Origin of the sequence: Myroides odoratus, assembly GCF_001549985.1 — a bacterium.
Lineage (GTDB): Bacteria > Bacteroidota > Bacteroidia > Flavobacteriales > Flavobacteriaceae > Flavobacterium > Flavobacterium odoratum_A.
The window spans coordinates 1-57,671 of sequence record NZ_LROZ01000003.1 but is presented as its reverse complement, the minus strand read 5'-3'; the positions used below and the strand labels follow the sequence as shown (position 1 = coordinate 57,671).

Genomic DNA, 57,671 nt, shown 5'->3' with positions numbered 1-57,671 from the left:
TTGAAAACACCTTGAAGCAATCGCGTTTCATTGAGCAAATTATGGTGATTGGTGAAGGCGAAAAAATGCCAGCAGCGTTTATTCAACCAAACTTTGAATTTGTTAGAGAATGGGCAAAACGCAAAAATATCACGTTGGGGAATACCAATGAAGAACTCATCCAAAATGAAGAAGTACGTCAGCGTATTGAAAAAGAAGTAGAATTTGTAAACCGCAAATTTGGTAAGTGGGAACAAGTGAAAAAATTCGAATTGACACCAGATGTATGGAGTATTGACAATGGCCAATTAACCCCTACATTAAAATTAAAACGAAGAGTTATTTTGGAAATCTACAAAGATTTATACGAAAAGATTTATAGAGAATAATAAAAAAGGAAGCCGATGGCTTCCTTTTTTATATCGTTAAACAGTATACGGTTTGAATGTCCTAACATCAGGTTTACCCTCTAAAACAACAACCGTTAACCGTAAAACTGTTAACCGTTAACCATTAACTGTAAACTATCCACTGTTAACCGTTAACTGTAAACTGTAAACCATTATAATGATGTTCTACATGATAACTTGCATTATAAGCCATTTCTTTCAGTGTAATCAATCCCAATAAAGGATGAGGGATTAGTAAGCTCTCAAAATCAGCTTTTGCTAATTTTAAAATAGCTGCATTGTATTGTGCAATTAATGCCATCAATTGTTCCGTTAACGCTTCTTTAGATGCTGTAATCTCTTCTTTAGGCACAAATTGTTCAGGTGCCTTCCCTCCTTCTTTCAATTTTACCAAATAAGCGGCTTTCAATTCCTCATAGGTATCATTGCGTCGTTCTACACGCCCAAATTTTGCCTCAATAGCCGTTTCTGGCAACGTATAAACATAAACCAAGGGTTGCACCGCTAAAACTAAATGATTTAAATGCTGGGCTGCATTCCACTTTCCTGGTGAAGGGTGAAAGAGATACGCTTCTTCGGATAATTGATGAATATACTGCACGAATTCACCGTATTTTTTAGCTAATTCTTTCGTTATCTCTACTTGATTCATATACTTTTATTTTGATTTTTTTGTTGGTTCCTTAAATGTAAAAAAAATAGGAACGAATTGCAATTCGCTCCTATTTTATCTTATTTTCTTATCCTTATTATCTTGCTCTTACAATTGAGCCACAATAGCATACACCATCGGAAGTTTATTATCCAAGTGTTTGATGCGGTATTTATTCGGTTCAAATTCAACCGTATGTTGAAAACAAGCATAAGGAGAATAATCAAATTCTTCAACCTTCTGAATCGTTAACTTATTTTGAATTAAACTCGTCATCACCTCACTCAAGCTGTGATTCCAACAAACATAAGATTGGGTGATATCTGCTTCTTTATCTGCATAGGTACCGCTTTCTGTCTCAACAATAGCTTCTGCATTAAAATAATTGTACGTTACTTTTGAAAAATCGTCATCAAACATCCATACAACAGGATGAAATTCAACAAATACGAAATGTCCACCTGGTTTTAAAAAAGTAGCAATAACATGAGCCCACTTATCCATATCAGGTAACCATCCAATTACACCATAACTGGTATAGACCATATCAAATTTTTCATTTAAATGATTAGGCAAATCATATACATCACAACATACGAATTGAGCCGTTGATTCCGTTTCCTCTGCTAATTCTTTTGCTCTTTTAATGGCTTCATCCGATAAATCAACGCCTGTTACTTCAGCGCCTAATCGGCTTAAAGAAATCGTATCTTGGCCAAAATGACACTGCAAATGCAAGATTTTCTTGCCTTTAATATCGCCTAATAATTGGAGTTCAATCTCATTCAGAGAACTCTTCCCTTTCTTGAATCCCTCTACATCATAAAAATCGGACTGTATATGTGTTTCTGTGCGATTATTCCATGAGTTTCGATTGATTTCTATATAATTTAATTCTGGTTTCATTTTTTTGTTGTTTCGGTTTTTTGTTGTTTCGTTTTTGCTGTTTGGCTCCCAATTGCGTTCACCTTTTTTCCTACTCGGAAAGTTTGCTAAACGTACAAAAAAACGAATTAATATTTTGCAGGTTGCTTGTTTTTTCTTGATCCATAGTCCGTAAACCGTTAACTATTAAACCAACCATCCTTTTTTACCTTTGTACAATCGATAAGAACCTGGGCCAATCATCGCAATAGCTAAAGCTCCTACTAAATACAACATATTGAGTTCCGCTCCTATTCCACCAGTTGTAGTACTAACAGCAAAAGAACCACCTCCCTTTACTAAAACCATAGACATCACCATCGTAAAAGCAATTAACACACCGGATAAACGAGTAAAAGCTCCAACAATCAATAAAATAGGAGCGATAATCTCTCCTATTGGCACGCCCAGCCACAACCAAGTAGGATATCCTTTGGCTGCTAATTGCTCAATAATCATATCGTGTCCATGAATAATTTTGTGAATTCCATGAAAAATCATCAATCCACCTACTCCTAATCGTAAAATAAATTTTCCTAAATCTTGCATAATCCGTTTTATAAAGGTTAACTCGTTTTTAAAGGTCTAATTTCAATCTTACTTGGTAAAGCACGTGGATTCATTTTCAATAAATCGACCACTAATTCACCAATATCTTCTGGTTGAATTTTCCATGCGTCTTTTTCATTGGGCTCATGGTTATTAAAATGACTCGTCACAGAACCAGGTAAAATGGTCGTTACTTTGACATCATGTGCTCTTAAATCAAGCATTGCAGCTTGTGTGAATCCTACCACACCAAATTTACTCGCATTGTATCCACTTCCTGTAGCAAAGAAATTAATTCCTGCTAAACTCGCCACACTGATGTAATATCCTTTGTTTTGTTTTAATTGAGCAACACTCGCTTTCAATGTATGAAAAACTCCTGTTAGGTTTGTATCTATCATCGTATTCCAATCTTCTATCGATAGCTCTTCAATAGAGGCAAAAATACCTACTCCTGCATTGGCGATCACTACATCCAAGCGTCCAAATTTTTCAACAATCTGCGCTACCGCTTGTACTTCCTCTTCGTATTGCGTTACATTAGATGCGAGTGCCAAAACCTGATCCGTTGTTCCTAGTTCACGAGCTACGCGTTCTACCTCATCTAACGAACGACCTGAAATAGCCACGCGATAACCAGCTGTTATCAAAGCTTGTGCAATGCCTTTTCCTATCCCTTTTGTACCTCCTGTAATATAAGCTACTTGTGCTTGTTTTGTTGCCATAGTCTTTTTTAACTTTAGTTTTTACTAAATTAAAGAATAAAAAATACTTTTTTAGTTATTTCAAATTAATAAATCAAACAATAAAAAGCAATAACCATCACCAATTAAACGTTATATAGGATATCCCTCTCCGATTAACTAAATTTAAGCTACATTAAATATAATTTCACTTTTATTTAGGTGGACAAGACAAGCAATTTCTATACCTTAGTAGTACAAATTATCTAAACTAATTCATCTAATCTCAGAGTAATTACAATACTATTCTTAATTACTTCAAAAAACATTAAACTATGGCTGTTAAAATAAAAGGTTCAGGAAGTTATATTCCTACACAAGTTGTGACCAACAATGATTTTCATCAGTTCGACTTTCGTGATGAAAAAGGTCAACCTTTGAAAGATTCTAACGAAAGAGTGGCAAAGAAACTGGAGCAAATTACAGGTATTCAGGAAAGACGCTATATCACTTCCAACTTAACAACCACCGATATTGGTACAATTGCGGCGCAACGCGCCATTGAAAATGCACAACTAGACATTGAAAAACTAGATTATATCATCTTTGCACATAATTTTGGGGACATGAAATACGGTACCGATCAATCGGATATCGTTCCTAGTTTAGCTGCACGCGTGAAGCACAACCTCAAAATTCAAAACCCCAATTGCGTTGCTTATGACGTGCTCTTTGGATGCCCCGGATGGTTGCAAGGTGTCATTCAAGCCTATGCATATATGTCATTAGGTATCGCTAAATACTGTTTGGTTATTGGGGCAGAAACTTTATCTCGCGTGATTGATTTACACGATAGGGATTCGATGATTTACGCAGATGGTGCTGGTGCAACAGTACTAGAGGTAACTGATGAACCTGGGGGAATTATCGCTACCAAGAGTTGTAGTTTCACTGCAGATGAGGCTTATTACATTCACTTTGGTGAATCGTACAAAAAAGAACCGCAACAAGATACGCGTTACATCAAGATGTTAGGCCGTAAAATCTATGAATTTGCTTTGACTGAAGTCCCAAAAGCGATGAAAGCTTGTTTAGATGATAGTGGGGTTGACATTAATCAAATCAAGAAAATCATCATTCACCAAGCCAATGAAAAAATGGATGAAGCCATCGTAAAGCGCTTTTATGAGCTATACGACAAAAATATGCCAGAACACATTATGCCGATGAATATTCAAAAATTAGGAAATAGCAGCGTAGCTACACTACCTACCTTGTATGATATGATTGTCAATAAACAATTGGATAACCACAGTTTCGAAAAAGGAGATTATCTCTTGTTTGCCTCTGTTGGAGCAGGAATGAATATTAATGCATTTGTGTATCAAGTGTAAAGAATAAATATTTTTCATAAAAATTTAAAGGGCGCATAATGATGCGCCCTTACAAATTAGTATATTCTATTCAAAAAATTACTCCTTTATCGACCATCTTTTTTAAAACGGGGCAATTTATCTTTACATCATTTACTTTTAAATCATTAAAATTGTTTATCGTTTAACCTGATACCTGAAAATTATTATTTCATAAATATTAATTACACCTACAAGAATTAGATAAGAAGAAAGATAATTACTCTTTACTATCTTAACTATTCATTTTTAACCTCCTTTATTCTAGTAATTATTGAATCTAGTAATTGTGGAATTTTTTGCTCTACAATATCATTATAAGAAACAGAATAAGCATTCCACATGTCCACAACACAACAATATTCTTTTTCAAAACAATACTTATCCTTGTATTCTTGCTCTATTAAAAAATATAGCAATTCGCAGAAAACTCCTAGTTCTGCTTTTTTATACCCATCTTTTTTAGAGACTAACCATAAAGCACCTAAATAATCCTTATTATTTTTTTTATAACTATAAAATGAACTTGGCGCTAAATAAATAGGAAGCTCTTTATAGATAAAAGTTTTTATTTTCTTCTTTATTGGCACATTATACTTCAAAGAACTATCAGGCCTTAACTCACCTAGATCAAAATCTTTAAAGTTTTCTAGTATTTGGATATTCCTATCTAAATTAGTTCTTGTATTTTTAAGTTTACACTCATTCAATTTTGAACTAAGTTCTGAAATCTTACTATCATATAAGCCTTTATTCTCTGTTTTAAATACATTTAAAACACAACTTTGACTACTGATCCAATAATCTCCACCTCCTTTACTATTATTTTCTTCCTTTACCTCAATATGTTTTTTTTCTCTTGTCTTAAGTTTTTGAGCAAATTTATTTTTATTTTTTCCATCAGCTCGTCTGTTAAATTCAATTAACTCAGTAACCTTAATATTTTCTATTTCTTTCATATCATTTTTTTAACCTCATGACACCTTTCAAAGCATGAGGAGAAATTAATATTTTATACTAACTTATATTATATTCTCTACTACGAAACGCACAATCATCTATTCTAATATTAGGGTAATAAAACCTTGTATATCGAATTGCATCTTGACAACTACTTATGATAACTTAAATCATGTGGTTTGATGGTTGATAATAACACGTTGATTTATGTACCTCACCATTAATTAGACTGAGAATTTCTATTAAGTAAAACTATTCATACTTATGTCTTTATTTCTTTCCCAACTACCTTAACTGGAGTTCTATTTTGTTTAACATCCATAAATCTTCCCGTAATAGTATCTCTTTTAACATATTGCTAAGTTTTGGGATTAAAAGTCTGAGAACAATCTTCTACTGCTCCAATACGGCAATTATTGCCATAAGGTTTATTCGCAGCCATGAACCATTATAATTTTTAAAATGAACAATCATTTCCACGGAAAAGGTATAATTGAGAATACGCTTCATAAGCGTCAAACGCTTAATATAAAGCTCAGTATGTTTGCCGACATGCTGAGTTTTTATTTTATCCCTTTAATAAAATTAACTCTTCATATACTTAGTACTTTAGTTATTCAAAATTAACATTCCATTCTACATTAAACAAATCATAAGCAATTAAAAATCAGATAAGTTATCAAATAATGTTAATAACTTAATCTAAAGATTAATTGTTATTTTATTTCATCGTCATTTCCTCTCTTTGTTTTCTATTTCTACCACAAATATAAATAGTACTTATGCAGAATCACTGCATCAATAATCGGAATCCATTATTTTAATTCCATTTTTTGATTTTTCATTTAAAATAGTTAGGGTTAGAACCTCAATCTGTTCTCTTAAACTCACTAATAATACTTCTAATTCATAATTTAGTTTCACCTGTAATTTAATCTGATTTGTCTCCTTATCTATTGAGAACCATCTAAAGATTTCACTTATATATAAGAAAGTAGCTTTAAGTTTTTAACTTGAAGAAGTATATTCTTTATTGTTTGTTCTTCTAGTTGCGAAACTCTATAACATCTTCGAAATATTCTTCATAATTGGTATTTGAATGCTGTTAAAAATTCCAAGTTCATCTAAAAACTCTCTATTCTGACTATACAACAAAGCGTTTATGATAATCTATATATCTATTCTTGATATCTATTTAAAAAAGCTTCACACTCTTTATAAAAACTAATTATCAACTTCTTAATGGAATCAACTGTAACAACACCTTCATCTACATTACTCTTGACTTTTATCTTACAGATAAACATAGATTTTTGTATTGTCTTCACATTCTTCTTGACTTCAAAATCTTTATATTGTGTAGTAAAATATGTCCTAACCAAAGCTAAAAATTCATTTACCCTTTCAACTTCTCTTTTATCTTTTTGGAAATGCAAATAAAACTTCAAATCACCTCCTTGTAGTTGCAACACAACTTCTTCTCCATAAAAGGGTAATAGAAATTTACATCCAAAAGCCGTTAGCCATTTAGATGGCACAATATTCAACAAAGGATCTGATGTATTACCTGGATTTACGACATATCCACAATTAATAAAGTGCTCATTATTAATCAATTCAAGATATAACCTTGCATTAAATAACCTTCTTCTAAAACGCTCATCATTATCTAAATCACTTTTAAACAAATCATTTGCATTTTTTTCATCAGATTTTTTTTGATTTATATACCATCTTAAAAGCGAACAATAATGCTCTATAAATAATTTTTTATCTACACAATTTCCATTATACTTTCCTGTTTCAAGTTCTTTCAAAAGATCAACATAATCAAATACTTCCCATTGAGTTCCTTCTATAACTTTAGAGGCTAGTTTTTTATCAAAACAGAAGAGTATCTTATTGATATTAGCAGTATAATTCTTCTTTAACCCTTCGTCATATTCCTTTAATTGTTTATCATCAGGCGCTGACTTAAACTTGTTTTCTATAACTACAACTTCCTTTTCATTAGCACTCTCACAAAAAACATCAAATCTTATTCTTTTGGCCTTAGACCTAATTTGCTTCTTATAACTTATACTTTTTTCTAATTTTGTAGGAGTATAATTCAAAGCAGGTAGTTTCAGAAAATCTGTCCTAAATTGATGTTCATTATCTATTAAATAGGCCAATATAGCAGAATGTACTAATTCCTTATCACCCTTTTCTAATATCTTGAAAAAATTAAATTCCCCCATCTCCTTTTTTTTACTGTTTCTCTTCTTTTAATACTATGATTTTTCACAGTAAATACATTACCGTTTCAAGTACACTTAAGTAAATATAACATCAACTCAATCCTCCCACAACTATAAATTCGTCATCTCTCCAAAACGCTGAGTAAACGAAAAAAACACCATCAACATAGTAGAAGATAGTCATTTATCAATAAAATGTGAACTATCCTATTTCTATATCTCATAAAACATACTCGTACTGCATTCTATGTTAAACTCATTGGTTGTAAATACCCAAATAACATTTCCACTTTCTTCAAAAGAATCTGGTAAATCTACTGTGAGTGTATGAGTCTTACGAGTAACAATATGATTCAAAATATGAAATACCTTATTTTTTTCTCCATACTTTATCACAGTAAGAAGATCTATTTCCTCTGCTAAGCTTTTCCATATAGTTGGAGTTTGCCAAGCTAATAAGAGCCTACGTTTGACCATCTGCACACTTTCTAAACCAATAGGAACTAGTATACTCTTAGTCAAAATCACTCAATCTAAATTAAGAATTAATTCATTTTCTTCTTTTACAAATCCCTCCATCAAATGATAAGACATTGCTAAATTCTTTCTTGATTTACTCCCCTGCAGTATTCCATAATAACAATTTAAAATAGAAGTTAATGGACATAAAAAATCGACAACTAACTTAAATTTGGTACGTTGATACATCTAGGCAAGTGTCGCTTTTTTGGAACTTTTACGAGGAAGACCTCGAATAATATTTTTCCCGCCCCAATTTGCACCAATAACGGTTCCTACTTTTCCACTTACACTACCTAAAATCCCCACTCTGATTTCTGCCATCGTTTTCTTTTTATATCCACTTCCAGTAGCTACCCTTGAACCTTGAACTACGATCAAAATTATCACCATTAACTCTTACTTTTTTAGTTCCCTTTCTCTAACCTCTCATTTTGGGAGTTCTTCTCCCATCTTTTCGTCTTTTATCTCTTCTCATTTAATTTTTGAACGAAAATCACTATCATTCTAAAACCAATACCTGTATTTATTTTCCAAATCATCTCCTAATCAAGGTTGTATCACCTTCAGAAAAAGAGTTTTCTATCGAAGGTGATACAAATCTGATTCAAGAGAAACACAACTAGTTTACTTTCTTATTTAAGCGTTATCTCAGATGTATTTTACTACATCTTTCATTGTAAATAATATATTCATAATCATTTATATACCATATTTTATGCGAATGTATTGGTATAATGTATTAAGAAATATGATAACCAAAAAACACTCCCTTTTTTATTGCCTTAGATAAATGCATAACTCTGTATTCCCTTATAATAGATTTTATTGATACAATTATTCTCTTTAATGGATATATTCTCATGCGCCCTTTTTTGTACTATTCACCCATTTTCTCAAAACAACCTCATTTTCAACACAATCTGAAAAAACTTTTTTTTAACTTTTTACAAAACAATCTGTTAGTAAAAACACTCTAGCTTTTATGTTTATTTCTTTTTTTATAATTTAAAATAAATTATTACCAAACAACAGCTAAATTAACAAAACATCTTATACTAAAAAGTAATAATTTATTTTATTTTATACATAAAATTATATTTATGTTTGTCCTGCAAATGAAATGAAAAAGAAAAGAAAATTTTAATTAACAATAATAAAAAAGCTATGAAAAAGAAAATTTTATTATGCACATTAGCAGGGTTTTTACTGTTTAGTACTGCCTCATGTAGTAGTGATGACTCAAGTACTACAGAAGTTGAAATTCCAAATACACTAAAAGATCAGTTCTTTGACATTGAAGGAGCTACTTTCAAATCTGGAACTATTCAAGCGGGAGAAAAAAATGCGATTACACAAATTAATGTCAACAATTTTGTGATTAATGGCGGAAAAGCCATCATGACAATAACGAGTAATGCGGAACTTCAATCTATTTTAATTGGCCTAAAAGGACATGATGGTTTTTACGAATTTAAAACGACTAATGAAAGTCAAACAAGAGATCTACTCTATAGTTATGAGGTAGTTTTAGACTTATCTCAAAAACTAGATTTAGCTGTTTTTGAGTTGGAAATTGTCGGCTATATTACCGATGGGACAAGAACAGTGATTTACTATAGAGAATTCCAATTAATTCCAGCTGGTACTGGTGAATTGCAAATTTCACTCTCTTGGGATAAAGAGGATGATGTAGATTTACACTTAGTAAAAAAAGATAACAATCGCCTCTATTATGGAAACAAACATTTATTTAATTCAGAAGGAATTGAAGTTGCTGAGTTAGATATTGATTCCAATCCAGGTTGTCAATTGGATGGCATTAAAAACGAAAACATCTATTTTCATCAATTAGAAGATGGTGAATATGCCATTTATGTTGATCTATACAGCAAATGTACGAATGCAGAAGCAGGTAGTAAATATATTGTAAATGTAATAGTTGGAGGTACAAGTATTCGTTTATCCGACCATATGATGGGGAAATTTGCGGATGAAAATCCTGGAAGTGGTAACGACCCTAGCCAACATGTATTTATTGGAGCATTTTCAATTGTTGATGGACAATTTTCATCTGTTGTAGCATCGGAAAGAACGTCATTCACTGATACATTCCGCTTAAACGAAAGGTTAGTTTACAAAAAATAGTACTTCACTTCCATTATATAACTATGATTATCTAAGCATAGTAGTACTATTCAATTGAATTTTAAATTTTTTGTCTTTAATTTTCAATAATTTATGTCAAACGTCAGTAGAAAAGCACCCTTTTTTACTGGCGTTTTTTTGTCTAGACAAACAGAAAATTATCTCCCTTGATGAGAAGATGGAATTCCCTTTCAGTCCTGTTAAATCTAAACTATTTTGAGTATTTTTGTATCAACCCAAAAAAGCAATACCAGTGGATTTTATCAGAATTACGGAACAATCTTCTACGTATGATCATTTAGAGCAAATGTCCATTCAGGAGCTATTGACAAATATCAACAAAGAGGATCAACTAGTTCCACTGGCTGTGGAGAAGGTAATTCCTCAAATAGAAGTTGCGATTCAAAAAATTGTAGAGCAACTTAAAAAAGGAGGGCGTTTATTTTATATAGGCGCAGGAACTTCGGGTCGATTAGGTATTTTAGATGCATCGGAATGTCCACCTACTTATGGTGTCTCACCTGATTTAGTTATTGGATTAATTGCTGGTGGGGATCACGCTATTCGCCATGCAGTAGAAAATGCAGAAGATAACCCCAATCAAGGATGGATGGATTTACAAGCTTATCAAATCAACGATAACGATTTCGTCGTAGGAATCGCAGCATCAGGAACAACTCCTTATGTTATCAAAGCTTTAGAAGCTTGCCATGCCCATCAGATTCCGACTGCATGTATTACGTGTAACCCCAATAGTCCATTGAGTCAAGTAGCACAATTTCCTATCGAAGTCATTGTGGGTCCAGAATTTGTGACAGGTAGTTCACGTATGAAAGCTGGAACCGCTCAGAAATTGGTTCTCAATATGATCTCTACCTCTACCATGATTCAATTAGGACGGGTGAAAGGCAATCGCATGGTAGATATGAAAATGACCAATGCTAAATTAATTCAACGCGGTATTGCCATGTTACAGGAAGAACTACAAGTGAGTAAAGAAGAAGCTACTCAACTATTAAATCAATACAAAAGTGTCCGTTCGGCATTAGATCATTATAAATTATAAACAGTATGGAACCTCAAGGTACAAATCGAAAAGTATTACAAAAAGGAGTTAAATATCTTGCTATTACACTGCCTTTATTGTTTCTTGGCCCCATTGTAATTCACAGCTCGTTAAAAAACCAGGCTAATCCGTTTTTTATTCCAGTCTTTGGATTAGGATGTATCATTTGTTTATCTTCTATGTTTTTACTTTTTAAAGGTATTAACACCATTATGAAATCATTATTTGGGAAATAATTATTCTATGAAAACTAAACTATTCTATCTTTTACCCTGCTTTGCCCTGTTTGCTTCATGCTATCAACAAGAGCGCAATTGCGCAAACTTCCGAACAGGAAAATTTGAATTTGTTACCGAAATTGACGGTGTTGAAAAAAGATCTACTTTTATTCGTACAGCTGAATATGAAATAGAGGAATTTGAAGGGAGAGTTGACACCTCAAGTATTCGATGGATTAATGATTGTGAATTTATTTTACAAAAGAAAAATCCTAAAAACATGGCAGAGAAAAAAGCAGTGGGTATCAAAATTGTTACAACAGATGGAGATAGTTGTGTTTTTGAATATGGTTTAGTAGGTGACGCAAGAAAAGAACGCGGAAACCTTAAAAAAATTGGAGAACTATAATCCTATCTCTATATGGAAATTTTTTTAACTGCTGACGCTATCGTAGCGTTTATTACCTTAACCTTCTTAGAAATTGTTCTAGGAATTGACAACGTCATTTTTATTTCCATTGTAACGGGAAAACTCCCGGAAGAAAAAAGAAAAAAAGCGACTAAAATCGGTTTATTTTTAGCGATGTTTATGCGAATAGGTTTGCTATTTGCTATCACGTGGTTAATTAAAATGAAAGCGACACTCTTTAGTGTAGATTGGGGCTGGTTCAGTGCTCATTTTAATGGTCAAGCACTTATTTTATTAGCAGGAGGAATCTTTCTAATTTACAAGTCTACCAAGGAGATACATGAAAAAGTAGCTCACGTTCAGGTAGCAGAAGATATTAGTTCTACCCCCAATGCCAAACAAATTGCTACAAAATCATTTGGCAATATTCTCGTTCAAATCTTATTGATTGACTTGATTTTCTCCGTAGATAGTATTCTAACTGCCGTAGGAATGACCAATGGTATTGAAGGGGCTTTGTATATTATGATTGCAGCAGTTATTGTTTCTGTAGCAATTATGATGGCTTTTGCTGTTCCTGTTGGAACCTTTGTTAACAATAACCCTTCGATTCAGATTTTAGCTCTATCTTTCCTTATTCTAATTGGATTTATGCTTACCACAGAAAGTATGCATTTATCTGACGCAAAATTAGCTGGGCAAGATGTGGGAGCTGTTCCGAAAGGATATCTCTATTTTGCTATTGCCTTTTCACTTGTTGTGGAATTTATCAATATGCGCATCAGAAAAAGAGGAAATAAACAGTAGTGAAATATCAAATACTTATAAAAAAAGGTTCAATCTTATCGATGAGATTGAACCTTTTTTTAGGTTTAAATTTTACTCCTCTCCCCTCTCGTTTTTCTCCAAATAACGTTCCGTAACAAAATCAATATCTTTAATTGACTTTCTTGCCCAATCGATTCGTTTTGTCAATAATTCTTCTTCAGATAATTGCCATTGAATAGCTGATTCTCTTAATCGCGTAGATAAACTTTGAATGATAATAGCGGCAGACACAGAAATATTTAGACTTTCCGTAAAGCCCACCATCGGAATCGTAATATAGTCATCGGCTTGTTCAATAATCTCAGGCGATAATCCAGATTTTTCTGTACCAAAAAAAATAGCCACAGGTTCTGATAGATCAAATTTATCTAAACTTTGTGCAGTTCCATGGGGTGTAGTAGCCACTATTTTATATCCTTTTGCCTTGATTGCATCAATACTTCCTTGTACAGAATTATACCGATGAATATCCACCCATTTCTCTGCTCCAAGTGCAATTTGCTTATCAATTCGCTTTCCAAATTTTTGTTCAATTACATGTAGGCCTTGCACACCAAAAACCTCACAACTACGCATAACAGCACTCGTATTATGCAATTGATAAACATCTTCTGCTACAACCGTTATATGGTTGGTTCGATTCGCTAAAACTTCTTTGAATCGCTCTACTCGGTTCTCTGTCAAAAAAGTTTCTAAATAAGCTAAGTATTCAACGTCTTGAAATAGCTTGTTTGAAATATTCATTATATCTTTAGTTTTATTCAAAAATGCAAAGGTAAGAATATTATGGAAAAACGTTTAGTGGTGCTTTCAGGAGCGGGAATGAGTGCAGAAAGTGGAATCAAAACCTTTCGCGATGCTGATGGCTTATGGGAAGGTCACGATATTATGGAAGTTGCTTCTCCTATTGGTTGGGCAAAAAATAAAGCAATGGTTTTAAAGTTTTACAACGATAGACGTCGACAATTACTGACGTGTAAACCAAATGCAGCTCATTTTGCTATTGCGGAATTACAACAACATTTTAAAACTACTATAATCACTCAAAATGTCGATGATTTGCACGAACGTGCAGGAAGTAAAGATGTCATTCACTTACACGGTGAATTACTCAAAGTACGCAGTGAAGTAAATGAACAACTGGTATATCCTTGGACAACAGATTTAACAGCGTTGGATCACAATGAACACGGCCATGGTCTACGTCCGCATATTGTGTGGTTTGGAGAAATGGTTCCTGAACTAGAACGTGCGATTTCTTATGTAGAAGAAGCTGATGTAGTTTTGATTATTGGAACTTCCTTGCAAGTATATCCAGCAGCCTCCTTACTTGATTTCGCAAAACTGGATGCCTTGGTTTACTACATCGATGTACATCCTGCTTCTACCCAACACTTCCATCACAAGATTGAAGTCATTGCTGAAAAAGCATCTGTAGGAATGCAGCAGATTCACGAATCTTTAATTGAATTTAGCCAAATGATATAACAAAAGCGGTTGTAAACCGCTTTTCTATTTTATTCTTGCTCGAATCCTACTCAATGAAATGGGAGATATACCGATATACGAAGCAATTTGTTTCAATGGAACCCGCTGAAAGAGTGTTTTATCATATTTCATTAGCTGCAGATAACGATCTTCTGGCGTTAAAACTAACATATCAATCAATTGCTTTTGGGTTTTGATGGCATTGAGTTCTGTGAACTGTCGTGCCCAATTACATATTTCAATAGATTCATAAAAAAGCTGTTTCATAGCCACTAAATCAATCTGATAAAGAATTGTATCCTCTAGTAACTCAAAACGCTCATAACTTGGAGCTTGATAAAAATAGCCCAAAGAAGTACTTAAAATATCCTTTTCTCGAGCAAATTCAAACGTCATTTCTTTATCCTCAGTTGTAATAAAAATGCGTACAATTCCTTTTTTAATAAGATAGGCATGCTTAATACCTTCTTTATCCTCCAACAACCGATAGCCTTTAGGTAAAACTATAGGCGTAAGCGTCTGCTCAATTAAAGCTACACTATCATCACTTAGTTCTTCTTCTAAAGGTAAATCTGTTCTGTGAAAGGATATCATTTTATTTATATTCCATCACAACTTCTCGTTCTCCAGTTGATTTATCGAGTTTTTCTTCTACGACTTTGAATCCTTGTTTTTCATAAAAGGCAATAGAATTGATATTTTTCACATAAACTCCCAACTCAAGTATTGAATGTTTGTGCTTGATAAAGTGCATCAACTCCTTCCCTATTCCCTTTCCTTGTTCACTTGGAGCAACGAATATCGCTGCGATATAATTCTCTATCAAAGATACAAAACCCACAATATGATTTTCCTTTTCATAAACATAAGTTTCACTATTGGGAATATAAATCTGCGCCATATCAGCCTTTTTCTCATGCCAATAACTTGCCTCGATAAAATCATGAGCTATTACAGAAGCTTCATACCAAAGCTCAACTACTTCTTTGCTGTCCTCAGCTTTAAACAATCGTATCATTTCCTTTTTTTTACACCACAAAAGTAAACATGTCTAGGTAGCTTATACTTTACTTAAGTTAAGAAGTATTTTAACAATTTTGTTATTTGTTCTTTGCTCTTTGTTATTTGTTATTTGTGAAGTTGTCAAGAATATCCTCTCACCTCAACTCATCTCCACATCCTCTCACCTCACCTTCTAAACACCTCACCTTCTCATCCTCTCACCACCTCACCACCTCATCCTCTCACCATTCACATCTTCTATTAAGAGAGGTTTGCTTTTCGTGAGATTTGTACTTTGTAAGGTTCATCCTTCCCCTTAACTCTTAACCCTTAACTCTTAACCCAATCCACAAATAAAAAAAGGAAGCATTACACTTCCTTTTTTTATTAGTTCAAGACTTTTACGCCTTTTAGAAAAATCCATTTCACACAGATTTTATCTCCTTCATTCGTTTTAAAAACTTTAAATTGTGGAGCAAAAACGGTTGCTATAATAGCACTAACAATAGGTAGCCATATACCCGATAAATCGGTAAAATACATCAAACCTGTTCGTGCTAAAAGAAACAGTACGGCGAAGCTCACAAATTGAAACAGTATTGTTTTAGTTCCTACACTCATCGTTTTTTAATTTTGATCCATATATTTTCCTTTTTTACTTCCTTCATAGAGCTCGTATTTAGCTAAACGTGCCTCTAATTTACCATTAAATAATTTAATTTTTCTCGAAGGACGCAAACCAACATATTTTAAAGCTTCAATATTAGCAGTAATGAACCAAGCATCTGTTCCTGGGTATCCTTGTTTTAACGTATCTCCTATTTCGCGGTAAAAACGTTCTAGGTTAATATCTAAACGCTCTCCATATGGTGGATTAAACACCATATGCAAGGGTCCTTCTACCTCCTTTGAAGTTTCAAAAAAGTTTAAATTTTCTATCTTAATGTATTCTTCTAAATTCGCATTGCGAACGTTATCTTGTGCTTTCATTACGGCAGAAGGTGCTTTATCATACCCTTGAATGGTATAATGAAATTCACGTACGCGCTTAAGCAATGAATTTTGAATTACCTCAAATAAATCTGCATCCCAATCATTCCAACGTTCGAAAGCAAATTCTTTTCGATTGATATTCGCTGGAATATTACATGCAATCATGGCTGCTTCGATTAATAAAGTTCCTGATCCACACATCGGGTCCATAAAATGACTTCTTCCATCCCATCCTGATAACAACAACATACCTGCTGCTAATACTTCATTAATTGGCGCAATATTAGTTGCTGTTTTATATCCTCTTTGGTGTAAAGAAGCTCCAGAAGAATCTAATGAAACTGTACATAAATCACGCTGAATATGCACGTTAATACGCAAATCTGGAAAGTCTTTATCCACATTCGGACGTTTGTCAAATTTATCTCTAAACTGATCGACAATAGCATCTTTTGCTTTTAATGACACGAATAAACTGTTGTTAAACTGATCAGAGAACACGGTTGAATCAATCACAAAGGACTGATGGGCGCCGATGTATTTACTCCAATCAATACTTTGAATTCCTTTATAAAGATTACTTTCGTTATAAACAGCAAATTGTTTAATTGGAACTAAGATTTTCAAAGCGGTACGCAAAGCTAAGTTCGCTTTGTATAAAAATCCTTTATCTCCTTCGAAACTCACCATACGAGTTCCTTCCTTCACTTTCGTTGCTCCTAAAAGCTGTAGTTCTTTCGCTAAAACCTCTTCTAAACCGAAAAGTGTTTTAGCTACCATTTTAAAATTTTCCATTTTTTTATATCGCTATAAGGAATAATTGCATTCGTTATCCAAATGTGCAAAAATAAAGTAAATTTGCAAGCTAATAAAAGATTTAAATTAAAACTATGTCTGAACAGAAGAAAGCTTGGTATGCATCGTGGTTTGATACCCCTTATTATCACATTTTATATAAGGATAGAGATTATGATGAAGCACAACTTTTTATAGATAACCTTACCCATTATTTAAACTTATCCGAAAATTCTAAAGTGTTAGATTTGGCCTGTGGTAAAGGGCGTCATGCCATTTATCTAAATAGCCTTGGTTATGATGTGGTAGGTGCAGATTTATCTGCTAACAGTATTGAAGCAGCCAAAGTAGCGGAGAATGATACGCTTCATTTTGAGGTACACGATATGCGCGAACCTTTAGAAAAAAAATACGAAGCTATTTTTAACTTATTCACGAGTTTTGGTTATTTTAGTAATCCAGAAGATAACATCAAAGCATTAAAAGCCATGCACAATAGCTTATCCGATTATGGATTGGCAGTGATTGACTTCATGAATGTAAACAAAGTAATTGCTAATTTAGTTCCATCTGAGATTAAAATAGTTGAGGGTATTGAATTTCACATTGAACGCAAAGTAGAAAACGGGTATATCATCAAAGATATTCGCTTTCAAGCTGATGGAGAAGATCACGCCTATTCAGAACGTGTAAAAGCTTTTACCTTGGAAGACTTTGAGCAAATGATGAATGAAAATGAAATTTATTTACTTGATGTTTTTGGTGATTATAAATTAAGAAAATTCTATCCCAACGAATCTGATCGATTAATCATGATCTTTAAATAAGTCAATGGCGTATATCGTACCTTTACTAGCTGTAATTATTGGATATTTAATTGCACTACTCATTCAACCCAAAAACAAGAAACACATCAAATTATTGATGGCATTTAGTGGTTCTTTTTTATTAACGATAACAGTGACTCACTTGTTACCTGATGTTTATCAGGCAGCTATTGGTCATATCGTTATGGAAGGAGATCACGTACACAATCATGATCACAGTGGCGCAGGTAGAATAGGATTTTTCATCATGGCGGGTATTGTATTTCAGATTATCTTAGAATATTTTTCTAAGGGTGCTGAGCATGGACACGTTCATGGACATGAAAAATTAGAACGCATCCCTTGGTTGTTGTTTATCAGTTTGTGTATCCATGCCTTGTTTGAAGGAATGCCTATTAGTCAACACAGTGAGTTGGCCTTAGGAATTGGAATTCATCATCTCCCAATTGCCATTATTCTAACGGCTTTTTTCATCAATGCCCAAATGAATAAAAAAATGGTTTTTGTGTTTATGATGCTATTTTCCATTATGACACCTTTAGGTACTTTAATTTCAAGTAATGTTCCTATTTTGAGCACGTACTACGCAGAAATATCAGCCATTGTAGTTGGAATTTTATTCCACATCTCCTCTACGATTATTTTTGAAAGTAACGAAGACCACAAATTCAATATCAATAAATTAATAGCCATATTACTCGGTGTAGTTGCCGCTTATTTCATTTAAAGAATCAGAAGACAGCTTCTGATTCTTTAAATGAAATCATTTTATGCCTACTTATTTGCAAAACCAATCTTAAGAATATAAACCGTTTGGTTTGTTTTTAGTATTTTTGGTGCTATTACTATTAGCTAGACTTATTCCTTTATGAAAAAAATAATGGTTATCGCCTCTTTTCTATGCCTTGCTACTCTTGCATTTGTAGCTTGTGAGAAAGATGATATATGTGGCAAGGAAGAACCAACAACTCCTAACTATAAAATTCAATTCTTCAACTATGAAGATCAAGAAGTTGCCAAAAATGGCTTAGTTCAAGCTTATGCAATTGGTATTCCTGACACCATCCGCAGCACTGGGAATACCTTGTTATTACCCCTCCGTTTGGATCAACAAGAAACAGATTGGGTATTACAGATTCAAGAAATAAAAGGAAAAGAAACGCTGATTATTCGTGATACGCTTTCCTTAAAGTACAGAATAAATACGCGCTACTTGAATAAAGCATGTGGTTATATTTCTACTTTTTCGTTACTTCAAGATGGTACTTCTCCACTCTTAAATGGCCAAGCCAATGTAACAAAAGGAAATTGGATTAAACTCTATAGAACAGAAACGAACGAAATCGAAAACAATTTAGAAAATGAAAATGAAGCCCATTTTAAAGTATATTACTAGTGGTATAATTCTGTTGTTTTCAGTTGTAAGTTTAGCCCAAAAGAAAACGGAAGAAACCACCGAAAAAACGACGACACATATGGCACCTCAAGTGCCACCAAAATACCCTCAGCGTTACGGTTTACGCTTAGGTGCGGATTTGTTTAGAATCACTCGTTCTCTGTATGATAAAACGTACAATGGATTTGAAGTTGTAGGCGATTATCGATTGACGAAAAAGCTATTTGCTGTGGCTGAATTAGGTCATGACAAATTGAATAAAACGGAAAGCACCTATGGGTATACCACCAATGGTACTTACCTGCGCATTGGGGTTGATTACAACCTCCATGAGAACTGGTTGGATCGTGAGGATCAAATATATGTAGGAGGACGTTATGGTTTTTCTACTTTCTCTCAGACCTTAGATTGGTATAAACCTTATACAACCAATCCTTATTTTGAGAATCCTGCGATTCCAGTAAACAAAAAGTATAGTGGTTTATCTGCGCATTGGGTAGAATTTGTTGCAGGAGTGAAAACGAGAGTCTTCAATAATGTATTTATGGGATTCAGCCTTCGTTTGACAGGTTTACTCTCCCAAAAACAACCAGATGATTTTGAAAACCTCTATATTCCAGGATATAATAGAAAATACAGTGGAGCAATTGGGGTTGGTTTTAATTATACCGTTAGTTACTTCATCCCGCTATATAAATCAAATAAAAAGGCTTTTACTATTCCAGAGAAAGACACCAAATATGACTTAGAAGGAAATAAGATTGAATCAGACGATTTGAGAATGATTCATGAAAATAAACAAAAAGCTGCAGAAGAATTATAATGAAAAAGCCTTGTGAATTCACAAGGCTTTTTTTATGTTGTTTTTTGAATCAACGTTATAAAAAATCAAAGGGTGCAAACAACCTATGATCCTTTAGTATTGTAACTTTTTACTAATTGCTTCAAGAAAGCCCATTGTTTTAATGTTGTTTTAGCTTCTAAAGCAGGATATCCTAAAACGGTTTTACCTGCCTCTACGTCCCCTGTTACACCAGATCCTGCTCCCACTACAACACCATCTCCTAACGTAACGTGGTCTTTGATTGAAGCACTTCCTCCAATCACAACGAAATTACCCAAGGTTACAGACCCAGCTAATCCGCTATTACCTGCCATAATACAACATTTTCCAAGAACCGAATTATGTCCAATTTGAACTAAATTATCTATTTTACAACCATCGCCAATAATTGTAGCACTAAACTTACCGCGATCTACACAAGAATTCGCTCCAATCTCCACGTGATGACCAATCTCCACATGACCAATTTGAGGAATTTTAACCAACCCTTTTTCTGATGGACAAAAACCAAATCCATCTGCTCCTAATACAGCATTGGGATGAATAATACAATGATTCCCTATTTGAGTACGCTCACGAACTATAACTCCAGACCATAAGACCGTATGATCTCCAATAACGGAATGATCTAAAATAGTCACATTAGGATATACCACTACATTTTTTCCTATAATTACATGTTCTCCTATATAAGATCCTGCTCCAATTTGAGCACCTTCACCAATTTGCGCAGTAGCATCAACATTGGCTTTCGGATGAATTCCCTCTTTCACATGAGGTAATTTAGGAGCAAAAAAAGCAAGTAATTGAGACATTGCTAAATCAACATTATCAACTTTAATAAATGCTCGATCATCTCCAGGGACAATTGAGATATCGCGGTTAACAATAGCAATGCTCGCTTTAGAATTCGCCCATAGACGCTCATATTTTTTATTTCCAATAAAGGAAATTTGACCATCTTGTGCTTTGTCTAGCTGTTCTGCTGCATGAATTTTTTTTACTGTCGTTCCTATTATGCTTCCATTAAGAATATCATTTATTTCATTTAAGGAGTATGTCTTCATAATAACATTTAGTTTCTTGGTTTGTACCAAAGAAAACGAAAATTTATTAATCATATTGCAACGAAATGTTATTTTATTTTAAAAAAACACACAATAAAAGTATTTTAATTGAAAATTAAACAAAAACTAGACGTAATTTACCATAATAAAGACTCTATTTTATTAGAAATTAAAATTTTATATTCTGTTTTTTAATGAAAAAAATAAATTATTCATTTACTTTCTGTCTTTTTATTTTTTTTAATCTAAAAATAAATTCCCTAGTCAAAATCGGGAGTTATTTTCTGTCTTTTCTGTGTCTTCTCCTCAAAAAAGTAAAAATCCCACCTTTCATCCTCCTAATTTTCAATCCTTTTGTGTATCTTATACTACCACAAAAAACAACCAAACATGAAAAATTTATTTAAAAGCATTGGAAACTTCATTGCCAAAGAAGATTTTAATGCTTTACACGATTTACAAGTAGAAAAACCGATACATTTTAATTGGGTGACTGAAATATTTGAGGGGATTAACGTGAAAGAACATCCTGACAAAACTGCACTCTTATGGACTGATGGTACAAAAACGGAGCATTATACCTTTCAAACGCTTTACAACAGATACAATCAACTGTTAAATTTCCTCCGTCAAAAAGGAATTCAGCAACAAGATGTGATACTCACCCAAATGATGTTACAACGCATCAATTGGGTGACACATCTTGCAGCAATTAAAGGAGGGTATCGTTTATCACCTGCAGCAAGCATACTAGGGGTTAATGATTTAAAATATCGTTTTGAGAAAATCATGCCTAAAGTTATCCTGGCAGATGCCGATAATGTAGAAAAAATTGATGAAGCAGAAAAAGCAGCAAACCTCAGCATTCCGATTAAAATTATTATTGATGGGCATCGGGAGGGTTGGTATCCCTTATCCGTATTAGATGAACAAAATACCGAAGCGGAAGCAGCTCAAACCAAACCTGATGATAACCTCTTCTTGTTTTTCACCTCTGGGACTACAGGTATGCCAAAAATTGTCTGTCATACTCAATTGAGCTATCCAATCGGCAATCTAACTACTGCTGCTTGGATTGGACTGAAGAAAGAGGATATTCACTACAATATTTCCCAACCTGGATGGGCTAAATTTGCTTGGAGTAGTTTATTTGCTCCTTGGAATGTTGGCGCTACGATTTTTGCCTTTCATACCAAAGAACGCTTCAATGCAGCTAAAACACTTTCTTTAATTGAAAAACACAAAATCACTACGCTCTGTGCTCCTCCCACTGTACTGCGCTTCTTTATTCAAGAGAACTTAGCTGCTTATCAATTTAGCTTGCGTCAATGTGTAGCAGCAGGCGAACCTTTAAATCCAGAAATTATTGAAGAGTGGTATGAAGCAACAGGATTATATATTAGAGATGGATTTGGTCAAACGGAAAGTACGTGTATGGTTGCCAATTATCCTAATGCAAAACTGAAATATGGTTCCATGGGGAAACCTACGTTTCTATATGATATTATCATTGCTGATGATGAAGGACGAGAGCTCCCTATTAATGAGGAAGGAAATATCTGCGTCAAAACAGATACAACGAAGATCAACGGAATTTTTAAGGAATACATGTATGATAAAGAACGTCAAAAGCAGGTATTCAAAAATGGGGTTTATTTCACTGGGGATAAAGCCTATAAAGATGAAGATGGTTATATCTGGTTTATTGGTCGCGATGACGATGTGATTAAAGCATCCGATTACCGCATTGGGCCTTTTGAGGTAGAAAGTGTTTTGCTTGAACATCCAGCTGTAATCGAATCTGCTGTTGTAGCAAGTCCTCATGAAGTCAAGGGGTTTGAAGTCAAAGCCTTTGTTATCATCAAAGATATTCAACAAGCCAATGCAGCACTAGCGCAGGAGATATTTCAATTTTCCCGTCAACATCTCGCACCATACAAAATGCCGCGTAGAATAGAATTTGTAACTGAATTGCCTAAAACAATTAGCGGTAAAATTAAACGAGTAGAACTACGTGCTTTACAAGCCGAACGCATCGCCAAGAAAATCGCTGTGCCTTTGGAGTTTGTTTATTAAGTAGAGGAGAAATGAGTTAGGGGTTATGGGAAGTGAATTATGGGTTATGAGAAATGAGTTAGGGGTTATAAGCCCCCTTAACCCTTAACCCTTAACCCTCCCTATTTAAACTTGATATAAACTATTTTCATCAAAACTATCTCTTTCAATTTTATCGTAACTTTCTGCTTATAAACTATACGGTTATGCTATCAGAAAACTATGCATCTTTTGCACGAGAACTGGAGCTATTTCTCCCTACTCAGCAAATTATTACAGACCCTATTCAAACGATTGCTTACGGCACAGACGCGAGTTTTTATCGTTTAAATCCTCAAATAGTGGTAGAAGTAAAAGATGAAGCAGAAGCCATTCACGTAATTGCTTTAGCCCATCAACATCAATTACCTATCACCTATCGTGCTGCAGGAACGAGTTTATCTGGACAAGCCATAACAGATTCTATCCTATTGATAGCTACACATCATTGGAAGGGATATAACATTGAAGACAACGGTTTACGCGCCACTTTTCAACCGGGTATCATTGGAGGAAGGGCTAATATCCTACTTGCGCCTTATGGGCGTAAAATAGGTCCGGATCCTGGTTCACTCAATGCCGCCATGATTGGTGGAATTGCCGCGAATAATGCTAGTGGAATGTGTTGTGGAACCGCACAAAATTCCTACAACACCCTAGCTGACATCCGCCTTGTTTTTTATGACGGAACAATATTGGATACCGCCGATCCTAATAGTAAACAGGAATTTACAGCCAAACATCCAGAAATACTAGCTGAAATTCAAGCCATTCACAGCGAAATACAACAAGATTCAATCCTATACGAACGCATCAAACGCAAGTATAAAATTAAAAATACAACAGGTTACAGCTTAAATGCCTTTATTGATTATCAAGATCCATTTGATATTATCAAACACTTAATGATTGGTTCTGAAGGAACACTTGCCTTTATTTCTACTATTACGTATAACACGGTCATCAATTTCAAAAAAAAGGCCTGTACGTTGATGGTTTTTGATTCTATCACAACCGCTTGTCAAGCTGTACCCTTTTTAAAGAAGAGCCCTGTGGCTGCGGTAGAACTATTAGACCGAAACAGCATTCGCTCCATTGAAAATGAACCACAAGCTCCGGCATATTTTAAAACACTTCCTGCTACCGCTTGTTTATTACTCGTAGAAGTTCAAGCGAATAATCAGGAAGAATTAGAGCAAAAGCAAAACGAAGTCCAACAAGCCATGGCTTCTATTTCTACCTTAGCTCCTTTTGTATTTACCTCTGATCCTAAAGAATATGCCTTTAATTGGAAAGCTCGCAATGGTTTATTACCAACCACTGGAGCACTTCGAGCAACAGGAACAACTTGTATCATTGAAGATGTTGCTTTTCCGTTGGAGCATTTGGCTGAAGCCAGTATCGCGCTACAACAGCTCTTTGCCAAGTATCAATATGAAGATGCCGTTTTATTTGGCCATGCTCTAGAAGGTAATCTGCACTTGGTTTTTTCTCAAGATTTTAGTACAGCAGCCTCCATTCAACGCTATGCCAATCTAATGGACGAGCTCGCCCATTTAGTGGTACACCGATTTGATGGTTCACTGAAAGCAGAACATGGTACAGGTCGTAATATGGCACCTTTTGTAGAAAAAGAATGGGGAGCACAAGCGTATGCCTTGATGCTTCGCATTAAACATATCTTTGATCCTCACAAGGTCATCAATCCAGGAGTGATTATCAATGCCAATACAAATGTTCACTTAGAAAATCTAAAAGCTACACCAGCGACCCATCCTCTAGTGGATAAATGTATTGAATGTGGGTTTTGTGAATCACACTGTGTGTCAGAAGGGTTGACCTTATCGCCTCGTCAACGTATTGTCATCGGGAGAGAAATTGCACGTCTAGAACAAACGGGAGAAAATCCTTTTTTAGTAGAACAACTCCACAAGCAAGCGCAATACTTTGTAGATGATACGTGTGCCACCGATGGTTTATGCGCGATTGCTTGCCCGGTTAAGATTGACACAGGACAATATGTCAAAAGTTGGCGTTCGTCTCACCTAACGGCTAAAAATCACCAAGACGCCCTGTATTTTGTAGAACATCTAGACCGCGTTACTCAATTAGGACGTTACAGCTTAAAATTTGTTCGTTTCTTTCAAAATACCTTGGGCAATCGCAATATGTTGCGCTTATCCACTAAAATGAGAACTTGGAGTAATAATCGAATTCCGCAATGGAATCCAGCCATGCCAACTGGAACCCAAACAACAATAAAACCAACAGTTGAAACCAAACCAAACAAGCGAAAAGTAGTCTATTTTCCTTCTTGTATCAATCGAACGATGGGTAAATCAAAAGACTATGCCTCAGATGAATTAGATTTAAAAGATTTGACAGTTTTACTATTGGCACGCGCGGGTTATGAAGTCATTTATCCTGATAACATCGCCAATCTATGTTGTGGTATGCCTTTTAGCAGTAAAGGATTTCAAGAAGAAGGGCTACAAAAGTCCACAGCACTAGAAGCCGCATTGTTAGCCGCTTCTGAAAATGGCACCTATCCTATTTTATTCGATATGAGTCCGTGTCATTATACCTACCATGACCATCACGCAGCGGGAGCTTTTCAGTTTTACGATCCGATTGAATTCATGCTAGATTTTGTGCTTCCTGACTTGTCCATTACTCATCCGCGAGAAGAAATAACCCTCTTCCCAGTTTGTTCTGTTAAAAAATTAGGTTTAGAAGAAAAATTACTAGATATTGCTAAACAATGTGCTAAAAAAGTAAACTATATTGACAGTAACTGTTGTGGGTTTGCAGGTGATCGTGGATTTACCTTTCCTGAATTGAATCAACATGGAACTCGAACAATTGAGCAACAAATACCTTCCACTTGTTCAGACGGATTTTCTACCAGTCGAACTTGTGAAATTGGTTTAACAGCACATAGCCATCGAAGCTTCAAATCTATTTTTTATTTGATTGAAGAAGTAACGAGAAAATAGTGTGTTTTACTTTACTACATAAAATTGTTTACAAAAAAAGGCATCTAATCGATTTTAGATGCCTTTTTATTTATAACTCTATATCATAAAGTTTCATTTTATTGTATAATGTTTTTCTGTCAATCCCCAGCAATTGTGCCGCTTTCGTTTTATTAAACTTCACCTTTTCTAAGGCTGTACGTATGGCTTGTTCTTCATTGCGCGAAGAGAATAATTTTAAATCTCTTTCTTCTTCATTTGGAGTATCCGAAACAATGGGTTTAGGAGCGAACATTTCATCTGGTAATACCTCTTTTTCAATATAATCTCCTTTCGTTAATAAAACTGAACGTTTGATAATATTTTTCATTTCACGTAAATTTCCTGGCCAATCATAGGTCAAGAAAATACGTTCTACTTCACTAGAAAATCCTTTTACCCCCTTTTCTAACTCTTGGTTAGAATGTTTTAAAAAGTGCTTAGCGAATGAAAGTACATCACTTCCTCTATCTGTTAAGCGAGGAGCAACAATGCCAAATTCATTTAAACGATGATATAAATCTTCTCTGAATTCCCCTTCTCTTACTGCTTTAGGTAAATCTTCGTTTGTTGCAGCAATAACGCGAATATCTACATCAATTTCTGTACTACTACCAACAGGTTTTACTTTTCTCTCTTGTAAGGCACGCAAAAGCTGTATTTGCACCTCATAAGAAAGATTTCCGACCTCGTCTAAGAAAATAGTTCCTCCATTTGCTGCTTCAAAGTGTCCTATTTTATCTGTAACTGCCCCTGTAAAAGATCCTTTAATATGACCAAAGAACTCACTAGAAGCTAAATCTTTAGGAATTGCACCACAGTCTACAGCAATATATGGTTTTTTACTGCGCTTACTTAATAAGTGAATTGAATGCGCTATATTTTCTTTTCCTGTACCACTATCCCCAATAATCAAAACAGACATATTCGTTGGTGCTACCAATTCGATATATTCTTGTAATTGTGAAGATACTTTGCTATCTCCTTTTACATATTCTTCTGATGTAATTTCATCCGTAGATACGTCAATAGAAGTTGATTTTGATGTTTCGTGTTTTACCGCATCTTCTCCTTTGCTTTTCTTATCTAGCGCTTGTTTTATTGTTAAAACAATTTCATCTGGATTAATGGGTTTAGCTACATAATCAAAGGCACCTAATTTCATGGCATTCACAGCCGTTTTGATTTCAGTATACCCTGTCATTAAAATAACTTGGGAAGTGATACACTTTTCTTTGATGTATTTCAGCAGTTCTATTCCATCGCTATCTGGGAGTCTAACATCCGTTAATACAATATCGTAACAAGTATCATCTATTGCTTTCTTTGCATCCAAGGAATTAAAGGCGTTCATAACAACAAAACCTTTCTTAGTCAAAAAGGCTTTCAACATTTCGCAAAATGGTACATCATCGTCTATAACAAGAACTTTATGACTCATATTCTATCCGTCTTTATTTTAGGGCTAAAGACAAATTTAATATAATTATTTTGTAGAAACTAACATGTAGTAAAACTTTAACCTCCTATAAACAGTAAAAGGGAGCCTAAGCTCCCTATTTACCTGAAGATTTCTCTTCTTCACCTTACTAACGATCTAACCTATTACCTCGTTTGGTAATAAAATTTCTTTAAAACAAACACTTAATTTTCTTTTTCTAGCAATTAAAGTTGATTCCTCAACTTATTTGTTTTTTTGTATAACACCTTACGCTATAGTATATAGAAAAAAGCGTGCCAAAAATACAAATTTACTCTAAAATCAAATAATTCATTATCTATCAACTACTTAAGACAGTATTCTTTTTTTTATCCGTATGCCATTCCAGTAAAATCCCCATCACAAAGTGGGTAGATATTCCCCAAACACTAGAATGGATACCCAATTGCCAGGTTAAACATGAGGTTGTCTTTTCTCCATCTTCCACTTCCAAAATTAATATCTTTTACCACCCAACGTTCTCCTGGCTCATTATAAGGCACACGAAGCGGGAAGGCAAAATCAAAACGAACAACCAAAAATGTAATATCAAAGCGAAGCCCTGCTCCTGCACCTAAGGCTATTTCTTTATAGAAATCGCCCGATATCTTTCCTCCTGGTCTATCGGATACTTCATTGAGGTTCCAAATATTTCCACCATCAATAAACAAAGCTCCGTGAATGATACTCACTAATTTTTTACGATATTCTAAATTGAACTCCAACAACATATCTCCAGACTGATCTGGAATAAACTTAGCATCAAATGAACTAGGATCAAAACTTCCAGGCCCTAAGGTACGTGCTCTAAATGCACGTATACTATTTGATCCTCCCACATAAAACTGTTTGGTATAAGGTAAATTCTTAGAATTTCCGTAAGCATAACCAATTCCTGCATGGATGCGACTTACCAATTGAGAGGTTTTACTCAACCTTAAGTAATGTCTAAAATCATGTTCTGTTTTTACATATTGACTAAAGGGTACACCTAAGATTGATTTTTCTTTATCCTTATCCACATCCGCTCCCATGATTAATCCTGTAATATTACCAGAAAAATCCAATCCTCCGCGATAATAGATGGTATTTTTCTTGTATTGATTCATGGTATTGGTATACGTATAGGTATAAGTTGGTCCAAAAATCAATTGCTTATCCAACACCCTTTCTAGTGAAGGATTTCCTGCAGCTGTTTCTCGATATAAATCCGTTACATTTTGTGGAGTTACATAATTTACTTCTAACACATTAAAATGATGTTCTTTCCTTACATTTTCCTTCCACATATATCCCCACGAACCTTTGAAAGAAGTCAACGAATACAACTGACTGCGTTCTAAATACTCCCCTCCTATAGTTGCTTTGGTACGTGGAATGTATCCACTAGACGAATGAAAATTACCTGGAGCTATTAAACGAGGCCAAGTAAGGCTCGCTTCCAATCCAGCTTTATAGACATTATATCCTTTGTTTTTAGAAGACATCTGGAAATCAGCTCCTCCATAAGCCGATACAGAAAACAATTCTGCTCCTTTCAAGAAGTTTTTATGACTCCAGTTTACGTTTAGCTCCGCTCCACTATAGCTGGCTGAGTTTGTTTTTCCCAACAACTCTAATCGAATAGACTTCGGATTATCTGGCGTTAGAAAATAGTAAACATCTAATTTATTATTGACTGTATCTGCTAATTCAAACTGGTTTTTTACATATTTAAAAACCCCTAGGTTAACCAAGCGATTCAAGGATAAATTGTGGTCATTTCGATTATAGAGTTCGCCTTCTTCCAAATAAACCGTGCGATCATAGATACTCGGTTTAAATTTATTTTTAGGATCAATAATTTCAAATCCTTTATAGGTTTGAGCCGTTTTTATATCGCGTTTAATATCCGTATCAGCCAAAGAATAATCAGAGAAAATATAGACCTTATTAATGGTATATGCTTTCGTAGCCAATACAGGCGTATCTTCTTTTACTTTGACAAATAGATTAACTTTATGGTTTCCTACTGTACTATCGACTTGCACTAACAAGTTATTGGGACTAAAATAATAGTATCCCTTATTTTTCACATAATTATCAAATCGAACGCGTTCTTCTTTAATCTGTTCCAGATTATAGGGTCTGTCTTTTCTTAACCTGGTCCATCGATTTCCTGCATCGTAAATAGCTTGTTGTAACGGAGTTGAATCATTCAAAAACGTGACTTCATTAATTGTAAACTGCGTTCCTGGTACAATGGTATATTGAGCTGCTTTTTTCTTTTCACTTACTTTGAGTGTATCCGCCTTCACGCGAACATTAAAATACCCATCGTTTTCCATTCGATTGACCAAAATGGCACGATTGTGTTCCAAATCTACTTGACTGAAAAGCACGGGAGGCTCACCAAGAGAATTGCGCATCCAACGTCTAACCTTATTAGTTTTTGTCGGATTTCCACCTAAATTGTAAAAAAATAATTTGGGACGAAATCCTAAGAAAGAACTATTCGGTTCTGGGCGCAAGAGCGATTCCAGAGATTCTTCAATTTCTTTTTGCTTGGATTTCCCTAGTTCCGTTTCTTCTAATTCAACAATACCTTTGGTGTACAAGGCATCATCCTCTGGAATGTATTTCGTGGAACTACATGAGCTTATAAAGAATCCTGCAATTCCAGTTATGGTCAATAATAGGACACTATTCTTCTTTTTTAGCTTCATCTCTTATCTGTTTTTTCAATTGTCTTTTGTCTTTAGAGCGTTCAAACAATTCTCTAAAATGCTCATAACTCATGGTAATAATAAAACCTACTCCCGTTTCTATCACCTGTCCTTGCAGAGCTACTTCGTATTGGTTTTTGCGATAGACACGCATTAAATAACGGCCATCTTTAGATAAGGCATACTCTAGCTCAATATCTCCTGCTATATTTGCCGCTTGTTCATTTTGGCGTTGATTTCCTTCTACTTCAAAACTACTTCCAACGGTTACTTTCAAACGATCTGAAAACAAACGCTTCGAAACAGCAACATTTAAATCCGTTCTATTTTCTCTCGAACCAGATGAAAAATCTTCCGTTGATTCTAAATTAAAGTTTAACTCTACCCCTTGAATCAAGTTACTGGCAAGGTTATTCAATTGATCCGACAATAATCGGTTTACACTTTGACGTGCCATTGTTCCTGCACTTAATCCTCCCATGCTACTTTCAAAAGGATTATCCCCTATAAAATGATTCAATAATAACAAGGCAAATACTTGTTTATTCAATTCAGATTCATTGGCTCTAATCTGCTCTAATCTTGATTTTGTATTGGAAATCACATCTCCTGAAGCACTTGTAACCCCATCTTTCAGTCGAATGTCAAATGAAATTTCAGGTTTCAACAATTCACCTTTCATCATTAACAACGCTTGGAAAGGCAACTGTTGTTTATACATATTTTGTTGAGTTGGCGAAAGTGCTGCCAATTGATTTTGTAGTAAATCAATTGGAGCTGTTTTTGTTTCGTAAATAGCCGTTAAGTTAAGGATTGCATCCGTTGGATCTCCCGCAAAGGTAATGGAACTTCCTTTTTCAACTAGGAATTTACGCTTCAAGAAATTAAATGATAAATCATAAGATCCCTCTGAAAACTCATAACGTCCTGTCAAGGAAACTTTTCCTGATTGATCAATTCCACCAACAATATCTCCTTCTCCTTTCAGTACAATTTTATCTCCACTACTCTTATCCATAATCATGGTAAAAGTAGCTTCTTTATCTACAATGATGGATACCGAAACATCCAGTCCTTTCAAGGTGGATTGATTAAAATCATCTTGGTATTTCAACAGTTCTGCTTGTCGTAGACTCTCTTCATCAATAAACTCTACAATTCCCTCTCGATCTGCAATAGCTGGATCTTCCTGAGGCATAACCATAGTGAAATCGGTCTTTTTACCAATGCTAATTTGTCCCGTTACTTTAGGGGTATTTAAATCACCTCTAATTTTGAGATTAGAATCAAAAAGCAAGGTTCCATAGTACATATCATTATCTTTCACTGTTGAGTTGATTGCTTGGAAATCGACAGCTTTAATATCTAAATTAAATTTAAAATCGGTATAGGTTTGAGTAAGGATTTGTCCATCAATAACAAGTAAATTACCCCCTGAATCTGTTACACTGAATTTATCCAATTCAATACCTCGCGCTGTAAATGCTATTTTTTCATTGATATCTTTAAAATCTGCATTAATTGGATTGACATGGAAACCAATGGAGTTGAAATCGAGTCCACCTAAAATCGTTGGCTTATCATATTTTCCACCTAGCGCTATTTGTCCAGACAAATACCCTTGCGCATTACTCAAGTTCCCCATACTGAAATGCTCTAGCGCCTCCAATTGGAATTTATCTATTGCTAATTTTAAATCTAAACTTTGTTGGTCTACATCTGTTACACCAAATAATCTGATTTTATTTTCTTTTCCTTCTAAAACAATATTAGCAGCATACTGACTCAAGGATTGGTTAGATACCCCAATATGCAGATTCCCTAATCCAATTTCATATACCGCTAAATCTGTAATATCGATATCAGAAACAAATCGAAAATCGGATGTTAAATCTTTGAGGTGAATTTCGCCATTGATTGTACCCCCAGCTAATAACTTATCCTTCTGAATCATCTTCGTTATCGCTTCAATACTAAAATTCTCAAAATTCACGGCCAATGGGCTATTCATTTTTTCTTCTTCTGAAGCCAAGCGAATGAGGCTTTTTTGGTAGCCTAATTCGAAATCCCTCGCATAAAACCCTTTATCTCCAAATACAATACGATTCGCAGGGTTAACCGTCCAAGGCGTATAATCTAGAATAAAACTCCCTTCTTTCATGTGCAACTGTTGCTGCGTTTCCTCCGCAAGTAGCTCTGCACCAATCAGGTAGCAAGTCTTATCTTCTTTATCTAATAGTTTAAAATTAAAATCAAGCAAATTATCCTTAGCAAATCCATCTAAAACCATACGTCTAATACTAAAAGAAGCATTAGAAATACTCTTAATCGCCAATTTATATTCCAAAGCAGAAGCATTTGGATGCACATCCAAGGTAATAGCCTCCACGGTTATATCTCCATATTCTACCGCTGGAATTTCTCCTTTCAACGTCAAATAATCGTCCTTTTGTCTGTAGACTCCTCCCAACACAATAGGCTGTATTTCCTTTAACTCAGGTACTATTTTTTGAAAAATAGGATCATTTTTAACACGCAACTGATAAGTGAAATATTGCTGTTTTACTGGCGCTTTTTCCGTTGCTTTTTGTATTTCTTTTTCTTTGGATTTAACTTCTTCTTTTTTATCCGTTGGACTAATCTTGTAGTACTTGTTTATGGTCTGCGTAATTGCATCTCCCAATTGCGTCAAGAGATAATCCCCTTCCATGTCGAAATCCACTACTTGAGAAGTTAGGTTCATCTTGCGATGAGAAGCTTCTGCTTCTGCTGTGAATTGAATCGGTTGCAATCTAAATGATCGACTTAAGGCATTGAAGCTTAAGTCGCTAATTGTTGCACTTCCCACCAAACTATCTGGTAAGATATTAGGCATAGCCACTTCCACACGACCTGAAACTGTAGAGGGTTCTTGATTCAAATGAAGTTGATACAAATCAATCTTCTTTAAATCAGCTAGTAACTCTAAACTTAACGCTTGATTAGTCCATGTTCCTGTAGCTTCTAAATCAAAATCAAGATTTGGGTCAGCATTATGTGTTGTTACTGCATATTGCCCATTAGACAGCGCTCCATCCAATTGAATATCCTTATAAGTATACCCGTTGTACTCCGCTTGGTCTAATTTTATAAATGCTTTTGCTTGCGCCTTTGATGGTTCAAAACTCACTCCATCTATTTTCGCTTGCATACTTAAACTACCAATCGAATCATTTTTAATTAAACGACCTACATTCAGTTTATCTACTGCTATATTAGCTTGATATTTTTCTTTATTCTTTACACGTTGATCAAAAGAACCATCAAAATCAATAGATCCTAAACTCGTTTTTAATTTAAACGTACTCGCTATGTCTTGTTGTGTTCCTTTTGCTTTTCCGGTAAAACTAATTAAAGCTGGGATTTCGATATTATCTGGTACTGTTTTTGGAGGAGCGATGAGTTTGATATCCTTCGCAGATGTTTGAAAATCTTTAATTGTCACATCAATATAGGCTTTTGCAACATCTGGTAAATTTCGAACTTTCCCTTCTGCATTTAAAAAGGTAGACCCTAACATATTGACGTATAACTTCTCAATATTCAAGTCATTAACTAATCCCTTAGCAATTAATTCTACTTTAATTTTCTCTTGGTTTAATTTTGTTAATCCATTCGCTTTAAAAACATCAGGCAGAAGTAGATAAGCATCCTTCAATCCCAAATGTGAATTTGAAATAACCACATCAGTTGATAGTTGCCCTAATTCATCTTGTAATTTATCTAGGCTATTGTAATTGAATACCGCAGTTGTATGAAACTGAGTATTGGGTGTTTCTATACTAAGGTTTTTTACAAAAGACGCTTGTTGGCCATATTGAAAATAAGCTTTTATATTGTCTACTGTAAATCCACTTTGTTCTTTAAAAGAAAATTGCTGTAAGTTTCCGTTCAAACCTGCATCGGTATATTGAAAATCTTTTAAACTAAAGTTTAACGATTGAATTCCGATATGATTGGCATCTATCCCTTCTGGCGTTCGCTTGTGATTATCGTCATCATATTTCGCATTAAAATCTTTGATGCCTAAATTTCTAATTGCTAGATTCCACACTAGTTTCGCAGGTGCATCTGTAGTCAAAGTATCACTAGTAACAGCAGGTGTTGAAGTAGTTTCAGGTACTACTTTACGCGGCAAAAATCGAACATTCGCTACTGTTTTATTCCATGTAATATCCTCAATGTCTATCTGTTGCTTTTCTAAATTTAATTTATTTAAAGCCACCTTGAACTCATCCAAGGATAAAAAAGCTTGAATATAATCTTCTACACTTTGGTAATCAATTTTGGTTTTCGTCAATTCGACAACCCCAATAGTAAGATCAATTGGTTTTGATGGCGTTGTTTCCCCTTTCTCAGGTTCTTCCTTGGGTTCTTGTACTTGTGGCATTTCTCGTTCACCAAAGGGCTTGTCTTGGCGGTATACCAAATCTAATCCATCTGAAGAAATGACGGGTAGGGCAAATCGCATCTGATCTAAATCAAAATCTCTAAATCGAGTAACAAATTGGTTGAGTTTAAAATCAACATGATGTCCATCATATTCATCATCAAATTTAAGTGCAATTGAACTAAGATTGATTTGACCTACGGAAATAGCCATGGTAGAAGGCGTATCTTCTTTTTCATCTTCTGAAGCAAACGCCTCTATAATATAATCAAAGTTAAAACGCTGTAAAGTATCTCTTTGAATAGTAGCTCTTACTCCATCCAAATCAATGGCATTGATATTGACTTGATTATTCAATAATCCCCATAAACCAATATCTACACCTAAATGATTAACATAAACTAAAGTATCTTTTTCTTGAGATTCTAGATATAGTCCTTTGACTACTATTTTTTTCGGGAATGAAATGGCAATCCGATCCAACTGAACAGGGGTACCAATTTTATTTTCAACAAACGATATCGCTTTATCCTTTATTGCATTTTGAATAGAAGGTATTTGCACTAATACAATTAAAAGTATCAGTAAAACGAGGATTGAAAACACAATCCAACCCACTATTTTACCTATTTTAACAAGTAGTTTCTTCAAAGTCTTTTATTTTTACTCAAAAATAACAAAAACATCCTGCATATCAGGATACAAATAACTAATATTTCACAAATAGTATTCTTTTTAGTGCTTATTATAGTGAAAAAATTAAATTATTTTCTCTTTTAAAAAATTCAGGCTCAAGGAATTGTTTTTTTTCATGTTGATTAAAAGACGTCCACTATCTTTTTTTTAAAAAATAAATCACCTTCCTCCCCTTTTATTCTTCTTTTTGTCCCTTTTACAGCATAAAAAAAGATACCAAATAGGGAAATAATTAGTGAGAAAACGAAAAAAATGTTATTTTTTTCGTTTTCTTTTTTAGAAGAAAAACGACTAAAAAACACAGTAATCATCAAGGATTAAATGATACATTTTTTCAAAAAAAATATATTCTATTTCAAATAAAAAGAAACAAAATACAGTTTTTAACGATTTTAAGTTAAAAATAAAATTATTTTTAGTATTTTTACACTAACAAAACAACGCTTACAATTTAATTCTATTAAAGCCCCTTACAAAAATTGATTGTCGTTCTTAAAAAGTAGCCAAAAATGAAAAAATTATTTTTCAATCAACAAGGAATTGAGCAGAAACAACAAAACATGGCTCAACTTTCCTCTCAACAATTGCATGAGGAGCTTCTAATTATGCTGTATGATACAAAAAATTGGGTTATTACTAACTTCATTTTATCTAAGTATCAATTAGAGAAACTAGAAAGTGCGCCAGAAGCATTTCTAAGAAATTTCCGCCTTACATCGATGAATATTGTTTGCAATTAATCGATTGACACAGGTTTTATCAAAAAATTACAAATAAAAATCCAGAACCTAGGTTCTGGATTTTTTTGTTTCTATTACTGATTTTTTTCTAGATAGGTTTTGAAATAACCACATTCATTGAGTACATCTTGATAGTATTTAGTATCACTGTACAACGTTGCTAATTCTTGGAATCCCTTCCATTTTTTAAACATCGGATCATCCCATCCTGCTCCCCAATAATACTCTTTATTTTGATATTTATTGGCATAAAACTCATTGCGCTCTACCTTTGCTTCTAAATAAGCCATTTTAGCTTTTTGTTCTTTTGTAGTCGCTGCTTTTTTAGCTAAGGCATAATATTTCTTTGCCAATCCCATATTCAACAAATACTTTCGCTCTGAAGGAGAAATGAAATTTCCGTATTCATTGACTAAGGCATTGTAATAAAATACACGTGCATTTCCGTAGTATGTTCCGTTGTAAAAAGCATTTCCTACTAATAATGCATTGTTAAAGACATCTTCTCCTTGCGCAATCTTATCTTGCATTTCCTTTATTTTTTCTAAGAAACTCAATTTGGTATATTTCACGCTCTGTTTCGCCATATGATCACAATCATTACAATCTTGAATCTTACCATTGAATGGATTTCCGAGTAATTCTGTATTTTTATAGGTTTTCACATAAGGCTCTCCACTATACTCATACGTTGCTGTAATCGGTTCTGCCTTTTTCATTTCTACGATGGCTTGGTCAATTTTATCTTGGTAAAACAAGTTAATTGCTCTTCTTTCATAAATATCACTCAGGTTATATTGATATTTATCCACCATCAGTTGTTCAAACTTGGTCTTTTTAGTAGCAAGTAAGAATTGCTCCATTTTCACAGTATGCTCTACATTGCCATAAAAATCCAGATTTGAATACATAATTTCGCTCATTACGTTATTTCCTTGTTCTGCATAAATAGCAGCTAAATACTGACGAACCCAATGCAAGGCATAATCATAACGAAATGGATCTTCCCAATTGGCCTTTGGTATAATCTCGTTGTAAATCCATTGCATATCTGCTAAGATGGTTTGTTCGGCTTTGGCATCTACTTTCTTGATTTGAGAGACTTGATTAATCAATCCAAATAGTCGAATTTGATTTTCAACTAAAGTATTTCCCTTTGCTTCTTTTTTTGCCTTTACAAAAGCCTCATCAGCTTCTTTATACTGTCCTTGAAAAATAGCTAAATAACCACTAGCCATATACCATAAAGCAGGGTTATCTACTTTTTCTTCTTTTGCTATTTTCTTTACCCAATCTAATCCAGGTTGATCAATTTTTTTCTTTAAACTTCCAAAGTATTCTTTGCTCGTTTTGAAGGACTCCTCTCTGAATTTCAAAACGGAAGCTTCTTGTTCATTTACCCAACGCGTTAATAAAAAGTTTGCATGTGGACTTTTGCTATCTACCGCAACAACTTCTTTTAACGCATCCATTGCATTGCCGTAATATCCTTGCATTGCCCATAAAGCAGCTTGTACATCTTTAGTTGGAATAGTCTGAGCGAGTGCCCTTACACTTTCTGTTTCTCTAGGTTTATAGTTGTATAAAGCCACTTGACGTAAGGTAGGACTTGCATTAAAAATCTCAGCGTATAAAGCGTTAGATTGATCATAATCTCCTGCTTGATAATAAGCTCCCGCCACATATCCTAATCCTCTATAGTACAAGGTATTCTTTGGCTGTTTTGCTGCACTTTCATTAAAAAAAGCAATCACACTTGCTCGATTCGTTGAATAGAACTTGGCTTTCATTACTTGAAACCACATTCTATTAGTATAAAATGCATCCTTACTCTTCAGATTTTTATATACTTTTTCTACTTTATCAGCTTGATTTTCATCCATCACAGTCGCTACGTGTGATTCATAATTCCAATAGCTATATGTATCATTGGAGTAAGTCTCTATTGCTTTGGCCTGGTATAAAAAAGTAACAAAATTTTGAATGCGCTCATCTTTTAAGTTCCAAGTTGTCAACTTTTTCCCTTTTAAGTTCGCGTATAATTGATCGATTTCTGCTGCATTTTCTTGACTAGACAACAAGTATTTCTCCACTTCAGCTTGCTCCAATTTCCCTTGTAAATAGGTAGTCCATTCTGCTACAATATTGTCGTTAAACATTGAGCTATTGTCCATGTATCCACCGTTATAAAAACGATCATAAGGAGCAAAAAATAAAGGTTTATAAGAATCATCTGCAAAGGCTTCTGGCGTAAAATTGGAGATACTTGAATAGCTCCACCAGCCATCAGCACAACCATACGTATAAATACCTGTTCCCAGCAAAGCGGTAAGACTACTTACAACGTACCATTTCTTTAAAGATTTCTTGATCATAGTAATTGATGTTTTTTGAGTTTAAGTCGTATAATATTATTTCTTTAGGACATGTACCACTAGCTCGATACAAATCTGTCGTCATTTCTTTGAGTTGATCGGCTGAGATACTTTCAACCTTTAATACATCACCAGGCTGAAATACAAATCCAAATGCCTCCATTTCTTGTGTAACGACAAATTGATTTGCCTGCTGCTGTTTTACGCTTGGTTGTTGGGCTAAATCCGCGGTTCGCAAACGACTGATTAGGCGAATCACTTGATTATCTCTGCTGTGAACCACCCAGGAATAAATAGGCAAGGCATAATCCAACTGCAAGGGGTAATCGCGTAATCCACCAATGTATTTTTGAGCAATTTCACGATCGTATATTGAGTTTAAAGAATCGGAAGCAATACGTCCCATGTTATAATACATCAATACTCCGCGATCTACATTGGGAATTCCAGTTTTCGATGCGTATTTAACCTGATGCAAACGGATCGTGGCTGATATTTTCATTTCCGTCTCCTTGTGCAATTGATCAATTAAAGCAAAAAAACGCTCTTTGCTATTTAACGTCCAATCGCAGTCGATTTGGATTTCTTGACTGTCAATATTGTTGTGTTCATTAATTTGCGTGACAAAATCCACGATTTGATTCGCTAATTTTTTCACCTCTAATTGCTCACTAAGAACCACTTCATTTTTAATATAAATAACGGGAACCACTTCCAGTAATGGTACAACTTCCTTAAATACTATAGGCGTAATAGGAATAGCCGTTCCATTTTTCAATCCAATATCAAAATATCGAATATACAGCTTACTAACATTCAAATTGGTTAATGCCTCTTTTTCTACTTGATCCAAAGAGAAAGTAGTCTTCCAATAGTAAAACGAAAGCTTGGGATTTGTATTGGAGGAGGTATTCATACAGGACGCACACAGCATAAGCAGCATCCCTAAAATAATTTTTCTCATAGCTTTAACGAAGTTTTCATACCTTGAAACAAGGCCTCCTTCTTGTAGCAAATGTACAGATAAGAATGTATTCACACCTAGTACACTCCTACTATTTTTTTGGGAGAGATACAATATTTCACCTACAACAAAAGGCCTAAAAGAACGAATTCTTCTAGGCCTTATGTATGCTTACTTTTGGTGATTTACTGCACTCTTTCTGTTGTCAAATCAAATCCCCAATCTTTTCCTTTTAATACAGCAGGAACTCCTTTTACCATCCATATAGGTGCTTGTGCCCCTTTCAGGTAATAATCAAAAAACTGCTGTTGACGAATTTGAATATCTTTTCTATTTTGACGTTTCATCAAATTGTGTTCATCTCCGTTGTAGTTCAACATCCATACTGGTTTTTCCAATCGACGCATCGCCATAAACATTTCAATTCCTTGATACCAAGGCACTGCTCCATCGTTATCATTGTGCATAATGACCAAAGGGGTTGTTATATTTGGCACTTTGAATAAAGGAGAGTTTTCAATGTATAAATCATATCCTTCCCAAAGTGTTTTTCCAATTCTACTTTGTGTCTTTTCATATTGGAATTGACGACTCATTCCTGTTCCCCAACGAATTCCACCATAAGCCGAAGTCATATTAGCTACTGGAGCACCTGCCCAAGCTGCTGCATACATATCTGTAACAGTAACCAAATACGTTACTTGATATCCACCCCAGCTTTGTCCTTGAATTCCTATTTTATCTCCATCAACCCAAGCATTTTTTTTCAAAACCTCTACTCCTGAATTAATAAACTCTTCTGCCGCTTTTCCTGGGAATCCATCTGTATAACTAATATCGGGTGTAAATACCAAATAACCATTACTCACAAAATAAGGAATATTTAAACGAGAAGGTGTTGGTGCTGGTGCTTCATAGCGATTTAAATTATCCGACAGTTTTTCGTAAAAATACACAATCATCGGATATTTCTTCGTTGTATCAAAATCTTCTGGTTTAAACAAAACTCCAGTTGCTTCATATCCATTAGGTGTTGTCCAATGTACTAATTCATTTGTTCCCCAATTGTATTCTTCTTGTTGTGGATTCAATTGACTTAGTTTGGTCATTAGATTTAATTGCTCTCCTACATATAAATCATTCGAATGGATAAAATTCCCTTTCGTAACGGCATATACAGAAGCATTTTTTGCTTTAGACAAGGAAGTAAATCCGCTGTAATTCTCAACTAAAATCTTCGTTGGATTCGCTCCTGTTTTTAAATTCACATAAAAATAACCTGCGTCTTTGGTTTGATTATCAAATACAGCTGCAATCGCTTTTTCATTTCTATTGAATGACTTCTTTTCATCATCTAATTGCAGTAAATCAAACGTAAGATTATGCTGACGTCCATAGCCATTAGTAATCATACGAGGTGCTTTATTTCCTTTTAAATAAAACTCCCATATATCATATCGATCTCCAATCAACACGGATTCATCATTGTCTGTCCAACCTTTTATTCCATAAGCAGAAGGAAGATCTGGCATATCAAACTCTTCTTCAGCAAAAGATACGGCTACGCCTTTATTCAATTGTTTTGTAATTCCAGTTTTGACTTCATACACATACCAATTCGCCTCTTGACTATTATAGTATACGACAGCAGTCCCTTTAGGAGATATCGATGCTCTTCCAGGTAAGTCTTTGATAATTTCTTTACGTGTCCCTGTATGCACATCAACAATATAATACGACGTTACCCCTGAGATATCCCATTGTTTTTCTACACGTCTTCCATAATCAGAAGCTTGAAATGCGATAGCTGCATCTCCTTCATCTACCAAAGAAGTGTAATTTGATGTTTCATCTGCTAAGGCAACAATAGCATTTACTTTGGCCAAATCCATCGTAGCTAAATAAGATTTCTTCAAATCTTTATCCAAATTAACCAACTGTTGTGGTTGTAAATAATCTTCTTTATAATGCCAAACATCCACAATAGCATGATCATCAGCAAGTAAAGTGGTATCCTTTGCTATTGGTTGAGGCGCTATTCCGAAATATAATCTTTTTCCATTTTTACTAAACTGAGGCGTATAATTTTCTGATACCACCCAATTTTCAGGCATTCCTTTGATTGTATTGGTAACTAAAGCCTTGACTTGTTTAGGTAAAGAAGCATGGTAAATCGCATATGTTTTCACCAACGCTTTCTCTTCATCTTGTGTATACGTAAAAACTACTTGTTTTCCTTCTTTATCCAAGCTGAACTGTGTGAATTTTCCTTCTCCAAGTAATAATGCTGTTTTTTTACCCGTTTTCACCTCTAAAACATAAGCTCCATACGCTGGAGTTACAACAGGAGTTACACTAGTTTCCGCTATAACTTCTTCTTTATTTTCCTCTTTCTTATCTTCTTTTTTCTTTGGTTCAGGATTAGCTGTTACATATACAAGATAATTTCCTTTTTCATCAAAATGGTAGGAAACTACATCGGCAATACGCTCTTCTTTTTCTGTTTCCAAATGGCGTACAACCAGCGTTAAAGGTTCATTTTTATCTGTTTTCTTCTCCGTTTTTTTCTTTTTACCACCAACCGTATCTTGCTCCTTTTCTAATAAATAAGCTAAAACACCATTTCCTTTTTGCGGTAATTTAAACGATTTTACCTGTGGAATTTTTACTATGGTTTGTTGTGCTAGATTGTATATTGCTAATGAATCCTTAGCAATTTCATCTTCTTTCTTTTTCTTGTTTTTTACAGCTTTTAAGTCCGTATATAATGGTCTAATAGCAAAAACAATATATTTAGAATCAGCGGTAAAAGTTGCTTGTTCTCCACGAGGGAACACTTCTTTTTTCTTTTGATCTAAAAACTGAAGCACTAAGGTTTTATCGCCTTCTTGTTGTGCAATTTGATAGGTGATTGCTTTTCCATCATTCGTAAATTGTTTGTTTGCAACCGTTTCCCAACGATCATATACCGAGTGATCTAAAGGTTTCTTTTGTCCATACCCTAAAGTAGCTGTCAATAGTAACAAACCAATTCCTAAAGGGGCTATTCTATTCATTCGAATCATGATATAGGTGTAAAATGTTGATTTATGTATTGGTATCGAAAGGTACAAGATATTGCATTAGCCCTGATCTAGCAAATGTATTAACACCTGATATTCAAAGGATGAAACGTTGATTAGATGATGTGCAAGAATTTAACTTTTTTATCTGATATGTTTCAGACTGATTTTCAATCTTTAGGAATAAAAAAAGGGATAGTAGTTGCCTAACATCCCTTTTGTTTTCTATTCTTTTAGCATTTAGGATTGTAAATCCTTTATAAAAACCTCAACATCGGTATCAAATGTGGGTTCTTGTATAAGTTCTAATGCCATTGTTGTCATTTTTTTAAAGTGAACTTTAGTATAACTACGACCAAAACTCATCTTACAGAAATCTCCCACTATACCAAAGACTCCATTAATTTCTGCTTCTGTTACTTCTTTTTTGTCTGCAAATCTACCTCTTAGTACAGCTGCACCAACAAAAGCTCCAATTTTCACCACCAAATCTGTATTTAAGACTCCTTTTTTATCCGCTAAATACAATAATTCATCTAAGTTATGATGAATCAATGCCTTTATATCCATAATCTACGCTCTTAGTTAAAACACAAAGTTATAAAAACAATCTGGAAATCTTAGCTAATAAAAAAAGCTTCCTTAATTTTAAAGGAAGCTTTTTCAAATATTGTAATTACATTTTTTTAAAATAAAGGTATACTTTTTCGTCTTTTGTTAATCGACTATAATCTGAGATGCGATCTTCAACTCTTAAATAACCAGCTTGAAAACCAATTTCTAACTCTCCTTTAAAGTGATCTTTTCGTCTATATGCTCTTCCATCTTTTGTTATTCCATCATCTTTATATAACTGTTCATAATAACCATCTTCTATAGAAGTTCTCATATAACCAGGACGTGAAAGTTCATTTTTTTGTAACAAACGAGGAAATTCAAAAATACTGATACATTCTAGTTTTCCTTCAACTTTATCCAAACGGAAATTATTATACGTTAAGGAATCTAATACTGATGTTGTTGGATTTCTATGTACCAACAAATAGTCAATTCTTTTACAGTTACTTGTTTCACCAACTAATCCTACTTTACGATCTCCTATTTTATTTCCTACATATTGATATTTACCTGTTTGCAATTCATTCAAATTAGCTAATTCAGTATAAGGTTGAGAAAAAATAGGATCATCTGAAGACGATTTATTATCATCACTTGAACAAGATGCTAGGGCGATACTTCCCACTAAAATAGCTATTATCTTTTTCATTTCGCTTTGGTTTTATTAATTAAGAAAACAAATATATTCTTTTTTGAATAGTAAAAAATAAAAAAGAGTCTAAATAGACATTTAGACTCTTTTTTTAACATATATTTTCTTAACCTATACGTGTAATGCACGGTTTTCAGTAGCAGCTAAAGCAGCCTCTTTAATAGCCTCTGCAAACGTTGGGTGAGCATGAGACATTCTTGAAATATCTTCAGCTGAAGCTCTAAATTCCATAGCTGTTACTGCTTCTGCGATTAAATCAGCAGCACGAGCACCTACCATGTGAATTCCTAAAACTTCATCTGTATTTTGGTCAGCAATAATTTTCACTAGTCCATCCAAATCACCACTAGCACGAGAACGTCCTAACGCTCTGAATGGGAAGCTACCTACTTTGTATGCTACACCTTCTGCTTTTAATTGCTCTTCGGTTTTACCAACAGCTGCAACTTCTGGCCAAGTGTAAACTACTCCGGGGATCAAGTTGTAGTTAATATGCGGTCTTTGACCAGCTAAATATTCAGCTACTAAAACTCCTTCTTCTTCCGCTTTATGGGCTAACATTGCTCCACGAACTACGTCACCAATTGCATAAATGTTAGAAGCTGTCGTTTGTAAGTGATCATTCACTTCGATTTGACCTCTTTCCGTTACTTTTACTCCAGCTTTATCTGCATTCAATCCATCTGTATATGGACGACGACCTACTGCTACTAGCGTGTAATCACCTTCTAAGGTAATGATTTCTCCTTTTTTATCTTCAGCAGAAACTTTTACTACATCTCCTTCACGTACAACACCTTGTACTTTGTGTGATGTGTAGAATTTCATACCTTGTTTCTTTAATACTTTCGTCAGTTCTTTTGAAACTGCACCATCCATCGTAGGAAGAATACGATCAGCAAATTCTACTACAGATACCTGAGCACCTAATCTCAAGTACACTTGACCTAATTCCAATCCAATTACTCCACCACCAATGATAATTAAGTGTTTCGGCACTTCAGGAAGTTTTAACGCCTCTGTTGAAGTAATGATACGCTCTTTATCTAATTGGATAAATGGCAACGTTGATGGCTTAGAACCTGTAGCAATAATGGTGTGTTTTGCTTCAAATTGTTCTACAGAACCATCGTTCTTTGTTACATTAATTGTAGTTGCATTTTCAAATGATCCAACTCCTTCGAATACAGTAATACTATTCTTATCCATTAAGAATTTAACTCCTGAACACGTTTGGTCTACAACGGCTTGTTTGCGCTCAATCATTTTGGCTAAATCCACTTTTACATCTCCAGCAATTTCAATACCATGTTCTGCAAAGTGTTTCATTTCTTCCACCATGTGAGAAGATGCCAACAACGCTTTAGATGGGATACAACCTACGTTTAAGCAAGTTCCACCTAATGTTGCATATTTTTCTACGATTGCAGTTTTAAAACCTAATTGGGCACAACGGATTGCAGCTACATATCCACCAGGCCCTGAACCAATTACAACTACGTCAAATGAATTCATATTTTTTTTAACTTTTTGATGTTTATATACGATGTACAAATGTACGCTTTTCTAAAATAACTCTTTACACGATTCGGTGTTGTTTTTATGATAAAAAAGCCATTTTACACTAACAAATAACTTTTAAACTCTTTTGTGCGACTTCGATTACAAAATGGTTGGTATCAAATTCATAATACTCCCCATCTATTTGTGCTCCATTCTTTGGACTGTTCTTAATTTCAACCTCTATTTTGGTTGTTTGCACATAATCTGTTCGTCTAAATTTTTCTGTTTTTTTCAATAAAACATATAACCCAAAGGTCAATTGTTTTAAAATACCAATTTTAGGTACCATTAAATAATCCAATAATCCATCCGTAAGGCTTGCTTGAGGTGTCAGACTCATGTTATAGCCCATTTCATTCGAGTTGGAAATAAACAACAACAAGGGGTTTACTTCTTTTGTCACTCCATCATAGGTTACTCGCATTTGTTTCGCTTGATACTGCTGAGCAGAATTTAAAGCAGCACGAATATAGGCCCCCAATTTTCGCTTTCCTGATTTTTCGTATTGTTCAATAATGGTCGCATCAATTCCGAATCCCATATTGCTAAAGAAATACTCCCCATTCAACACCCCTACATCCATAGCAACTACTGATTGTCTTTGGATTACTTCAAGGGCTTTATCAATATCTTTAGGTATAGACAAATTAGAAGCTAGTCCATTACCTGAACCAACAGGCACTACGCCAAAAAGCACGTCTTTATGTACCAATTCTGTAGCCACTTCATGAATGGTACCATCACCTCCACAAGCAACAACAATTGAAGCTCCTTGTACTAGCGCTAATTTGGTTAATTCAATGGCGTGTTTTTTATGGGTAGTTAAATGAACAACAACGTTATATTTTTCACGGGGAAAAAAGGTTCTAATATGTTCTTCTGTAATATTGTGTTTACCTTTTCCTGAAATAGGATTAACGATAAAATGAATATGGGTCATACAACGACGATAAGAGATTGAAAAAATACTTATTTCTTCGTATTTTATTTTTATTGTAATAAAAAAGTCAACTTATGTTGACTTTCTATACGGTTGGTCCTTCCCATTCCGTAATTCCTCCAAGTAAATTAAAGGTGTTTTCAAACCCTAATTGGTTCATCAACATACAAGCTTGGTTACTTCTTCCACCTGCTTTACAATACACGTAGTAGTTCTTTGTCTTATCCAATTGCTCAACTGCATCTAAAAAACCTTGACCTTTATAGATATCAATATTTACTGAATTGGGGATTGAAACTTCTTCTACCTCTTCGTCTGTGCGAACATCTAAAATAACAGCATTGCTATCATTTTGATATTGTTCCCACCATTGTTCTTGTGCTAAATCCATTTTTTGTTTACTTGTTTTTAATAACTTCAAAGATAAAGTTATTTTATGTGTTATCTATTATTTCGCGCTAAAAAAAGACTTTTAGTAGGATTTATTGTTTTACTTTGTTCTATCAATTACAAGAACTAATTTATGTCATCACATCACATCGTTCGAGATGATCAAGAACCTGCCTTAATTATTGCTAATGGAGCGGCATGTAGTCAAGATTTACTAGATCAATTACTGGAATGGTCTCCTTATATTGTAGTATTAGATCAAGCAATAGAACGAGTTATTGAACTAAATATCAAAGTAGATGTATTGATTGGAGATTTTGATCGAGATTTTGATCCGACAATATACCTAGCCAAACAATATCCTTTGGAAATTGTACACTGTCCTGATCAAGAAACAACAGATTTGGAAAAAGCATTGAATTTCTTACTAACTAAAGGAATAAAAGCAGCTAATGTTATTTGGGCAACTGGAAAAAGAGCGGATCATACCTTCACGAATATTACAACTTTAGTGAAATATCGAGATAGCATGAAAATTGTAATCCTCGATGATTATTCTAAAATTTTCAGATTACCTTCTACCTATAAAAAATGGTATACGAAGGATACCATTTTATCTTTGATTCCCGTTGGGAAAGCTAGCGGAATTACAACATTTAATTTGAAGTACCCTTTGTTGAATGAAGTCTTAGAACTAGGCATCCGCACAGGATCAAGTAATAGTGTGCTCGAAGATGGTATTGTCAGTATCACTTATGAAAGTGGCGATTTACTCTTAATGGAATGCACGGATTAATTTTTTGTTTTTCTCTCTTGTTAAATAACAAATTGAGCGAAAAATATCTGTGTAAATTATATAAAAAAAGGGACTCTGTTGAGTCCCTTTTTTAGTATCATTACTTGATTATTTTCCTAAGAAAATTTGGAAACCTAGAGATAATCCTAATCCATTATGTGCGGAAGCACTTGCTTGATTAGACTTACTGTAGTTATATCCCACAATTGCTTCTAAAGCAACGTTACGAGAGACGAAGTGAGAATACCCTGCATTAATATTAAATGCGAAAGATGTATCACTTTCTCCTGCAACTTCAGCACCTGAAATACCAACAGCACCTTGTCCAAAGAAACGTCCTGTAGCACTAGCTCCTTCTGGGAAATAGTATCTTGCAAACGGCATAACTTTATAACTCCAAATGTTATCCCCGTCTTTTACTGTTTGAAACCCTGTTCCAATCTCAAGACCTACTGCAATTCCATCAGAGATAAAATAACCTGCTCTTGGTGTTACATTAATATTAAAACTCTCCTCTTCGAAACTATATCCAGTTGATCCTAAAGCACCTCCAACAATCCAGTTTCCTTTTTTGATTGGCGTTGTTCCAACATCTTCAGATAATTTTGGTGTTTCTACTAATTTTCCTTTTTGTGCATGTGCAATTGTCATACTTCCTAACAATAATGCTGCAATCAATGTAATCTTTTTCATCTTTTTTTGCTTTTTTAATTATACCTATTTTTCTTAGCTGCCTTCATCAAGTTTGGGATAAAAATTCTCGTTTTAATACTAACAAGCTTTTATTCGTACAGATGAGACCGTTAATTAAATATTGTCGAAGTTCTTCCATATTGGGATGAGTAATGTATTTCGCCCACTCATCCGAAAGAAGTACTTTCTTAATTTCGCTTATGCGTTTTGCTGTGTCTTTGGCATTTCTGCGAAACGCATCGCTACCGTTAAGACTTGCATAATGTTTAAACGTCACTTCTTTTTGCAAAAAATTAACACTTATAACATAGTTATTTTCTTTTTCATCATTGGGATAAAAACTAGACCAAGCGGCATAACCAACTGTATACCCTTGATTTGCATGTTTGTCAGAAATCAATTTCCATCTACAATTCGCAACTCTCCCCCAATGATTTGCATATCTATAAATACCTTGTTCATCAAAGAAATAGCAACTCCCTTTTTCACTTTTAAAATTGGGTTTTGTATCTGCTATCTCTTCCATTGGAACTTCCGTCCATTCACAATATGTATGTTTAAAAAAATTCGTCGCGTTGTATTTTTTCATTTACACCTTCAATTCTTCACTTTCATTTACGATAACGATATCATTCTCAATCAATTTCGCCTTAGCTTGTTGTAGTCCTTCCATCGTAATTGGCTTTGTTGCAAAATCCAAAAAATAGGTTTTAAACCCTGCATTCTTAGCGTCCATTGCGGTATAAAATACACAAAATTCTGCTGCCAATCCACAAACATACACTTCTGTAACTTGTTTATCTTTCAGAAAACCTAGAAGTCCTGTCGAGTCGATTTTATTGTTATCGTAAAAACCGCTATAGGAGTCGACTTGTTTATTCATTCCTTTTCGGAATACAGCAGCAACAGAATTACTATTCCACGCTTGACTAAATGCTGCTCCTTCTGTTCCTTGTACACAGTGATCAGGCCACAATACCTGTGGTATTCCATGCAATTCAATTACATCATATACGTGTTGATTGAGATGCTGAGAAGCAAAACTTTGGTGATCCAAAGGATGCCAATCTTGCGTTGCAACAATCAAATCAAAACGATCTTGTATTACATTAATACGAGGGATAATTACATCCCCGTCTTTCACTGCTAAGGCTCCGTTAGGTAAAAAATCAACTTGTAAATCAACTACCAATAAAGCTTTCATAAGTTACTACTTTTATTTTAAATTATAACAAAAAAAGAAACTAAAAATATATTTTATTTACTATCTCTCGAATTCTTTCAATGTTTTTACGATAATAGATACACAATCCAACAATTGTTCATCATTCATTACTAAAGGTGGTGCAAAGCGAATAATATTACCATGTGTAGGTTTAGCTAATAATCCGTTGTCTCTTAATTTCAAGCAGATATTCCAAGCCGTATCACTATCCTCTGTATCGTTAATTAAGATTGCATTCAACAATCCTTTTCCACGTACTAAAGTGCAGATGTTACTTGTTTCAATATATTTTGTCAATTCACTTCTGAATAATTGTCCTAAACGTTCTGCATTATCTGCTAATTTTTCATCCAATACCACATCCAAAGCCGCGATAGCAATTGCTGCTGCCATTGGATTTCCACCAAAAGTAGATCCATGTTGTCCTGGTTTGATTACGTTCATGATTTCATCATCGGCTAATACTGCTGAAATAGGATAAGCACCTCCTGATAAAGCTTTTCCTAACACAAGGATATCTGCTTTTACATTTTCATGCTGAATCGCCAACATTTTACCTGTTCTAGCAATTCCCGTTTGTACTTCATCTGCAATAAACAATACATTGTGTTGCTCACATAATAATTTAGCTTCTGCTAAATATCCGGTTTGAGGGACATAAACCCCTGCTTCACCTTGAATAGGCTCAACTAAAAATCCAGCAATTGTTGCGCTATCTTTTTCTAATGCTGCTCTTAATGCATCAATATTATCGTATGCTACGCGAATAAAACCATCCGTATAAGGACCGTAATTTTTTCTAGCTTCTTCATCATTTGAAAACGAAATAATTGTTGTTGTTCTTCCATGGAAGTTGTTTTCACAAACAATGATTTTCGCTTGGTTTTCAGCAATTCCTTTCTTCTCGTATGCCCATTTACGACAAACTTTTAAAGCCGTTTCCACTGCTTCCGCACCAGAGTTCATTGGCAATACTTTATCATACCCCATCAATTCGGTGATTTTCTTTTCATACGCGCCTAATTGATCGTTGTAAAAAGCACGAGAAGTCAACATTAGCGTATTGGCTTGTTTCGTCATTGCTTCAATAATTCTCGGATGACAGTGTCCTTGATTTACTGCTGAATAAGCAGATAAAAAGTCATAGTATTTTTTTCCTTCAACATCCCAAACATACACTCCTTCACCTTTAGATAATACAACTGGTAGTGGATGGTAGTTATGTGCTCCGTATTTATTTTCTAAAGCAATTGCTTGTTCTGAAGTTATTTTTCCTGACATAATAGTATCTGTTTTAATTTACCTGCAATTTACTTCTTTTTATGCACATAATTCGAAAAATACATTCATCTGCCCTATTTTACACTTGGTTATTGCTAAAAAACCGAATGTCTGTTCTTTGTATATTTACAGCATTTACCCTCGAATAAATCAAACTGCAGTCCCTATCTATTTATTTTATTCTATTTTTTTCATTAATCCTTTAAATCTATTGCAAAAGTTGCAATGAAAAAGAAATAAAAAAAAGTGACCAAATTACCTTTGATCACTTTTCTATTGGTTTATTTTAATTTTTCTTCAATTTCGACCCATTTTGTTGGATCTTCTTTGATATCGATATAATAATCATATAACATACGAGTTAATTTTACTTCCACTCTTTGCCCCATCACTTCATTCAAGGTAAAATAACCGTAAAATTCTCCTCCTTTTTTTATCAATGGCGGTTTTTCTGCGTGTGGATTCCAAGGTGAAAAATTACTCTTATCATCTCCATAAACGCCATATTTATTCCAAATAGACTTTTTATTGTATTCATTGCCATAAATTCCATTTGAATTCCATACCGAATTTTTATTTTCTGATGGGCAATTCAGGCAGCCTAAATATTCCTGCGCTTTATTGTTGCTGTAAATTTCTAAAATTTGTGCTTTTAAATTAAAGGAAACAAGACAAAATAAAGCAACTAGTACATTAATTTTCTTTCTCATTTTTTTGTTGTTTTGCTTCTTGCAAATTACGATATATTTTAGATTAAACCCTTATAGAATCTTTTCTTATTTGTTAAATTCTAGTGCGATAAAAGGTTTTTCTACTATTTAAACTCCATTTGCCCCTACTTCTTTTAGTTTCAACACGTATCCGACTTATTTCTTGTTAATAAAATGGCAGAATTGTTTTTTTTTATAAAAAAGTGTACTTTTAATATTTACTAACTATTATAAATATTTGTGCTATCAAGAATATAGTAAGTATAAGCCATATTACTTCGCTCATCTTTCACAAAAACTAACTTTTATGCAAAGTCAACGTTTATCTCTTACTATACTTGATTATCATGATAATGCTTTTATCATGGAGATTGTCAATACACCAGGCTGGTTAAAATTCATTGGCAATCGCAATATATACAGTGCATTAGACGCTCAGCTTTACATTCAAAATATTTTAGATCAACCCTTGTTTACCTATTGGGTAGTACGCCTCAATACAGATGAACGCTCTATTGGTGTTGTATCGCTCATTAAAAGAACATACTTAGATGCACATGATTTGGGATTTGCTTTTCTCCCATCTTATATGAATATGGGCTATGCCTATGAAGCGGCGGCTAGAGTTATTGAACACCTAAAAACCACACAATTACACACTAAACTATATGCAACAACACTACCAGAGAATAAAAGCTCAATTAAACTATTGAGTCGTCTAGGTTTTCATTTTATTAAAACCATACATCCACAAGATGAACTTTTACATTTGTATCAGTTAGAACTGCGTAAGGGAGGTGAGGTAAAAGAGTAACCGCAAAGAATTCCTTCTTATCTTTGTGAGATAAAAACCATGAAAAGTACTTCTTCCCATGAAATGTATATTATGTCAAAGTCAATTAACCCATAAAGTTGATCCGTGCTATTATCATTGTGATACTTGTTTTGCTTATGTCAAAGATGTTCAATATTATTTTTCAGAAGAACAGGAAAAACAACATTATGAGTTTCACAATAACGATGTCAATGATATAGGTTATCAAAAATTCACCTCGCCTATTACCAATGAAATTCTCTTGCGTTTTCCACCAACTACTTTAGGGTTGGATTTTGGTTGTGGTAAAGGCCCTGTTATTACCAAACAATTGGTTGATCGCGGCTATGCAGTCAACCTGTATGATCCTTATTTTTATCCAGATAAATCATATGAAAATTACCACTATGACTATATTTTTAGCTGTGAGGTCTTTGAACACTTTTATCATCCTCATCAGGAAATCTTACACTTAAAGGAGCTCTTAAAACCAAAGGGCATGTTGTTTGTGATGACGCATCTCTATGCCAATCAAAAACCTTTTGAATCCTGGTATTACCGCAAAGATGAAACGCATGTTTTTATTTATACTGCTCAAACTTTTGAATATATAGCGCAACACTATCAGTTCAATATACTCGCCATCACAGAGCGCTTTATTGCATTAGCCTCTTTAGATTAGACCTTTACTCAACTAGATATCTCGAATATAAAATCTCTATTGATTTTACCTTGAAAAAGGTATTTTATTCGTTTTTAAATACAACCTAGTTCTATTAAAAAGGAGTAATTCAAATGAACTACTCCCTTTCTTATTTACTGCTTGTTGCCAAGCAGCAAGAACAATAAAAAAAAATTATGAAATCTTTATATGTTTAGAAAAATCGAGGTGCGACTTTTCTCCTTTGCTTATTTGCAAGCTCAAATTTCATGAATATCTCATGAGAGCCTGAGTGATAGTTTGCTAGTTTACTTGTATCTGCATCATAAGTATACCCTACAAATAAACCGTCTGAGACTTGAAAACCAGCTAATCCACTTACTGAAGCATCCCAACGATAAGCAGCACCCAACGTGAACTTTTCGTAGAACCAGAAGTTAGCGGTAAGGTCTACTTGTAAAGGTGCACCTGTTACAACTTTGACTAAGGCAGCCGGTTTAAATTGAACCTGATAATTCAAATCAAATACATAACCTCCCATCAAATAAAAATGTGTTTTTTCGTTCATCACTTTGTAATCGTTGTCATTGTAAATGGTAGTAGACAAAATCATGGGAACAGATAGCCCTACATAAGCTTTATCTGAATATAAATAGACCCCTGCCCCTACATTACCTGAAAATTTATTTGTGATATTATTTTCTGCCACAGGATCTGTTCCATCATAGATATGCAATTTATTGTAATCAACATCCAATAGAGCTCCCGTACTTTTTAGTCCAAATGCCAGTTTATAGTCATAATTTAAATTCACTGTATACGCTAAATCAATGGATAAACTATTTTGATCTGTCACACCTAAATGGTCATTTTTAAAATGAACTCCCATTCCTAAGCCATTATCGGTTAAAGGTGTTGTCATGGATAAGTGCGCTGTTTTAGGAGCTCCTTCTAATCCGACCCATTGGGTGCGATATAATCCAAAAATATGTAGTCGATCAACGCTACCTGCATAAGCAGGATTGATGACTGCAGGATTATACATATATTGGGTATATTGAGGATCTTGTTGAGCAAAAATCTGTTGTATACTCAACAAACTCAAACTAATCAGAATAAGAGACGATATTGTATTTTTCATTTGCATAGCCTTCATTTTTAATTTTTTTATACGGGTCTCATAGGGTAAGCTTACTGCTGGATCATCGCTATCAAAACAAGAAAGATTACTTCAAAATTTGAAGTCAATTAATTTACATTTCTTCACATTGACTTCTATTTATTTGATTTACAAAACCATTTATTTACATTTTATCAAGTACCGTACCAAAAAAATCTCAATATTAGATTTGTTTTTATTTTTACGTTAAAAAACAATCATAACTAATTAAAAACAAGGTGTTTAAACCAAAACAGCAACTATTTAAAAAATCATTATTTATTTAAAAAACACGTTACAACACCCTTTTTTTATTTTCCCTTATCTGTTTGAGTTTAGTATAAAAAAAAGGATTAACTGTTGCCAGCTAATCCTTTTCAATTGAAAAAATTAAATTACTTATATTAAATTACTTACAAGTTCACGATGATAAATTCACTTCGTCTGTTTTCTTGGTGTTGTTCATCTGTACAATTTACACCATTACTGCATTTATTTACCAATTGACTTTCGCCATACCCTTTAGCAGTTAAGCGTTTTGCTTCTACGCCTTGGCTAATCATCCACTGGATAGTAGATTGTGCACGACGTTCTGATAATTTTAAGTTGTAGTTATCATTACCTTTACTGTCGGTATGAGAACGGACATCAATCTTTAAGCCTGGATGTTGCAACATCACTTCTACAATTTTCATTAATTCAATCTGAGCATCAGGACGGATATTAGATTTGTCAAAATCAAAATAAATCGGCTCTAATTTCATCTTTTTGAATAAATCATCTCCTGATCCAATCTTTGTGCCATCTGATTCTAACTCTATCGTAATACGCTGCTGTTGTTTTCGATCCACATCTACTACAAACTCACGGGTAAAATATCCTTTTTTGACAACGCGAACGCGATATTGCTCTCCACAATTCAATTGATCAAACTGATAATACCCTTGTTCATCAGCTTGCATTTTTTTGATTGGATTTTGTGCGGAATCATAAAAAATAAGTTCTACTTCCTCCAATCCTTCTTGTGAATCTTTATCCAAAACCAATCCATTGATTAATTGATGGCAAGGTTTTTCTACAAATAAGTAAATATCATCTCCTCCTTGCCCCCCTTTTCTATTGGAACTAACAAAACCCTTTTTAGTAGCTCCGTCAATATAAATTCCGAAATCGTCAAAAGCACTATTAAGATCAGGGCCTAGGTTTACAGGAACTCCAATTTTTCCATCGCGATTAATCTTCGCTTTAAATAAATCTAATCCTCCAAAACCAGGATGTCCATCACTAGAAAAATAAAGTGTATAATCACTAGAAATAAAAGGAAAAGTTTCACGACCTGCCGTGTTAATTTGATCACCCAAATGCTCTACAGGACCAAATCGACCTGACTCGTAAAGACTCACTCGAAATAAATCAGACTGACCTATAGTACCTTGGCGATCCGATACAAAATACATCCACTTTTCATCAGGTGTCAATGCGGGGTGGGCTGTATTATATCCCTCCATATTAAAAGGCAATTCTTCAACATTTCCCCAACGCCCATCTGCCTGTTTCTTGGCACTGTATATTTTCAATAAAGACGAATCATCTTTGTTATATTGCGTGCGTTTACTTCCTCTTGTAGCCCCATTATTGCTGGTAAAATACATGATTTGACCGTCTTTGGTGAAAATGGCCGATCCCATATTCAACTCTTTTGAAGCTATTTCTTTCGCAAATAAAACAGGATCTCCAAAAGTTCCATCTTCACCAATTTCAATAGCATACAATTTAGTATACTGTTGATTGGTCCAATTGTGAACTTTGTTATTCATTTCTTCACTCACACGAGAAGAGGTAAAAATCAAACGATTACCTAAAAGCGTTGCTCCATAATCAGATTCCGCACTATTAATTAATAAGTTCACTGTATTAAAACGAGAAGCAGGCATGGTTTTATTCACTAATTCGTCATTAGTTATAAACAACTGTGCTCTAGAATCTGACGTTTTAAATGTTACAAACTCTTGTAAAATAGTATCTGCTTTCTCTAATTGATTGACTGCTTTTAGCGTTTGTGCATAACGATAATAGTATTCTTTATCTAAAGTAGCTAGGTTTTTATCTTCATAACTACTTTCAAATAATTGATCATACCATTTATGTGCCTCTACAAATTTACCGTTGAAGTAGTATGAATCACCGAGTCTACTCAATATAGAGGTGTTCACATAGCCCTTATCTGCCATGTTTTCATACACGTGAATCGCATCGATATAAGCATAATTCTCAAATTCGCGATCAGCTTTGCGCTCTTTGCGAGTTTGTCCAAAGCCAATCAAACTCGTCAACAACAGACAAAGAACAATACCGTTATATAGTTTGTATTTTATCATAATTTGCTTGTTTCTAGAAAAATCTCGGAGCAACCTTTTTCTTCGTGTTATTAAATAGTTCAAACTTCATGAAAATCTCATGTGAACCCGAATGATATTTCGCTAATTTACTAGTATCTGCATCATAGGTATAACCGATGAATAATCCATCGCTAACTTGGAATCCCGCTAACCCACTAACAGAAGCATCCCAACGATACGCTGCTCCAAGGGTAAACTTTTCGTAAAACAAAAAGTTTGCTGTTACATCCACTTGTAAAGGTGCGCCTGTCATTACTTTCACTAAAGCAGCTGGTTTGAATTGAATCTCTGGATTCAATTCAAAAACATAGCCTCCCATCAAGTAAAAATGAGTCTTCTCTTTCATCACGCGATAATCATTGTCGTTGTAAACATTACTAGACAAAATCATCGGTACCGATAATCCCGCATAGGCTTTATCCGAATATAAGTACACCCCTGCTCCTACGTTACCTGAAAACTTGTTTTTGATGTTGTCCTCCGCAACGGGATCGCTTCCGTCATAAATGTGTAATTTATCGTAATTCACATCCAAAAGAGATCCTGTTCCCTTTAGTCCAAAGGCCAATTTATACTGGTAATTTAAATCTACCGTATACGCTAAATCAATCGACAAGCTATTTTCGTCCATCACCCCTAAATGGTCATTCTTAAAGTGAAATCCCATCCCTAAACCATTATCGGTCAAGGGAGTGGTTCCAGATAGATACGCTGTTTTAGGAGCACCTTCTAATCCCACCCACTGGGTGCGGTATAACCCAAAAAATTGCAAGTGATCCACACTCCCTGCATAAGCGGGGTT

51 protein-coding genes (1 of these 51 running past the window's edge) are annotated in these 57,671 nt (G+C 34.4%); 18 read left to right on the top strand and 33 right to left on the bottom strand.

Annotated features, from left to right (window positions below):
• Positions 1 to 368: the final stretch of an AMP-dependent synthetase/ligase gene (locus AWV75_RS04845; protein ID WP_060873306.1), read on the top strand. The gene continues 1,408 nt to the left of window position 1, outside the view; the window shows 368 of its 1,776 coding nt (coding positions 1,409-1,776); its start codon lies beyond the left edge, outside the window; the stop codon is at positions 366 to 368.
• 145 nt (positions 369 to 513) lie between these two features.
• On the opposite strand, the gene AWV75_RS04840 is transcribed toward AWV75_RS04845, so the two are convergent.
• From AWV75_RS04840 to AWV75_RS04825, 4 genes are all read right to left on the bottom strand, one after another.
• Positions 514 to 1,041, bottom strand: a complete 528-nt coding sequence (locus AWV75_RS04840) for a DinB family protein (RefSeq protein ID WP_060873305.1) — start codon at positions 1,039 to 1,041, stop codon at positions 514 to 516.
• 108 nt (positions 1,042 to 1,149) lie between these two features.
• The gene (locus tag AWV75_RS04835; RefSeq protein WP_060873304.1) at positions 1,150 to 1,947 is read right to left on the bottom strand and encodes a class I SAM-dependent methyltransferase; all 798 of its coding nucleotides are present in this window, start codon (positions 1,945 to 1,947) and stop codon (positions 1,150 to 1,152) included.
• Positions 1,948 to 2,112: 165 nt separating this feature from the next.
• Entirely contained in the window at positions 2,113 to 2,514 is a 402-nt protein-coding gene (locus AWV75_RS04830) for a DoxX family protein (RefSeq protein WP_060873303.1), read from the bottom strand.
• A 17-nt stretch (positions 2,515 to 2,531) separates the two neighbouring features.
• Positions 2,532 to 3,239 carry an SDR family oxidoreductase gene (locus AWV75_RS04825; protein WP_060873302.1) on the bottom strand — a complete coding sequence of 236 codons (708 nt, stop codon included), beginning with the start codon at positions 3,237 to 3,239 and terminating at the stop codon, positions 2,532 to 2,534.
• A gap of 293 nt (positions 3,240 to 3,532) precedes the next feature.
• On the opposite strand from AWV75_RS04825, the gene AWV75_RS04820 reads away from it, so the two are divergent.
• Entirely contained in the window at positions 3,533 to 4,591 is a 1,059-nt protein-coding gene (locus AWV75_RS04820; protein ID WP_060873301.1) for a 3-oxoacyl-ACP synthase III family protein, read from the top strand.
• Between the two features lie 257 nt (positions 4,592 to 4,848).
• On the opposite strand, the gene AWV75_RS04815 is transcribed toward AWV75_RS04820, so the two are convergent.
• The 4 genes from AWV75_RS04815 to AWV75_RS19095 form a co-directional block, all read right to left on the bottom strand.
• Positions 4,849 to 5,568 (bottom strand): hypothetical protein, encoded by a 720-nt coding sequence (locus AWV75_RS04815; RefSeq protein WP_060873300.1) that lies wholly within the window; start codon positions 5,566 to 5,568, stop codon positions 4,849 to 4,851.
• A 1,179-nt stretch (positions 5,569 to 6,747) separates the two neighbouring features.
• The gene (locus AWV75_RS04810; protein ID WP_060873299.1) at positions 6,748 to 7,809 is read right to left on the bottom strand and encodes a PD-(D/E)XK nuclease family protein; all 1,062 of its coding nucleotides are present in this window, start codon (positions 7,807 to 7,809) and stop codon (positions 6,748 to 6,750) included.
• Positions 7,810 to 8,022: 213 nt separating this feature from the next.
• Positions 8,023 to 8,331: a hypothetical protein gene (locus AWV75_RS19100; protein WP_231738007.1), complete on the bottom strand. Its 309-nt coding sequence runs from the start codon at positions 8,329 to 8,331 to the stop codon at positions 8,023 to 8,025.
• 186 nt (positions 8,332 to 8,517) lie between these two features.
• Positions 8,518 to 8,721, bottom strand: coding sequence for a hypothetical protein (locus tag AWV75_RS19095; protein ID WP_231738005.1), 204 nt, complete (start codon positions 8,719 to 8,721; stop codon positions 8,518 to 8,520).
• A 774-nt stretch (positions 8,722 to 9,495) separates the two neighbouring features.
• Between AWV75_RS19095 and AWV75_RS04800 the strand changes: the two genes are divergently transcribed.
• The 5 genes from AWV75_RS04800 to AWV75_RS04780 all read left to right on the top strand — a co-directional run bounded on the left by AWV75_RS04800 (position 9,496) and on the right by AWV75_RS04780 (position 12,976).
• On the top strand, positions 9,496 to 10,476 hold the full coding sequence (locus AWV75_RS04800) for a hypothetical protein (RefSeq protein WP_060873298.1): 981 nt from the start codon (positions 9,496 to 9,498) through the stop codon (positions 10,474 to 10,476).
• Between the two features lie 253 nt (positions 10,477 to 10,729).
• The gene (gene murQ / locus AWV75_RS04795; protein WP_060873488.1) at positions 10,730 to 11,542 is read left to right on the top strand and encodes an N-acetylmuramic acid 6-phosphate etherase; all 813 of its coding nucleotides are present in this window, start codon (positions 10,730 to 10,732) and stop codon (positions 11,540 to 11,542) included.
• Positions 11,543 to 11,547: 5 nt separating this feature from the next.
• On the top strand, positions 11,548 to 11,778 hold the full coding sequence (locus AWV75_RS04790) for a DUF6095 family protein (protein ID WP_060873297.1): 231 nt from the start codon (positions 11,548 to 11,550) through the stop codon (positions 11,776 to 11,778).
• Between the two features lie 7 nt (positions 11,779 to 11,785).
• Entirely contained in the window at positions 11,786 to 12,169 is a 384-nt protein-coding gene (locus tag AWV75_RS04785) for a hypothetical protein (protein WP_002985915.1), read from the top strand.
• Positions 12,170 to 12,181: 12 nt separating this feature from the next.
• Positions 12,182 to 12,976 carry a TerC family protein gene (locus AWV75_RS04780; protein WP_060873296.1) on the top strand — a complete coding sequence of 265 codons (795 nt, stop codon included), beginning with the start codon at positions 12,182 to 12,184 and terminating at the stop codon, positions 12,974 to 12,976.
• 72 nt (positions 12,977 to 13,048) lie between these two features.
• On the opposite strand, the gene AWV75_RS04775 is transcribed toward AWV75_RS04780, so the two are convergent.
• Complete coding sequence (locus AWV75_RS04775; protein ID WP_060873295.1) at positions 13,049 to 13,741, bottom strand: TrmH family RNA methyltransferase; 693 nt, start codon at positions 13,739 to 13,741, stop codon at positions 13,049 to 13,051.
• A 42-nt stretch (positions 13,742 to 13,783) separates the two neighbouring features.
• Here AWV75_RS04775 and AWV75_RS04770 point away from each other — a divergent pair, with 42 nt between their 5' ends.
• Positions 13,784 to 14,485 carry an SIR2 family NAD-dependent protein deacylase gene (locus tag AWV75_RS04770; protein ID WP_060873294.1) on the top strand — a complete coding sequence of 234 codons (702 nt, stop codon included), beginning with the start codon at positions 13,784 to 13,786 and terminating at the stop codon, positions 14,483 to 14,485.
• Positions 14,486 to 14,509: 24 nt separating this feature from the next.
• On the opposite strand, the gene AWV75_RS04765 is transcribed toward AWV75_RS04770, so the two are convergent.
• From AWV75_RS04765 to AWV75_RS04750, 4 genes are all read right to left on the bottom strand, one after another.
• Positions 14,510 to 15,079 (bottom strand): Crp/Fnr family transcriptional regulator, encoded by a 570-nt coding sequence (locus AWV75_RS04765; RefSeq protein WP_060873293.1) that lies wholly within the window; start codon positions 15,077 to 15,079, stop codon positions 14,510 to 14,512.
• Between the two features lies 1 nt (position 15,080).
• Complete coding sequence (locus AWV75_RS04760; RefSeq protein ID WP_060873292.1) at positions 15,081 to 15,503, bottom strand: N-acetyltransferase; 423 nt, start codon at positions 15,501 to 15,503, stop codon at positions 15,081 to 15,083.
• A gap of 371 nt (positions 15,504 to 15,874) precedes the next feature.
• Positions 15,875 to 16,108 (bottom strand): hypothetical protein, encoded by a 234-nt coding sequence (locus tag AWV75_RS04755; protein ID WP_060873291.1) that lies wholly within the window; start codon positions 16,106 to 16,108, stop codon positions 15,875 to 15,877.
• Positions 16,109 to 16,114: 6 nt separating this feature from the next.
• Positions 16,115 to 17,275, bottom strand: a complete 1,161-nt coding sequence (locus tag AWV75_RS04750) for a THUMP domain-containing class I SAM-dependent RNA methyltransferase (protein WP_060873290.1) — start codon at positions 17,273 to 17,275, stop codon at positions 16,115 to 16,117.
• 95 nt (positions 17,276 to 17,370) lie between these two features.
• Here AWV75_RS04750 and AWV75_RS04745 point away from each other — a divergent pair, with 95 nt between their 5' ends.
• The 4 genes from AWV75_RS04745 (at position 17,371) to AWV75_RS04730 (ending at position 20,321) form a co-directional block, all read left to right on the top strand.
• Positions 17,371 to 18,102 carry a class I SAM-dependent DNA methyltransferase gene (locus tag AWV75_RS04745; protein WP_060873289.1) on the top strand — a complete coding sequence of 244 codons (732 nt, stop codon included), beginning with the start codon at positions 17,371 to 17,373 and terminating at the stop codon, positions 18,100 to 18,102.
• Between the two features lie 4 nt (positions 18,103 to 18,106).
• Positions 18,107 to 18,829: a ZIP family metal transporter gene (locus AWV75_RS04740; RefSeq protein WP_060873288.1), complete on the top strand. Its 723-nt coding sequence runs from the start codon at positions 18,107 to 18,109 to the stop codon at positions 18,827 to 18,829.
• A 141-nt stretch (positions 18,830 to 18,970) separates the two neighbouring features.
• Positions 18,971 to 19,498, top strand: coding sequence for a DUF6452 family protein (locus AWV75_RS04735; protein ID WP_231738003.1), 528 nt, complete (start codon positions 18,971 to 18,973; stop codon positions 19,496 to 19,498).
• The gene (locus tag AWV75_RS04730) at positions 19,464 to 20,321 is read left to right on the top strand and encodes a DUF6048 family protein (RefSeq protein ID WP_060873287.1); all 858 of its coding nucleotides are present in this window, start codon (positions 19,464 to 19,466) and stop codon (positions 20,319 to 20,321) included. Before AWV75_RS04735 ends, AWV75_RS04730 begins: the two co-directional genes overlap by 35 nt.
• 83 nt (positions 20,322 to 20,404) lie before the next feature.
• Here the strand turns inward: AWV75_RS04730 and lpxD are convergent, their stop codons facing one another.
• On the bottom strand, positions 20,405 to 21,409 hold the full coding sequence (gene lpxD, locus AWV75_RS04725; RefSeq protein ID WP_197429550.1) for a UDP-3-O-(3-hydroxymyristoyl)glucosamine N-acyltransferase: 1,005 nt from the start codon (positions 21,407 to 21,409) through the stop codon (positions 20,405 to 20,407).
• Positions 21,410 to 21,799: 390 nt separating this feature from the next.
• Between lpxD and AWV75_RS04715 the strand changes: the two genes are divergently transcribed.
• A complete protein-coding gene (locus AWV75_RS04715) occupies positions 21,800 to 23,485 on the top strand; it encodes an acyl-CoA synthetase (RefSeq protein ID WP_060873284.1) in 1,686 nt (561 codons plus the stop codon).
• Positions 23,486 to 23,670: 185 nt separating this feature from the next.
• Complete coding sequence (locus AWV75_RS04710) at positions 23,671 to 26,499, top strand: FAD-binding and (Fe-S)-binding domain-containing protein (RefSeq protein WP_060873283.1); 2,829 nt, start codon at positions 23,671 to 23,673, stop codon at positions 26,497 to 26,499.
• 70 nt (positions 26,500 to 26,569) lie between these two features.
• On the opposite strand, the gene AWV75_RS04705 is transcribed toward AWV75_RS04710, so the two are convergent.
• The 3 genes from AWV75_RS04705 to AWV75_RS04695 all read right to left on the bottom strand — a co-directional run bounded on the left by AWV75_RS04705 (position 26,570) and on the right by AWV75_RS04695 (position 35,782).
• Positions 26,570 to 27,958 (bottom strand): sigma-54-dependent transcriptional regulator, encoded by a 1,389-nt coding sequence (locus tag AWV75_RS04705; protein WP_060873282.1) that lies wholly within the window; start codon positions 27,956 to 27,958, stop codon positions 26,570 to 26,572.
• 428 nt (positions 27,959 to 28,386) lie between these two features.
• The gene (gene tamL, locus AWV75_RS04700) at positions 28,387 to 30,702 is read right to left on the bottom strand and encodes a translocation and assembly module lipoprotein TamL (RefSeq protein ID WP_060873281.1); all 2,316 of its coding nucleotides are present in this window, start codon (positions 30,700 to 30,702) and stop codon (positions 28,387 to 28,389) included.
• Positions 30,680 to 35,782, bottom strand: coding sequence for a translocation/assembly module TamB domain-containing protein (locus AWV75_RS04695; protein WP_060873280.1), 5,103 nt, complete (start codon positions 35,780 to 35,782; stop codon positions 30,680 to 30,682). Before AWV75_RS04695 ends, tamL begins: the two co-directional genes overlap by 23 nt.
• Positions 35,783 to 36,336: 554 nt before the next feature.
• On the opposite strand from AWV75_RS04695, the gene AWV75_RS04685 reads away from it, so the two are divergent.
• Positions 36,337 to 36,567, top strand: coding sequence for a hypothetical protein (locus tag AWV75_RS04685; RefSeq protein ID WP_060873278.1), 231 nt, complete (start codon positions 36,337 to 36,339; stop codon positions 36,565 to 36,567).
• 74 nt (positions 36,568 to 36,641) lie between these two features.
• On the opposite strand, the gene AWV75_RS04680 is transcribed toward AWV75_RS04685, so the two are convergent.
• From AWV75_RS04680 to AWV75_RS04645, 8 genes are all read right to left on the bottom strand, one after another.
• Complete coding sequence (locus tag AWV75_RS04680) at positions 36,642 to 38,942, bottom strand: tetratricopeptide repeat protein (RefSeq protein WP_060873277.1); 2,301 nt, start codon at positions 38,940 to 38,942, stop codon at positions 36,642 to 36,644.
• Positions 38,902 to 39,906 (bottom strand): hypothetical protein, encoded by a 1,005-nt coding sequence (locus AWV75_RS04675; RefSeq protein ID WP_060873276.1) that lies wholly within the window; start codon positions 39,904 to 39,906, stop codon positions 38,902 to 38,904. Before AWV75_RS04675 ends, AWV75_RS04680 begins: the two co-directional genes overlap by 41 nt.
• Positions 39,907 to 40,091: 185 nt before the next feature.
• Entirely contained in the window at positions 40,092 to 42,962 is a 2,871-nt protein-coding gene (locus AWV75_RS04670; RefSeq protein WP_060873275.1) for an alpha/beta hydrolase family protein, read from the bottom strand.
• 246 nt (positions 42,963 to 43,208) lie between these two features.
• Entirely contained in the window at positions 43,209 to 43,538 is a 330-nt protein-coding gene (locus tag AWV75_RS04665) for a hypothetical protein (protein WP_060873274.1), read from the bottom strand.
• Positions 43,539 to 43,644: 106 nt separating this feature from the next.
• On the bottom strand, positions 43,645 to 44,235 hold the full coding sequence (locus AWV75_RS04660) for a hypothetical protein (protein ID WP_060873273.1): 591 nt from the start codon (positions 44,233 to 44,235) through the stop codon (positions 43,645 to 43,647).
• Positions 44,236 to 44,349: 114 nt separating this feature from the next.
• Entirely contained in the window at positions 44,350 to 45,753 is a 1,404-nt protein-coding gene (gene lpdA, locus AWV75_RS04655; protein WP_060873486.1) for a dihydrolipoyl dehydrogenase, read from the bottom strand.
• A gap of 109 nt (positions 45,754 to 45,862) precedes the next feature.
• The gene (locus tag AWV75_RS04650) at positions 45,863 to 46,741 is read right to left on the bottom strand and encodes a diacylglycerol/lipid kinase family protein (RefSeq protein WP_060873272.1); all 879 of its coding nucleotides are present in this window, start codon (positions 46,739 to 46,741) and stop codon (positions 45,863 to 45,865) included.
• 85 nt (positions 46,742 to 46,826) lie between these two features.
• Positions 46,827 to 47,132 carry a rhodanese-like domain-containing protein gene (locus AWV75_RS04645; RefSeq protein WP_060873271.1) on the bottom strand — a complete coding sequence of 102 codons (306 nt, stop codon included), beginning with the start codon at positions 47,130 to 47,132 and terminating at the stop codon, positions 46,827 to 46,829.
• A 132-nt stretch (positions 47,133 to 47,264) separates the two neighbouring features.
• Here AWV75_RS04645 and AWV75_RS04640 point away from each other — a divergent pair, with 132 nt between their 5' ends.
• Complete coding sequence (locus AWV75_RS04640; RefSeq protein WP_060873270.1) at positions 47,265 to 47,927, top strand: thiamine diphosphokinase; 663 nt, start codon at positions 47,265 to 47,267, stop codon at positions 47,925 to 47,927.
• Between the two features lie 108 nt (positions 47,928 to 48,035).
• On the opposite strand, the gene AWV75_RS04635 is transcribed toward AWV75_RS04640, so the two are convergent.
• The 5 genes from AWV75_RS04635 to AWV75_RS04615 form a co-directional block, all read right to left on the bottom strand.
• Positions 48,036 to 48,620, bottom strand: coding sequence for an outer membrane beta-barrel protein (locus tag AWV75_RS04635; protein ID WP_002985967.1), 585 nt, complete (start codon positions 48,618 to 48,620; stop codon positions 48,036 to 48,038).
• A gap of 46 nt (positions 48,621 to 48,666) precedes the next feature.
• Positions 48,667 to 49,209: a hypothetical protein gene (locus tag AWV75_RS04630; protein WP_060873269.1), complete on the bottom strand. Its 543-nt coding sequence runs from the start codon at positions 49,207 to 49,209 to the stop codon at positions 48,667 to 48,669.
• Positions 49,210 to 49,824, bottom strand: a complete 615-nt coding sequence (pncA, locus tag AWV75_RS04625) for a bifunctional nicotinamidase/pyrazinamidase (RefSeq protein ID WP_060873268.1) — start codon at positions 49,822 to 49,824, stop codon at positions 49,210 to 49,212.
• A gap of 60 nt (positions 49,825 to 49,884) precedes the next feature.
• Positions 49,885 to 51,126, bottom strand: coding sequence for an ornithine--oxo-acid transaminase (rocD, locus tag AWV75_RS04620; protein WP_060873267.1), 1,242 nt, complete (start codon positions 51,124 to 51,126; stop codon positions 49,885 to 49,887).
• A gap of 281 nt (positions 51,127 to 51,407) precedes the next feature.
• Positions 51,408 to 51,836, bottom strand: coding sequence for a hypothetical protein (locus tag AWV75_RS04615; protein ID WP_060873266.1), 429 nt, complete (start codon positions 51,834 to 51,836; stop codon positions 51,408 to 51,410).
• 307 nt (positions 51,837 to 52,143) lie between these two features.
• Here AWV75_RS04615 and AWV75_RS04610 point away from each other — a divergent pair, with 307 nt between their 5' ends.
• Positions 52,144 to 52,650 carry a GNAT family N-acetyltransferase gene (locus AWV75_RS04610; RefSeq protein WP_060873265.1) on the top strand — a complete coding sequence of 169 codons (507 nt, stop codon included), beginning with the start codon at positions 52,144 to 52,146 and terminating at the stop codon, positions 52,648 to 52,650.
• A gap of 58 nt (positions 52,651 to 52,708) precedes the next feature.
• Positions 52,709 to 53,332: a class I SAM-dependent methyltransferase gene (locus AWV75_RS04605; protein ID WP_060873264.1), complete on the top strand. Its 624-nt coding sequence runs from the start codon at positions 52,709 to 52,711 to the stop codon at positions 53,330 to 53,332.
• Between the two features lie 193 nt (positions 53,333 to 53,525).
• On the opposite strand, the gene AWV75_RS04600 is transcribed toward AWV75_RS04605, so the two are convergent.
• The 3 genes from AWV75_RS04600 to AWV75_RS04590 all read right to left on the bottom strand — a co-directional run.
• Positions 53,526 to 54,458 carry a PorP/SprF family type IX secretion system membrane protein gene (locus AWV75_RS04600; protein WP_060873485.1) on the bottom strand — a complete coding sequence of 311 codons (933 nt, stop codon included), beginning with the start codon at positions 54,456 to 54,458 and terminating at the stop codon, positions 53,526 to 53,528.
• A gap of 425 nt (positions 54,459 to 54,883) precedes the next feature.
• The gene (locus AWV75_RS04595; RefSeq protein WP_060873263.1) at positions 54,884 to 56,848 is read right to left on the bottom strand and encodes an OmpA family protein; all 1,965 of its coding nucleotides are present in this window, start codon (positions 56,846 to 56,848) and stop codon (positions 54,884 to 54,886) included.
• Between the two features lie 13 nt (positions 56,849 to 56,861).
• Positions 56,862 to 57,671, bottom strand: an 810-nt coding sequence (locus tag AWV75_RS04590; RefSeq protein ID WP_060873262.1) for a PorP/SprF family type IX secretion system membrane protein, incomplete at its 5' end; no start/stop codon positions are given.

Coding starts and splice junctions, on each gene's coding strand:
- pncA (WP_060873268.1), bottom strand. CDS start 49,824: ATGAAAGCTTTATTGGTAGTTGATTTACAAGTTGATTTTTTACCTAAC.
- AWV75_RS04760 (WP_060873292.1), bottom strand. CDS start 15,503: ATGATACGATTGTTTAAAGCTGAGGACAGCAAAGAAGTAGTTGAGCTT.
- AWV75_RS04835 (WP_060873304.1), bottom strand. CDS start 1,947: ATGAAACCAGAATTAAATTATATAGAAATCAATCGAAACTCATGGAAT.
- AWV75_RS04820 (WP_060873301.1), top strand. CDS start 3,533: ATGGCTGTTAAAATAAAAGGTTCAGGAAGTTATATTCCTACACAAGTT.
- AWV75_RS04830 (WP_060873303.1), bottom strand. CDS start 2,514: ATGCAAGATTTAGGAAAATTTATTTTACGATTAGGAGTAGGTGGATTG.
- AWV75_RS04765 (WP_060873293.1), bottom strand. CDS start 15,079: ATGATATCCTTTCACAGAACAGATTTACCTTTAGAAGAAGAACTAAGT.
- AWV75_RS04610 (WP_060873265.1), top strand. CDS start 52,144: ATGCAAAGTCAACGTTTATCTCTTACTATACTTGATTATCATGATAAT.
- AWV75_RS04605 (WP_060873264.1), top strand. CDS start 52,709: ATGAAATGTATATTATGTCAAAGTCAATTAACCCATAAAGTTGATCCG.
- AWV75_RS04745 (WP_060873289.1), top strand. CDS start 17,371: ATGTCTGAACAGAAGAAAGCTTGGTATGCATCGTGGTTTGATACCCCT.
- AWV75_RS04740 (WP_060873288.1), top strand. CDS start 18,107: ATGGCGTATATCGTACCTTTACTAGCTGTAATTATTGGATATTTAATT.
- AWV75_RS04595 (WP_060873263.1), bottom strand. CDS start 56,848: ATGATAAAATACAAACTATATAACGGTATTGTTCTTTGTCTGTTGTTG.
- AWV75_RS04710 (WP_060873283.1), top strand. CDS start 23,671: ATGCTATCAGAAAACTATGCATCTTTTGCACGAGAACTGGAGCTATTT.
- AWV75_RS04775 (WP_060873295.1), bottom strand. CDS start 13,741: ATGAATATTTCAAACAAGCTATTTCAAGACGTTGAATACTTAGCTTAT.
- AWV75_RS04780 (WP_060873296.1), top strand. CDS start 12,182: ATGGAAATTTTTTTAACTGCTGACGCTATCGTAGCGTTTATTACCTTA.
- AWV75_RS04735 (WP_231738003.1), top strand. CDS start 18,971: ATGAAAAAAATAATGGTTATCGCCTCTTTTCTATGCCTTGCTACTCTT.
- AWV75_RS04750 (WP_060873290.1), bottom strand. CDS start 17,275: ATGGAAAATTTTAAAATGGTAGCTAAAACACTTTTCGGTTTAGAAGAG.
- AWV75_RS04705 (WP_060873282.1), bottom strand. CDS start 27,958: ATGAGTCATAAAGTTCTTGTTATAGACGATGATGTACCATTTTGCGAA.
- tamL (WP_060873281.1), bottom strand. CDS start 30,702: ATGAAGCTAAAAAAGAAGAATAGTGTCCTATTATTGACCATAACTGGA.
- AWV75_RS04785 (WP_002985915.1), top strand. CDS start 11,786: ATGAAAACTAAACTATTCTATCTTTTACCCTGCTTTGCCCTGTTTGCT.
- AWV75_RS04790 (WP_060873297.1), top strand. CDS start 11,548: ATGGAACCTCAAGGTACAAATCGAAAAGTATTACAAAAAGGAGTTAAA.
- AWV75_RS04755 (WP_060873291.1), bottom strand. CDS start 16,108: ATGAGTGTAGGAACTAAAACAATACTGTTTCAATTTGTGAGCTTCGCC.
- AWV75_RS04640 (WP_060873270.1), top strand. CDS start 47,265: ATGTCATCACATCACATCGTTCGAGATGATCAAGAACCTGCCTTAATT.
- AWV75_RS04825 (WP_060873302.1), bottom strand. CDS start 3,239: ATGGCAACAAAACAAGCACAAGTAGCTTATATTACAGGAGGTACAAAA.
- AWV75_RS04630 (WP_060873269.1), bottom strand. CDS start 49,209: ATGAAAAAATACAACGCGACGAATTTTTTTAAACATACATATTGTGAA.
- rocD (WP_060873267.1), bottom strand. CDS start 51,126: ATGTCAGGAAAAATAACTTCAGAACAAGCAATTGCTTTAGAAAATAAA.
- AWV75_RS04840 (WP_060873305.1), bottom strand. CDS start 1,041: ATGAATCAAGTAGAGATAACGAAAGAATTAGCTAAAAAATACGGTGAA.
- AWV75_RS04800 (WP_060873298.1), top strand. CDS start 9,496: ATGAAAAAGAAAATTTTATTATGCACATTAGCAGGGTTTTTACTGTTT.
- AWV75_RS19095 (WP_231738005.1), bottom strand. CDS start 8,721: ATGGTGATAATTTTGATCGTAGTTCAAGGTTCAAGGGTAGCTACTGGA.
- AWV75_RS04615 (WP_060873266.1), bottom strand. CDS start 51,836: ATGAGAAAGAAAATTAATGTACTAGTTGCTTTATTTTGTCTTGTTTCC.
- AWV75_RS04650 (WP_060873272.1), bottom strand. CDS start 46,741: ATGACCCATATTCATTTTATCGTTAATCCTATTTCAGGAAAAGGTAAA.
- AWV75_RS04715 (WP_060873284.1), top strand. CDS start 21,800: ATGAAAAATTTATTTAAAAGCATTGGAAACTTCATTGCCAAAGAAGAT.
- AWV75_RS04680 (WP_060873277.1), bottom strand. CDS start 38,942: ATGATCAAGAAATCTTTAAAGAAATGGTACGTTGTAAGTAGTCTTACC.
- AWV75_RS04770 (WP_060873294.1), top strand. CDS start 13,784: ATGGAAAAACGTTTAGTGGTGCTTTCAGGAGCGGGAATGAGTGCAGAA.
- AWV75_RS04635 (WP_002985967.1), bottom strand. CDS start 48,620: ATGAAAAAGATTACATTGATTGCAGCATTATTGTTAGGAAGTATGACA.
- AWV75_RS04810 (WP_060873299.1), bottom strand. CDS start 7,809: ATGGGGGAATTTAATTTTTTCAAGATATTAGAAAAGGGTGATAAGGAA.
- AWV75_RS04645 (WP_060873271.1), bottom strand. CDS start 47,132: ATGGATTTAGCACAAGAACAATGGTGGGAACAATATCAAAATGATAGC.
- AWV75_RS04670 (WP_060873275.1), bottom strand. CDS start 42,962: ATGAATAGAATAGCCCCTTTAGGAATTGGTTTGTTACTATTGACAGCT.
- lpxD (WP_197429550.1), bottom strand. CDS start 21,409: ATGAAGACATACTCCTTAAATGAAATAAATGATATTCTTAATGGAAGC.
- AWV75_RS04665 (WP_060873274.1), bottom strand. CDS start 43,538: ATGGATATAAAGGCATTGATTCATCATAACTTAGATGAATTATTGTAT.
- AWV75_RS04730 (WP_060873287.1), top strand. CDS start 19,464: ATGAAAATGAAGCCCATTTTAAAGTATATTACTAGTGGTATAATTCTG.
- lpdA (WP_060873486.1), bottom strand. CDS start 45,753: ATGAATTCATTTGACGTAGTTGTAATTGGTTCAGGGCCTGGTGGATAT.
- AWV75_RS04675 (WP_060873276.1), bottom strand. CDS start 39,906: ATGAGAAAAATTATTTTAGGGATGCTGCTTATGCTGTGTGCGTCCTGT.
- AWV75_RS04685 (WP_060873278.1), top strand. CDS start 36,337: ATGAAAAAATTATTTTTCAATCAACAAGGAATTGAGCAGAAACAACAA.
- AWV75_RS04815 (WP_060873300.1), bottom strand. CDS start 5,568: ATGAAAGAAATAGAAAATATTAAGGTTACTGAGTTAATTGAATTTAAC.
- AWV75_RS04660 (WP_060873273.1), bottom strand. CDS start 44,235: ATGAAAAAGATAATAGCTATTTTAGTGGGAAGTATCGCCCTAGCATCT.
- AWV75_RS04600 (WP_060873485.1), bottom strand. CDS start 54,458: ATGCAAATGAAAAATACAATATCGTCTCTTATTCTGATTAGTTTGAGT.